The sequence below is a fragment of the Faecalibacterium prausnitzii genome, assembly GCF_003287495.1.
GTDB lineage: Bacteria > Bacillota > Clostridia > Oscillospirales > Ruminococcaceae > Faecalibacterium > Faecalibacterium prausnitzii_I.
In genome coordinates, this window is sequence record NZ_PRLE01000004.1 from 55,658 (window position 1) to 113,328 (window position 57,671).

Sequence of the window (57,671 nt, forward strand, 5' to 3'; positions counted from 1 at the left end):
CTGTTCACGGCCGTCTCGGTACCGTCCTCCGCCACCTTGGGCACATAGAGGACATTGGTGCCGCCTGCCAGCACGTCGCGGGTGATGCTGTCCATGGTGCGGCCCGCCTGGCTGGCCAGCACGCGGGTGGCCTGCACCACATTGTTGTCAATGGCCGTCATCTGGAGCACATCGGTCAGCGGGGTCCAGCCGCCATACTGGTGCAGGTCGCTGGTGATCGTGGTCACGTTCAGGGTCTGGCCATTGGGGGTCACGCCCTCCGTCAGAGGCGTGGAGGCCTTGGGCAGGCTGTCGTACTTGCGGAATTCAATGGTCTTACCGCCGTTCTGGGGCACGGGATAGTAGTCCGCAAACTGGTCATGCACAAGGCGGGGCTCTGCCTGGTCGATGAGGCGCTTCTCGTAAAAGGTCTTCATCTCCTTGGTCATGGTGGCCGTGGTGTTGTTCAGGCTGGCCGACGCATCCGCAAACCGCTGGAGATCGATCTTCATTTCGTAGTTTTTCATGCTGTTTGTCCTTTCTGTATCCGTAAAATGCTTTTTAAAAGAGGAAATTTCCTCTTACATTGATTCTTGGCTCCCCTAATCGGGGAGCTCCGCAAGGCGCTGGCGAAGCCAGACCGCAGCGGTGAGAGGTTAAAACTTGATTTGCACCCCGTGCAGCGCCTGCCGCTCCAGCGCTTCCCGCTGGGCCCGGGTCATGCTGGCCACGTCCGCTCTGGTCACCGCCGCGCTGCCGGGGCGGGTGCCGTTTTCCGCCGGGCGGGAGGCCCGCTGCCGGATCCGCTCCACCACCCCCTGCTCCACGGTCCGGGCCGTCTGGCGCAGGGCATCGCTGTAATGGGCAAGACGGTAGGCATCCCCCAGCCGCATCCCGGGCAGCTGCATCAGGCGGCGCATCTCCGGGTCCCGCAGCTCTGCTTTCAGGGAGAAGCCCGGCACGTCCCGGCGCAGCAGGGCTTCCTCCGCCGCCCACTGGGCGTGCAGCTGCTCCACAAAACCACGGCCCGGTGCGGGCAGACGGGGCGGCAGGCGTGTTTCCGGCACTTCCGGTGCTGTGGGCTCTGCCGCCGGTTCCGGCTGCTCTGTTTCCCCGGCTTCTTCTGCCACTGCTTCCCGCGGCGGCTGCGCCGGGGCCTCTGCCTCCGCTGCTTTCATCGTGCCCGACGCAATGGCCTGCTGCTGTTGGGCGCGGCTCAGCGCCGGAGCAGAAGCAGGCGGTGGGGCGGCACCGCCCTCCCCCTCCGCAAACAGCTGCAGGTCCACCATGCACTGCTCCCCGCGGCCGCTCAGGTCCGCAAAGCGCACGTTGTCCGGGTAGCGCTCTGCCAGCAGGGCAAAACCTGCCTTGGCAAATTCAAACGCTCCCTCCACCCAGGGCTTCCGCGGGGCAGCCGCTGTCACGGCCAGGCGCGGGCCCTCCGGCTCGTCCCAGGCATCGCTTTTGGCACTTTCCTCCCCGGCCAGCAGATAGACCAGCGTCTGCATCAGGGTGCTTGCCCCGGCGCACACGATGTCCTGCCCGGCCGGGGCATAGCCCGCATGGCCCGCCGCTTCCAGCCGGAGGGTCGGGCCGCTGGGGCCGTCCAGTTCGGTATAGGTCACTTTGATCATGAAACCGCTCCTTTCATCGCTCTTGCCTCTGCCGCCGTGCTCAGGTTCTCTCCCGGGCCGCTCAGGGGCCCTTGTTTCAACTGCACCAGCTGGCTCTGCAGCTGCTCCAGCCGCTGGGCCAGCGTGCCGTTCTGGCGCACCCGCTGGCGGACTTTTTCAATGCCCTCAAAATCCATCATTTCCAGCGCCGCCAATGCAGCGTCCGCGTTCCGCGGGGCAAAGAACCCCAGCTGGTAGCACTCTTTTGCCGTCTCATTCTGGGAGAGGCGGCTGAACGTTGATTTCTTCTCCGCGCTGACCACGATATCAAAAATGGGCTCCCGGCTGCCCAGCTCCACACCGCCCACACCGGGCAGGGCCTGTGCCCGGAGCGCCACGCCGGAAAAGTGCACGAACTCGCTCCTGCCCGTCTCCCCGATGATCCGGAAAACGCGCTCCTCGTCGTAGAACTGCCGCATCAGGTCCATGATGAGGTAGCATTCTTTGGCAAAGGCCCGGTAAGCGCTCTTGAGCATATCACGGGAGAGCTTGCTGCCCGCCTCCTGCAGCGCCGCAATGGCCGAAGCCGCCGTCACGCCGCCCGCGGTGCCGCCCTGGGTCATGTCCCGGTTGCCGCTGATCTCTTTCAGCTCCTCAATGCGGCTGTTGCGGTAGCTCAGGCTGTTGCCCTGCAGGCCGGTGGTCTGTAAGGGCCGGAAACTGTCGTCTCCCAGCCGCCCCACCACATGCACGATGTCCCGGGAGAAGTCCGCCAGCTCTTCCTCGTTCACCCCCGCCGCGTCGCTCAGCACATACCGCTGTTTGGAGGAGAGCAGGACGTTCTCGTCCATGGCGTGGTTCATCCGGTCAATGGCGGTCTGGCACTCTTTCATCACGTCGATGTACCCAAAACCCGCCGGGCTGTCCTCCTCCACAAACAGCGGGTCAAACACAAACGGATACTGGCCGTGGTCGTAAAAACCGCGTCCGGCGTATTCCGGGTCGTTCTCGCTGGCGTAGAGCACCACCCCGTTGCAGAACTTGCAGTAGTGGAGCACCCGGCGGCCCTCCGCGTTCCGCTTTTTGTAGTACCAGTCCACCACCACGCTCTTGCCGTTGGTGTCCAGCCCGCCGTCGTGGAGGTAGTGGGGCACCTCCAGCGCGCTGGTGCTGTGGCCCTCCAACTGAGGCCAGCGCTCGGTCAGCTGGTCCGTATCTTCCAGGCTCAGGGAGAAAAAGTTGGGTGACGCCTGGATATCGTCCACGCCCGGCTCCCAGTAGAGCATCAGCAGGTTCATGGGCCGCACCGTGATCTCGCCCACACCGCCCCGCTGTTCCGGGTCCCAGAACACCCCCTTGACGCCGGTGCCCTGCTTGAGCTTGCGCCACCAGGTGTCGCTGTACACCTGCTCATAGTCCGCCTGTTCCAGCACCACAGGCAGCACGCTGGAAAGCACCCGCGCGGTCTGCTCATCGTCCGGGGCCCGGGGCAGTACATTGGGGGCCGGGTAGTTGTCCATGGCGTCGGCATGCTTGTTGGCAATGGAGTTGAACAACCACCCGCTGGACGGCTGAGGCTTGCCCTCCATCATGGGGTTCTGGTAATTTTTCCAGTGCCCCATCCGAAACCACAGCTCGTTGTCCACCAGCCGTTGGTCCAGCGCCGCCTTGCCGACCTTGTACTTCTGCAAGATCTGCTCTGCCCGCGCCACCTCCTCCGCCCCGATGGGCGGCTTGTCGGTCCATAGCTCTGTCATTTGTACCTCCGTTTCTAAAATTGTTTTTCTTTGTTACCATCCTTGCCCTCTCCGTCATTGCTTCGCAATGCCACCTTGCCCCCTTCTGGCACTTTCGTGCCACCTCCCCCGGCCGGGGGAGTCTTTCAAAGTGAGAGGCTTTGGCAGTTCGTAAAGTTCCCTCAAAACGCTATGCGTCTATATAAAACGAAACCTCTTTGCCAAGGGCTCTCCCTTTGGGAGAGCTGGATGACGTCAGGCGGCCTGAGAGGGCTAGCCCGCTGCCCTTTATACCCTATAAACCCTCGCCCTTTTGTGCAGCTCCAGCGGGTCATCCCGGAGGGGCGGCACCGTCTTCTGCCGGGGCGGCGCGATGGGATGTTCCATCAGCACATAGCGGCACTCGTCGTAAATGTGGTCTTCCTGCCGGGTGTCGATGTCCTCCACATTGCTCTCGTCGTACACCAGGTTCGGGATGGTCCGGATGAAATGCCGACAGGTGCTGAACACCTGAAACATCGGCCTGCCCTCCCCGTCAAAGGCCAGCCGGTAGTGGAACTGCATCTTGCCCGCCAGCCGGGTGTGGTCGCCGGGCCGCCAGTGCAGGAAATTGGGCGCCCGCTCCATCATCGCCGCGATGCTCTCGCCCCGGCTCTCGTCAAAGATGGCAGGATCCGCGATGCCCTGAATGACCCGCCCCCGGAGCAGCGGGTCGTTCTGCTCCACTTCCCGGATTTGTCTTGCCTGCTCCACCGGGTCGATGCGCAGGCCCTCGTTGGGGCGTCCGGTGCAGCCGTACAGCTCCTTGACGCGGTAGAGCCGCCCCTCTTCGTCCGCCGCGTACCATCCCACCGAGAACGGCTTGGAGAAACCGAAATCGTAACCCCGGTAAATTTTCCAGTGCTTCGGGATGGCAAACGGCGCAATGACATGGGTCCAGCGCTGGTCGTCGTAGTGGGCCGGGTCGTTCCGCCACTCGGTGAACACCTGCCCCTGAAAGCTGTCCCAGCTGCCGTAGAGCAGGGCCTGCTTTTCCGCTTCCGGCAGGCTGGCCAGAGCCGCCAGATAATCCGGGTCGTTTTCCAGCAGGGCCGGGTTATCGAACACGCTGGACGGGATGAACACCCGCGCCCGTTTCAGTTTTTTCTCCGTGCCATCCGGCATCCGCACCGGGTATTCTTCCACGATGGGCGTACCGGGCGGGGCCGGTGTGATAAACCGGGCCTTGACCCAGCCGTGCCCCACCCCGCCGGGGTTGGTGGTGGCCCGGAGATACACCCGGGTGCCCGGGCCGGTAGGGCGGTTGCGGCTCATCAGGTAGCTGTACTCTTCCCATTCAAAGTGGGTAAGCTCATCAAAGCCGATAAAATCAAAGGCCTTGCCCTGATAGTTCGTCCGGTCTTTGGTGTATTGCAGGGAGCCAAAATAAATCTTCGCCCCGCTGGGGAACACCCACACATGGCTGGTGGCGTTGTACTGCGCCCCGGGGAATGCCCGGCGGTAGTACAGCTGGCTTTTGTCCACAAGGTCGGTCAATTGCGGGTAAGTCTTGCGGAGGATGAGGGCCCGGTAGTGCGGGATGTGCACCTGCCGCAGCGCCTCGATCACCAGCGCGTCGCTCTTGCCGCCGCCTGCCGCCCCGCCGTAGAGGGCTTCCGGCTCCGGCCGCCGCATAAATTCCAGCTGCCTCGGCTGGGGCCGCCAGACCACGGCGGCTCTTTTTGGTTCACTCATGCTTCCTCCACCGACGGCAGCAGCACCACGCCGCAGACCGTGCCCTCAGCCTCTACGCCCTGCTCGTTCAGCGCCCTCGCCACCGCGGCCAGGTCTTTTAAAACAGCGGTGGCTTCTTTCAGTCCCTTGAAGCTGCCGGGGTCTGCCGGGCCGTCTTTGTCCGCTGCCTTTCTGGCCGTTTTCTGCCGGGCGTTCAGCTCCCGGACTTCCTGCGCCAGCAAGGTACTCAGGGTGTCGGTGGCCCGCTGTAAGCTTTCCATGCTCTTACTGGCGGGCTGTTTTGTCTGCCCCATCCTGGATTCTTCACTTCCTTTCCTGTTTGGCTTGGCAACAGGATACCATAGCGTTCCGCCCCCCAACAGTGCACATTTTTCAGATACTTTTTGCTTATTTTTGATTCGATTATCCAAATTGTATAATAAAGGCATATAAAAATCTCCCTGCCTGTGTTCTTTTTCACAAGCAGGGAGGTTTCATGCTGTAATTCTTTTACAAAAGCCGCTTAAAAATCGCGCATTCTTTCCGAGGTGCTCTTACAGCGTCTCCACCCGGTCAAACAGGCCCTTGGCGGCTTCCACAGCGTCCTTGCTGCCAAACGCCACCCGGACGCTCTTTGCCATCTGCCGGGGCAGAGCGGCGGCCTGGGCTTTCAGGGTGTCGGCGTCCACGGCGCAGAGGGCGGCACGGTCGGCCGCTGCCATCCCGTCCGTGATGCCGCAGAAATACCGGCGGTCCAGCTCCTTGGCCTGGGCGTAAGGCTTGCGGGGCGTGTCGAGCTTTGCCACCGTGCCCACGATGAACTCGTTCATGTCCTTTTCGGTGTAGTCCCGTGCGGCCAGGTCTGCCGGGCCCTTGGCAAAGGTGTCATAGCTCTCGGTCAGGTGCGGGTCACGGTAGGTGTAGAGGTACTCCACGCCATCCTGGGTCAGCATCCCGGTGCCGTACGCGCCGCCCACCTCGCGGATCTGGTGCCACAGATACTCGTAGCTCATCACCCGGGCCAGCACCTTGCGGGCAGCGCACCGCTCCATGGGCCAGACCAGCAGGTCGTAGTTCACGCCGCCGTCAATGATGAACGCCTCGTTCACCGGGGCCGTCAGCTCCTCGGTGTAGGCACAGGCCGTGCCCCGCTCCGCCTCTGCAAAGGCGCTGCCCGGCAGCAGCTTCCGCAGGGTGTCCAGCCCGGCCTCACTGCCATGGAAGCTCACGGTCAGCTGGGCGTGGTGCAGGAGCTTCTCCCGCAGGGCCTCAAATTTGGCCCCCACAGCGGCCCAGTCGGCCTTTTCCAGCAGCTCGCACAGGAAATGATACGCCGTCACGCCGCTCACCCGCTCGGTCAGGGCGTTCTCCACGGTAAAGTGTGCCCCGGCGCGGACGGCCGCATAGCTGTTGCCCTGCTGGATGAACTGCTGTTCCATGTTCAGCTTCTGCTGGCTCAGCACCCGGGCATAAGCGGCCTCGGCGCCTGGCCCGGTCAGCCGGGTCTCGTACAGCCACTCGCCGCCCAGCTCCACGGCCTTTTCCAGGCTCCGCTCCAGCAGGCTCATGCTCAGGGTCAGCTTGGTGTGGCAGGGGCTGCCCGCCTGCCGTCCGGTCCAGATGCTCAGGGCCACGCTGCTGTTGCCCAGCCAGGTGCCGCGCAGGGTGTTCAGCTCCCGGGCCGTGTGGCGCGGGGTGTCCAGCTCGTCCAGCACGTCGGTCAGCAGATCGAGATACTGCATTTCTTCCGGTGTCAGGCTGCCCAGGTCGTAGTAGAAATTCAGGTAGGTGCTGCCCGCCGAGGGGTGGTGCAGCAGGGTAGCTCCGGCCAGCTGCTCTTCCCCGCCCGCGGCGCTCTTTTCCCCGCTGCCAAGATCGGCCACGGTCAGCGGGTGCTCCAGCACCAGCTTGCCGTCCACACGGGCGGCCTGTGCCTCTTCCTCTTTCTTGGGCAGGGTCGGCACCTGGGTCACCTGCACCGGCTCTGCCGCAAACAGGTCTTTCAGCAAAGCATCGAACCAGCCCTCGGCCAGTTTCTCCCGCAGGGAGGCAAACAGGCTGTTGGTGTGCAGCAGCATGGCCGGGTCGCCGGTGTGCAGCCAGCCCGTGGCCGCGTTGATGGCGTCCAGCACACCGTCCGGGATGCTGCCCGGCCGCTCCAGCGAAGCAAACTCCGCCGCGTTCAGAGCGGCCAGCAGCAGGTCTTCCGGGATGCCCTCAGCCAGGATGTCGTCCACGGCTTTCCGCACGCCCGCGGCAAACCGGGCCGCCGTATCCTCGGTGGCACCGCGCAGCACCAGCTCCAGCGTGGGCTGTAACGTGCTGTCGTCAAACCCGATGTCGATGTCCGCGCCCAGCTTCTCGTTCAGCAGGGCCGCTTTCAGCGGGGCCTGATTGGAGCCCAGCAGCGCGTCCAGCAGGATCTCCACGCCCAGCTGCCGCTCCCGGTCTGCAAAGGCTCCGGTATACCAGGCCAGAGCGCACTGCACCTCGTCGGCCTCCGGCTTCTCGGTGTAGTAGGGGATCTTCACCTGCACGCCCGGCTGCTCGTCCTGCATCGTCAGGCGGGGGCGGCTGGTGCCCTTGGGCATCCTGCTCAGGTAGGCCTCGTCGAGGAATGCCAGCGCCTCCCCCATGTTCAGGTTTCCGTACAGGGTGATGCAGCAGTTGTCCGCGCTGTAGTGGCGGTGGTACACCCGCTTGTACTTCTCATAGGTCAGCGCCGGGATGGAAGCCGGGTCGCCGCCCGAGACAAAGCCGTAGGCCGTATCCGGGAACATGGCCCGCTCCAGCGCGTTCTGCAGCTGGGCGTCCGGGGAAGCCAGAGCGCCCTGCATCTCGTTGTAGACCACGCCGCTCACGGTGCCGTCCTCGCCCCGGTGCCAGCCCTCCTGCTCAAACACGGCCTTGTCCACCATGGCCAGCGGGCAGAACACCGCGTTGAGGTACACGTCCATCAGGTTCTTGAAATCCGTCTCGTTGGGCGTCGCAAAGGGGTAAACGGTCTTGTCCGGGAACGTCATCGCATTGAGGAACGACGCCATGCTGCTCTTGAGCAGCTGCAAAAACGGCGATTTGACCGGGTACTTCTCACTGCCCGCCAGCACCGAGTGTTCCAGGATATGGAACACTCCCGTGTCATCGGACGGGAATGTCCCGAACCCGATGCCAAAGCCCTTGTTATGATCGTCATTTTCCACCAGCAGCACCGACGCCCCGCTGACATCATGGGTCAGCACCGTCAGGGTGCCGTGCTGCTCCGGGCAGTCTTCCTGCTTTACCAGAGTGTAACCGGGATATTGCTTCATCGCTGTTTCTCCTTTGGTTTTTATTTTTTTGCCTTTATTGTATCATTCTTCCGGGTAAAACACAACAAACCAAAAACGGCAGCCTCCCGCTCCCGGGAAGCTGCCGCTCTGTCTTTTAATTTACGCTGTCGGTAATGACCCCCGCTTTGCACGACACCCTGAACAGCACAAAGCCCACCACGAACAGCACGATGAGGGAACCGACGCCCACATTGGCGCTGCCGGTCAGCTGGCTGCCCACGCTGACGATCATGGTGCCCAGGAACGAGGCCCCCTTGCCGCAGATGTCAAACAGGCCGAAGTATTCGCCGGATTTTTCCGGCGGGATGATTTTGGCAAAGTGGGAGCGGCTGAGGGCCTGCACGCCGCCCTGGAACATGCCCACGATGACGGCCAGCACCCAGAACTGCCACTGCCGAGTCAGGAAGAACGCAAACACCGCAATGCCCGCGTAGGCCGCGATGCAGACCGGGATGAGGGCCGTGGACGGGTACTTCGAGGACAGCCGCCCGAAGATGAGCGCTGACGGGAACGCCACGATCTGGGTCAGCAGCAGGGCCAGCAGCAGACCCGTGGTATCCAGCCCCAGTGCCGTGCCATAGGCCGTGGCCATATCAATGATGGTATACACGCCGTCGATGTAGCAGAAGAACGCCAGCAGGAACCAGAACACCTGTTTATCTTCCGGCAGGTGGCGGATGGTGTGCCCGATGCGGGCAAAGCTCTGGCGGATGGCGTGCCGCTCCACCTCCACATAGTGCAGCTGTTTGTATTGGTTCAGCAGCGGCAGCGTGGTCAGCAGCCACCAGAACGCCGTGATCAGCAGCGCCAGATCCAGTGCTTTCATCTGGCTGATGCCCAGCTTGTCCGCCCCCAGCACAAGGCCCAAACAGGCCACGAACGGCACACAGCTGCCAATGTAGCCCCATGCATAGCCTTTGGAGGAGACTTCGTCCATCCGTTCCGGGCTCGTCACATCGCTCAGCATGGAATCGTAATAGACAAGGCTGCCCGAGAAGCCCACCTTGGCAATGACAAAGATGACGAGGAACGGCAGCCAGGCGGACATCTTGCCCATGGCAATGCAGCCCACGATGCCCACCCAGACGCAGAGTATAAAAATGGGCTTTTTGAAGCCTTTCGTGTCCGCCAGAGTGCCCAGGATCGGGCTGAGGATCGCCGTGATGATGGTCACCACCGAGGTGGCGTAGCCCCAGTAGGCCAGATACTCCACCGACGACAGCCCGCCCGCGGCGGCCAGCGCGTTGAAGAAAATCGGAATGAGGGTGGCCACCATCAGCACAAAGGCCGAGTTGCCCACGTCGTACAGGATCCACGCGCGCTCCAGTTTGGTCAGCCGGAACCGCTGCTTGCTCTCTTTTTCCATATTGCCCCTCTCAGTTTTCCCCAAAGGTGTGCTGGTATGCTTGATCCAGCGGTGCCCCGGTCTGCAGTGTGTCGCGGTATTCCAAAATCAGCCGCTCGGCCAGCGGCAGGGCTTTCTGGTACAGCGCATCCAGCTGCTCACAGCTCTCCGCACAGGCGGGGTTGGGCTGCGGGTTTGCCACCAGCCCGTGCAGGCCCTCGTACCTGCCCACGGCTTTCATGCCTGTCAGCACCACCCAGCGCTTGGCCGGGCTGGAGGCCAGCAGCAGCTTGTGCACGGCCACCATCCCTTTCATGGCGTCGTAAGCCTGCAAAATGGTGATGCCCTGATAGAACGGCGCGATCACTTTCGCCCGCTCCATACTGGGGTGGATGTGGCTGGCTGTCAAAAAATGCAGCGGGTCTTTGCCATCCCGGCGGAGGAGCATGTTGTCAAACTCTGTTTCAATTTCGCAGTGGCTCACGCCGCTGTCCCGGACATCCTGCTCCACGCGGGGGTGGCAGGTGGAGTCCAGCGCAAAATGGCAGAGGAAGCCCAGCGCGTAGGCCAGCGCGGCGTCTCTATTTTTCGCTGTGTTCACCACGCCCCGGGCCCGCTCGAAGAAAACCGCTCCCGGCTGCTCGTGCATGGCGTTGCCCAACGCGCTCACCGGGGTAGATTTTGCCGCGTGGTAGTAGAACAGCAGGTCCGGCCCGTGCAGACCGATGTCATACAGCTCCCGGTAAGGAGCAATTTTTTCCTGCAATTCCGCGGGCAGGCGTTCCAGAACATCCGCGCCAAAGCGTCGGTGTGCATAGGTGGATGGCATAACAAAGGCCTCCTTTATTTTACAGCTTACAGCTGCGGCAGCTCGTTTTTCAGGCCGCGGTCCATCAGGGCGCGGACGGCCTCGGCAGCGCTCATGCCGTGGTTGACGATGGCGTCCACCGTCTGCACGATGGGCATTTCCACCTGATATTTTTCGGCCAGTTCCAGCGCGGCGGGCAGGGCGTTCATGCCCTCCACCACCATGCCGACCTCTTTCACGGCCTCCGCCGGGCTCTTGCCCTTGCCAATGAGGATGCCCGCCCGGTTGTTCCGGCTGTGCATACTGGTGGCAGTAACGATGAGGTCTCCGATGCCGGCCAGGCCCGCAAAGGTGTGGACATTGCAGCCCATGGCCACGCCCAGCCGGGCGATCTCCGCAATGCCGCGGGTGATGAGGGCGGCGCGGGCGTTGTCGCCGTAGCCCAGGCCCGTGGAGATGCCCACGCCCAGCGCGATGACGTTCTTCATGGCACCGCTCAGCTCCACGCCCTTGATATCCGGGTTGGTGTAAACGCGCATACAGGTGTTGTTGAACACCTCCTGCACATACCGGGCGGCCTCCTCGTCCGGGCTGGCCGAGACGATGGTGGTGGGCAGGTCAACCGCCACTTCCTCCGCGTGGGTGGGGCCGGAAAGCGCCACCAGACGCACGCCCTTGGGGCCGCCCTCTTTGCCCAGCTCGTCGGCCAGGATCTCCGTCATGGTCATCAGGGTGTCGGGCTCCACGCCCTTGGCCACATCCACGATGATCTGCCCGTCGGCCACATAGGGCCGGGCTTTGGCCGCCGTGCCCCGCACGAAGACGGACGGCACGGCAAACATCAAAATATCCTTGTCCGTGCACACTTCCTCCATGCTCTTGGTAAATTTCAGCTCCTGCGGGATCTTCATCCCCGGCAGGTTGGGGTGGACGCGGGTGGTGGAGAGGTTGTCGATCTCCTGCCCCAGCGCCGACCACACCAGCACATCGTTTCCGCTCACGCACAGCATCCGTGCCAGAGCCATGCCCCAGGTGCCTGCACCCAGGATGCCAATTTTCCGTTTTGTCACGTTCTTGTCCTCCGTGTCCGCGCGCCGGGCAGAGCGCCCGTTCGCGCGGCAGTTTCTATGCAAAAAATAGTTCCGATATTTTAGTGTTCTACACCCAAGCCCATTTTACACGAAAGGCTGTATCCCGTCAACTCTCTGGCAGGCTGCACAAAGTCCGGTGGTGTTTTTCAGCGGTTTTGTCTATCGTATGCGATTTCATAACTACCAATTGCATCCATCGGAAATTCATGTTATAGTATTCTGGTAGGTTTTGTAGGTTTTTTCAAAAACCCCTTGACTTCAACGCAGGTTTATCCTGTATACTCTGCTTCATCGTCACATTTTCTTTCAAAGAGGATTTCAAAAAGCTTATGTTTGAGTCATTCCTTGCCAACCGCACCGTCGGCGTGCTGTGGGAGGCCCTGCCCCGTATCTTATCAGCGGGCCTCACCATGACCATCCCCCTCACGCTGATCTCGTTCTCCCTCGCCATGGTCATTGCCGTGGCGGTGGCTCTGGTACAGTATGCCCATGTGCCGGTGCTGCGTCAGATCGCCCGGTTTTACATCTGGGTGGTACGCGGTACCCCGCTGCTGGTGCAGCTGTTCATCATCTTTTACGGCCTGCCCAGCGTGGGCATCATGCTGGACGCGTTCCCGGCTGCCGTCATTGCCTTTGCGTTCAATGAGGGTGCTTACTGCGCCGAGACCATGCGCGGCGCGCTGGAAAGCGTGCCCCAGGGCCAGCTGGAGGCCGGTTCCTGCGTGGGCATGACCTGGGCCCAGATCATGCGCCGCATCGTGCTGCCGCAGGCCCTGCGCACCGCCGTGCCCGCCCTCTCCAACTCCCTCATCGGCATGATCAAGGACACCTCGCTGGCGTCCAACATCACGGTGGCGGAGCTGTTCATGGCAGGCCAGCGGGTGGCCGCCCGCACCTATATCTTCCTGCCCATCTACTGCGAGGTCGCCGTGGTCTACCTGCTGTTCTGCACCGTCATCACCAAGCTGCAGAGCCTGCTGGAGCGCCAGCTGAACGCCCGCGGCTTCCAGTGAGAAAGGAGTGGAGCGTATGGCCATGTTAGAAGTGCGGGATCTCCGCAAATCGTTTTATACTTACGCAAAACCCGGCCTGCAGGCCGGCATCTTCCACAAGCCCGGGGCCCGCAAGGTAGTCAGCCAGCTGGATGTCCTCAAGGGCGTGGACCTCACCGTCAACAAGGGCGATGTCGTCGCCATCCTGGGCCCCAGCGGCTCGGGCAAGACCACGTTCCTGCGCTGCCTCAACTTTTTGGAAACAACCGACAGCGGCACCCTGATCTTTGACGGCGAGCAGTTTGACCTGGGTAAGATCACCAAGGCCGACATTGCCCGCCTGCGCAAAAAGACGGCGTTCGTCTTCCAGAATTACAATCTTTTCCGGAACAAGACCGCCCTGCAGAACGTCACCGAGGGCCTTGTCATCGCCCGCAAGATGCCCAAAGCCCAGGCCGACGCCATCGGGATGAAGATGCTGGAAAAAGTCGGCCTGGCCGACCGAGCCGATTCCTACCCCCGCCAGCTCTCCGGCGGCCAGCAGCAGCGGGTGGCCATTGCCCGGGCTCTTGCCACCGACCCGGAAATTCTTTATTTTGATGAGCCCACCTCCGCCCTGGACCCGGAGCTGACCGGTGAGGTGCTGGCCGTTATGCGGCAGCTGGCCGAAGAGGGCATGACCATGCTGGTGGTCACCCATGAGATGGGCTTTGCCCGCGGCGTCTCCTCCAAGACGGTCTTCATGGAAAACGGCGTGGTGGTGGAGGCCTCTCCCTCGCAGGAGTTCTTCGCCCACCCCAAAGAAGAACGCACCAGAGAATTTTTACGCAAAATTGAACATACGAACTGAAAGGAATCCAACCATGAAAAGAAGAACCTTTATCTCCCTGATGAGCGTGATGGCAGCGGCAGGCGTGCTGAGCCTGAGCGGCTGCTCTTCCTCCCATAACACCGCGGCTTCCACCGCTGGCACTGCCGCCTCCAGTGCTGCCTCCGCGGGCGGCGACCTGCTCTCCACCATCCAGAACCGCGGCACCCTCATCGTGGCGCTGGAGGGCGCATGGCAGCCCTGGAGCTTCCACGACGCGGACGACACGCTGGTGGGCTACGACGTGGAAGTCTCCCGCGCCATTGCCGAGAAGCTGGGCGTGGAGCCGGAATATGTGGAGAGCGATTGGGACAGCCTGTTTGCCGGCATGGACGCTGGCCGTTATGACATGGTCTGCAACGGCGTGGAGGTCACCGAGGAACGCTCCAAGACCTACGATTTCACCACGCCTTACGGCTATATCCACACCGCGCTCGCCGTCAAGAAAGACAACGACAGCATTACCAGCTTTGAGGACCTGGACGGCAAGACCACGGCCAACAGCCTGGCCTCCACCTACATGGAGCTGGCCGAGAGCTACGGCGCTACCGTGCAGGGCATCGACACGCTGGAAGAGACCATCCAGCTGCTGACGGCAGGCCGCATCGACGCTACCCTGAACGCCGACGTCTCGTTCTACGATTACCTCAATGTCCATCCGGACGCGGACTTCAAGCTGGTGGCATTCACGGAGGAAGCTTCCCACGTTGCCATCCCTCTGCGCAAAGGCGACGAGACCGCCACCCTGCTGGAGGCCATCAACAGCGCCATTGAGGAGCTGCGTGCCGATGGCACTCTCTCCGAGCTGGGTGAGAAATACTTCGGCCAGGATATTTCTTCCGAGAACTGATTTTTTGATTTTGACAGCACAAAAGGCAGCCGCGTTCGCGGCTGCCTTTTTTCGCGCGTTAAATCGTCTCGCGGTACACTTCCAGATACACGCTCTGGCGGGACTCGTACAGTTTGCGCCGAAACTCGGTGCAGAAATCCGGGTCGTCGAACAGCTCCACCACCGCCGGGGCGTAGCGGCTGCCCTTTTGGGCCCACAGCTCCTCGATCAGCTTTTCCAGCGGCTTTGCCGCTGTGTAGCACCGCCCGATGTTGTCGGTGGCCGCGTCCAGAGAGTCGGCCACGGTCAGGGCGTCCACAATGGGCTTCATGTTCTTCGGGCAGGGCGGCTGATCTTTCGGGTAGCCTCCCTGGCCGTCATAATACGTATGATGGTAGAGTGCCGCCAGCGCCAGGTCGTCTTTGTGGCCGATCTTGCACAGCAGCTCATAGCCAAACGCCGCGTGCCACTGCACGCAGACAAATTCCTCATCCAGCAGGCGGCGGGAGTTGTTGCCCACATACATGGTCACCATGCTCTTGCCAATGTCGTGGTACACGCCACATTCATAGGCCATCACACAGAGTTCCTCCGCGTGCTGCCGCACCGCTTCCACGGTATCGTACCCCATGGTGCCCACCATGGCCTCCGGCTTCTTCCACAGCAGCCGCCGGACAAAAAAGCGGGTCAGGTTGGCCACCATCAAAGAGTGGACATAGGTCGGCTTGTGGGCCGCCAGCATGTACACCAGCATGTTTTTGCGGTAGGGCCGCTCCGCGCCTGCCTGCATCTCCACCAGTTCCCGCACCGCGTTGCTGGCCACACGGGGATACTGGTTCACAGGCAGATCGTTCAGGTAGCTCACGCTCTTGCTGAACACTTTTTCCAGCCGGTAGGCGTACTGGGGCTTTTCCTCCGGCGGAAGCGCGGCCTCATAATAAAACAGGGAGGAGAGGCTGGTCAGATTGTTGTTGATGCCCGTAGGCGAGTAGTCTTTCGGGTCCGCCTTTTCAATGGCCTCCAACAGCACGTCCACCACTTCGCGGACCGGGCAGCGCCCGGCGTGGTAACGGGCCATCGCGTAAAAATAGCCCAGCCGCCAGTTCTGCAGCCGCTCGTCGTCCGTCTGGTTCTTCGCCTGCTCCCGGTGGATATACTCCGCCGATTCCAGCACCTTTTCCGCGATCTCCGGGTCCTTAAAATCCCGCAGGTAAGCCAGCAGGGTCATCCGATCCGCGTGCATGGCATACTCAAATTTATCCCAGGGGATGGAGGGGTCCAGCTTGCGGTAATAGGGCGAGCGGATGACCCCCATGGCCTTGTCGAACACTTCCATGTAAGCTTCGCAGTCGGCATGGCTGTGGCGGGACATGGCCATCCGGCTGTTGCCCAGGCACCGGATGATATAGCTCTTGGTCTCCAGGTCAAATCCCTCGTACCGGGCCATGTAGGAGGCTCCCTCCTGGAAGTATCCCCGCACCTGTTTGCCCAGGGGATTGATGCTGGAATCATCGCTCCGGACATTCATGTAATGCATGGTCACGCCGGCCCAGTACAGCTCCCGGATGATGGCCCGGTCGTCCTGTTTCAGGCGGGCGTAGTCCAGCAGCAGGGCGTGGATCTTATAGGCAATGCCGCAGTCCTCGCTGTTGGCGTAGTTGAACAGCTTGCCCGCGAACTCGGAAAGGCCCGCGGCTTCCTCCTCCGTCAGGTTTTCCGCCCGGCGGGAAAAGATCACTTCGTCCAGGATGGCATTGCTCTGCTGCATCAGCGTGTAGGACTCCGCCGCGTTCTGCTTGATCTCTTCCAGCAGGTCGGCGTCTTTCATTCCGGCGTGGACTTCCGGGCGCACGAGGGCACGGACCCGGCGCAGGTTTTCAATGTACCGCGTATACCGTTCGTCCATTCCCGGAAGCCCCCTTTCTGTGGTGCTGAAATCGTTTGCCTGCGTTGTTTTTTAAATTTTGACAAATTTTCACAATATCGCATTTTATTATACCCGGAATCAAAAATGTTGTCAATTCCCCCCATCTAATATTATTTTCACCCGGAACAATGGCCCACAATTTTGCCAGATTTTCACTTTTCTTTTTTGTCTGGATCGCTGTTTTTCTCCCACATACAAAAAGAGAGCCACTTCCGCCCGTGCAGCGGCTGCAGCTCTCTTTGCAAAATATCCTTTTGTTGCCGTGGGTCAGTTGCGGTAGCAGCGATCCTGGGTCACAAGCCAGTCCTCGCAGCGGCTCTGGGCCTCCTCCACACTGCGGCTCACACAGTGGAAAAACGCCCCCTGCAGCGAGCGGTAGGAGTAGCTTACTTTGGGCACGCCGTTTGCATCCTTGATCTTCTCACAGCGTTCCTGTCCGGGCATCAGATAACATTGTTCCATGTTGCACTCTCCTCACAGTATTTCGCGGCCTGCCGCAAACAGACTTATTTTATCACGTTTGGGCTGCGGAGGCTATGCGCTCTTTTACCAAAAAGAACGCGGGATTTTGTGGGAGAATGCGTATTGACATTTTTTGTGCTTTGTTACGCGGTTTTCCGTTTCTTCCGATCCCACCAGAAACCGCAGTAGACTGCAAAGACCGGGATGGCCGCCAGCGTCACAGTCCGGCTCAGGGAGTAGCCATCGGCCTGGTAGACAAAATCAACGCGGTTGGTCCCTGCCGGACAGAGCACCGCCATCAGGCCCTCGTCCACTTCCACGATGTCGGCCTGCTCCCCGTTGACATAGGCCGTAAAGCCATCGTCATAGGGCACCGAGAAGAAGACAAGGTTTTCCCGGGTCAGGTCGATCTCGGCATGGAAGCCGGAATTCGTCATTGTAAACACCCGGCTGGCCGTGGCCCGGCGGGCATCACAGTCCTCCACGTAGGTGTCATAGTAGAGGTCGTTCAGCCGTTCCTCGGGCAGGGGTTGCAGGTACTCGCTGTAGGTTTCGGCATCCTCGTCTTTCAGCACCAGCGCCCGCATCAGCAGGTTGGAGCGGGTGGTCTTGATGGTGTTCTCGTACTGGCTCTCGGTCAGGTAGTAATCGTAGGTGAACCCCATGGGGACGTAATTCTCGTTCTCATACAGCAGGTAGCCGTCCCGGGTGTCGTAGTAGCTCCAGCCCTCGTCGGCCTCCGCGAGGAAATCCTCCTGATGTTTCCGCGTGGTCAGCAGATATTTCACGCTCAGCAGCCCCCGCAGGGCGTAGTTGGAGAGCTCCGGCTCGCTCCGCACGTCCCGCTTGACGCCCAGTGCCGGGTAAAAGCTCAGGATGCTGGGGGCTGCCGTGCTGCCAAAGTATTGCAGGCAGCTCTTATCCAGCCAGAGGCCCAGGTTATCGTGGGTCTTGTAGGTGTCAACGCGCCAGTCACCTGCGGGGAGGTCTTCTTTCAGCTTGAGGGCATTGGTGTACTCCTCCACCAGGTCGCTGTCGGTGTTCCACTGGCCGAACTTGCCAATGCCGATGTGCACCACGCTGAACGCGCAGGCAAAGGCCAGCGTGGCCGCCAGCAGCCGCCGGGCAAACACTTTCTGCCCCCGCCAGCGCCCGCAGAGAAAGCGGTACACCAGCAGCCCGCCCAGACCAAAGGCGAACACCGCCGCAAACTGGCCGGGGTTCTGCAGCACGCCAAGGCTCCAGCTCCCGCTCTCCGTGTCCTGCACCGGCACCACGGCAAAGGCCAGGGTGGCCACCATCAGCCAGCCAATGCCCCGGGCCGGGGCATCCAGGTCGGTGTCCGGCGCTTCCAGCGCGCAGGCCGTCATGGCGCAGAGGATGAGCACCGGCATATAATACCAGCGGGCATAGTAGCTGGAGTTGAGGGCATAGAACGCGCTGTTGAGGACGGGCACCAGCGCAAACACGGCGCAGGTGGCCACGATCCGCTTTTTGCTGTCCCCTTTCCGGGCCCGCCAGTAGGCCATGGCACCGGCCAGGCTGCACAGGGGCAGGTAGGCGGACATGCTGGTCCACTTGATGACGCCCTCGGACCAGATGGAGGTCATATAGGGCGAATCCGGCGGCAGGATCCAGCTGACCAGAATGGCCAGATACTGCTGGACCTTGGAATAGGTCAAAAAGCCCCAGCCGGAGGAGAGGTCGATGGTGCGGGGGTTCTGCAGCACTGAGAGCACCGCCGGCCAGAGCAGGATAAAGCCCAGCGCCACGCCCAGCAGGCTTTCAAACGCCAGACGCGCAAAGAGCTTCGGCGTCAGCTTCACATCCCCGGCGCTGACTTTGCAGACAAAGTAGATGACCAGGAAGAGCACCTGCCCCACAAAGAAGAAATAGTTGTTGAGCAGGTTGAGCGCCACCCAGAACGCAAAGGGCCCGTGGCGGTGCTCATACATTGCTTCGTCCAGCGCGGCCAGCATCCAGGGGAAGAGGGCCACCACGTCAATGAAGTGGTTGAAGAAGATGTTGTAGACCGAAAAGCCGGAAAACGTATACAGGCAGGCACCCAGCACCGCAAAATTCGCGTTCTGCACATAGCGGCGCAGGTAGCGGTACGCGCCGCCGCCCGCCACGGCAAACTTGAGCACCAGCAGCGGCACCATCAGGTAGGGCAGCCACTGCTGCGGGAAGAGCAGCGAGAACCAGAAAAACGGCGAGCCGTACAGGTAGAACGAATAGGCGTTCATGGCACCGCTGCCCAGGTCGGTGGCCCAGGAGAACGTATTGGACGCCGCCCCGGCCAGCGGGCTGTCCGGGTAGCCCAGCCCCTTGACAAAGCCGTTCATATACCGGTAAAAGCTGATCTGCTGGCTGTTGAAATCGCCGGCATAGTGGAAAAAGCCGCCGTCCAGAATGTAGAACGGCAGGAAGAACAGCGCCGCCGTCAGGGCGCACAGCCCCACTGTCAGCCAGAAGCGGTCACGCTGACGCCCCGGCAGGCGGAGACGGCGAGAAGTGAGAGAATCCATGGTAAGGGCCTTCTTTCTTTACGGGAACGGGATCTCCCGGTTATCATCTGCATCCGCAGCTCTCCGCTGCTGGTCAAACACGGCCTCGATGAGGGTGTCGATGTCTTCCAGATGGCTCAGCTCGCAGCAGTACCGCCGCAGGGCCGAAGCACCTTTCAGGCCTTTCATATAGTGCATGGTCTGGGCCCGGGCCTGGGGCATGGCGACAAATTCACCTTTCTGCTCCACCATCTCTTCCACCTGGCGGCGGAGGGCGTTCATCCGGGCCTGTAAATTTGGCTCTTTAGGGGCGGGCAGCCCCTCGATGGCCGCGTTCACCCGCTCAAACAGCCAGGGGTCGCCCAGCGCCGCCCGGGCGATCATCACGCCGTCGCAGCCGGTCTCCCGCATCATGGTCAGGGCGTCTTCCGCCGTGTGGATGTCGCCGTTGCCCAGCACCGGGACATGGACGGCCTCTTTCACTTTCCGGACAATGCTCCGATCGATGCCCGGGGTATACATCTGCTCCCGGGTCCGGGCATGGACAGCCACCAGCACCGCCCCCGCCTGCTCGCAGGCTTTGGCGCACTCCACGGCCGTGATGTGGTCGGCATCCCAGCCCTTGCGCATCTTGACCGTGACGGGGCGGGAGGTGTTTTGCACCACCTGCTCCACGATCCTGCCGCAGACGTCCGGGTCCAGCATCAGTTTGCTGCCCGCGCCGCCGGACACGATCTTGGGGGCCGGACAGCCCATGTTGATGTCCAGGAAATCGAATTGGTACTGCTCAATGGCCGCCGCGGCCTGCCCCATGATCTCGGGCACCTCGCCAAAGATCTGCACGCCGTAGGGGGCCCCGTTGGGCTCCGCCTTGAGCAGGCTGACCGTTTTGTGGTCACCGTACACCAGTGCCCGGCTGGACACCATCTCGCTGACGGTAAAGCCCGCGCCGTGCTCTGCCATCAGGCGGCGGCAGGGGGCATCCGTGAAGCCCGCCATGGGGCCGAACACTGCCTTGTGGGGCAGCGTGATATTGCCAAGTTTCAAAGGTTCCATTGTCTTCCTCGTATTTCAAATTGATTTGCTGCAGGTTGCGCTGCATCCTATTGTATCATATTTTTTTGCCTTATGGTATACTTGCTGCAGGAGGAACGGCGGGCCGTGCCAAAATTCCCGCCGTAAAAGAGAGCTATGGAATATCGCAGCTGGAAAAACGCCCCGGTCCGCACCTCGCTGCTGGGCTATGGGTGTATGCGCTTTCCCACCACACCGGAGGGCAGGATCGACGAGCCCCGGGCCGAAGCCCTGCTCAACGCCGCCCGGGACGCGGGCGTCAACTACTTTGACACCGCCTACCCCTACCACGGCGGTGAGAGCGAGCCCTTTGTAGGCCGGGTCATTGCCAAATGGCCCCGGGAAAGTTTTTACCTGGCCACCAAACTGCCCCTGTGGCAGTGCAAGAGCCTGGACGAGGCCAAGCGCATCTTTGCCGACCAGCAAAAACGGCTGGGCGTGTACTATTTTGATTTTTACCTGATGCACTCCCTGCACAAGGCCCGCTACGACGAGGCCAAGGCCCTGGGCATCGTGGACTGGCTCTGGGAGCAGAAAGCCGCCGGCACCATCCGCAGCCTGGGCTTCTCCTGCCACGATCATTCGGCGGGCTTTGAGCACATCCTGCGGGATCAGCCCTGGGATTTCTGCCAGCTGCAATACAACTATCTGGACACGGATGACCGCGCCGAGGAGATCTCCGGTGACCGCGGCTACCAGCTGACCGAGGAACTGGGCGTCCCCCTCATCATCATGGAGCCCATCAAGGGCGGCACCCTGGCCACCCTGCCCCCGGACGCCGAAGCTCCCCTCAAGGCCCTGCGCCCGGAGGCCAGCGCCGCTTCCTGGGCACTGCGCTGGGTGGGCAGCCACCAGAATGTCCATGTCATCCTTTCCGGCATGAGCGCGGAAGACCAGCTGGAAGATAATCTCAAAACGTTGGAGCATTTTGAGCCGCTTTCCCCCGAAGAAGCGCAGGCCGTGGAAAAGACCGCTGCCATCCTGCACAGCCGGATCAAGATCGGCTGCACCGGCTGCCGCTACTGTATGCCCTGCCCCATGGGCGTGGACATCCCGGACAACTTCAGCATCTGGAACAAGCTTTCCATGTTCGGCCAGAAAGACGCCATCAAAAAGCAGTGGGCGGCCCACTTCCCGGACGCCGAAAAAGCCAGCCACTGCGCGCGCTGCGGCAAGTGTGAGGGCGTCTGCCCCCAGAAACTGCCCATCCGCGCCTCGCTGGCCCAGCTGCAGCAAGAGCTGGACGCGCTCTGATTTTTGCCCCATACGAAAAGGACGCCTGACTTATGCCGTCAGGCGTCCTTTTTTGCTTGCTTCCAGTTACCACAGCCGGATGACCTTGATCACGCCCTCGGCTTTGTCACGGGCGATCTCCAGGTGCTTCTGCAAAGCATCGGCGGCGGTGTTCCAGTCGCCCTTGGTAGCGGCATCCAGAATTTCCAGATGCTCTTCACAGGTCTGCTCCCGGTTGATCATGCTCACCTTGCCGGTCATGATGCGGAAACGGGTGTTCAGGCCGGTGATGCGGTCGTAGGCCGAGCGCAGATACTTGTTGGGCAGGGTGCTCATCAGCAGCTCGTGGAAATCATCGTCCGCTTTGCAGAAATCATCAATGCGGTCCGGGTTATGCATCAACTCGGTAAACGCGGCCAGCTCCTCCTGCGGGATCTCGCTGCCATAAGTACGCAGGGCATAGGGCTCCACCAGCAGACGCATCTCAAACATGCTGTGCACGTCTTCTTCGGTGATCCCGGACACCATCAGGCCCTTTTTGGGCAGGATGGTGATGAGGCCCTCCTGCTCCAGCCGGCCCAGCGCGTCCCGCATGGGGGTGCGGCTGATGTTGCCCATCTCGGCGCAGAGCTTCTGCTCGTTGAGAAACTCGTTGGGACGGTACTCGCAGTTCAGGATTTTGGTTTTCAGGTACTGGTACGCCTGAAGTTTCAAGCTCAGCTTTGCCTGGGATTCCATCTCTTTCATCATCTTCTCCTATATCTCCGGGGATCTTTCAAGCAAAAATACCCCGCCCACCCACAACGTTCCAACCGGAAGCAGCGCTCTGGGTACGGCAGGTTGTATCCCTGAAACAATCCAACGAATCTGTTCTTCTTATTATCACACAAGGTATCATTTATTACAAGACTTTTCGCAAAACTTTGGTGCGTTTTCCGTTTTGACCAGATATATTGTCTCTGTTTTGAGTATTTTGACAAACGTTTTTGTGCTTGTCACCAGTTTCGCGCTCTTGTTTTGCATCCATGTGTAAATTGTGGTACACTACCCGGTAGAAAGAAGGTTTTTGCATGGCACGAAGCGACGGCTACAACACCAAAACACGCCAGCTCATCCTGGATTATCTCATCAATAACCGCCAGCACGCAGTCAGCGCGTCCAACATTCTGGCCCACCTGGAAGAGCAGGGCGCGGCCCCCAACCCCACCACGGTCTACCGCTATCTGGATAAACTGGCCGGGGAGCAGCGGGTGATGAAATACGTGGCGGACAAGGGCGAAAAAGCCGTGTTCCAGTATGTGGACGAGGGCCGCCACTGCCGGGAGCACCTGCACCTGAAGTGCGTGCGGTGCGGCCGCATCTACCACCTGGACTGCCATTTCATGGATGAGGTGCGGAGCCACCTGATGGCGGAGCACGGCTTTACCCTGCAGTGCGAGGGCAGCGTTTTGTACGGTTTGTGCCGCAGCTGCGCCGCAAAGGAAGCCGAAACCGTTCACCCTGCACAAACCGAAAAAAATTGTGAATCCCCGATTGACACGGCAGAAAAGCCGTGATACAATTCGGTCAAGAAAAAGCGTTGACCGGGAAAAGTAAGGTCCACGCGGCCCTCTTCCAGAGAGCGCGGGCAGGTGCAAGCCGCGCAGAGAGCCGGACCTGAACGAACCCCCGTGAGCTTCCCCCTGAACCCGCCTCGGGCGCGTAGTAGGGGCAGACGTGCGCCGCTCGTTATCGCGGCAGTGCTTTCAACGGGGAGAGCGCACAAAAGTGACTGGCGCCCCTGTGCGCCGGTAATTTAGGTGGCACCACGGATACGGCAGCATTCGTCCTAGCAAATGGGATGATTGCTGCCGTATTTTTTGTTTGGTTTGATTTGTTTCAGAGGGGTAAGAAGTATGTGTTGTGTTATGGGTTACACGGGGCACGACCTGAGTGCCGCCAAATTCAAAGAATACCTGCTGCGCACCGTGACGCGCGGCCCGGACGATCAGCGCGTGGTGGAAGGGCCTTTCGGCCTGATGGGCTTTGGCCGCCTTGCCATCATGGGCCTGACGCCGGAGGGAATGCAGCCGTTCTACCGCGGGGCCGACTGCGTGGTCTGCAACGGTGAGCTGTACGGCTTCCGGTTCGAGAAAGAGATCCTGAAGCGCCGGGGCTACAAATTCGCCTCCGACTGTGACTGCGAGATCCTGCTGCCGCTCTATTATGAGTATGGCCTCGACATGTTCCGCCACATGGACTCCGAGTTTGCTCTGATTCTGTACGATTCCCGCAAGGATCGTCTGATCGCGGCCCGCGACCCCATCGGCATCCGGCCGCTGTTCTACGGCTACTCCAAGTCCAGCCACCAGATCGCGTTCGCCTCCGAGATGCAGAACCTCATTGGCTGGTGCGACGACATCCGCCCGTTCCCCATTGGCAGTTACTACTGCGATGGCCGCTTTGTCCGGTATGAGGACATCGCCGACGTGCCGGCCCCCATGGAGGACGACATGCCCACCATCCTGAAAAACATCCGCGAAAAGCTCATTGCGGGCGTGGAGAAGCGGCTGGACGCCGATGCCCCGGTGGGCTTCCTGCTCTCCGGCGGCCTCGATTCCTCGCTGGTCTGCTCCATTGCGGCCAAAAAGCTGGGCAAGCCCATCCAGACGTTTGCCATCGGCATGGACACCGACGCCATCGACCTGAAATATGCCCGCCAGACCGCAGAGTATCTGGGCAGCGAGCACCATGAGATCATCATTAACCGGGACATGGTCATCAACAGCCTGGAAGAAGTCATCCGGCTGCTGGGCACCTGGGATATCACCACCATCCGCGCCAGCATGGGCATGTACCTGCTGTGCAAGGCCATCCACGAGCAGACCGACGTCCGCGTGCTGCTGACGGGTGAAATTTCCGATGAACTGTTCGGCTACAAATACACCGATTACGCCCCCACCGCCGACGCGTTCCAGCAGGAGAGCCAGAAGCGCATCCGGGAGCTGTACATGTATGACGTTCTCCGCGCCGACCGCTGCATCTCCGCCAACAGCATCGAGGCCCGTGTGCCGTTCGGCGACCTGGACTTCGTCCGCTACGTCATGGCCATTGACCCCGAAAAGAAGCTGAACAGCTACGGCAAGGGCAAATACCTGCTCCGCAAGGCCTTTGAGGGGGACTGGCTGCCCCCGGAGATCCTGTGGCGTGAAAAGGCCGCGTTCTCCGACGCCGTGGGCCACAGCATGGTGGACGATATCAAAGAGTATGCCGAGGGCCTGTACACCGATGAGGAGTTCCAGCTCCGCCGGGCCAACTATTCCGCCCACTGTATGCCGTTCACGAAAGAGAGCCTGCTCTACCGCGAGATCTTCGAGAAATACTACTACGACCAGAGCCGCACCATCGTGGGCTTCTGGATGCCCAACAAGGCATGGCCCAACTGCAACGTCAACGACCCCTCTGCCCGCGTGCTGGCAAACTACGGCGCTTCGGGCGTGTAAGGAAGGAAACAAACGGGAAGCAAAAAATCCGCCTGGCAATGCCGGACGGATTTTTTTGTTTCTTCTCAAAATCACAGCTCGATCTTCTGGGCTGCTTTGGCGATCTCGGCCAGCAGGGCCACAAGCTTGGCCTCGTCCATCCGGCCGCTGTTGTTGGTAAAGGCGTAGAAGCACCCCTGCACGCAGAACGAGAGGACGATGCCGCGGCGGGGATCCGCCGTGAACGTGGGGTCCAGCTCCGCCACCCGCTTGCGCAGGCCCTGCTCGATGCTGTTGGCAAACACGCCCTGGCGGCTGCCCGAGAAGAGGATGTTGACGGCGCGCTGGTTCTGCACAAAGGCGCGGAACAGCCCCTGGGTCAGTTCCTCGGTGTGGTCCAGCGGGCGGTTCGGCCCAAAGTCGGTCACACAGGCAAGGATGTTGCCGATGACTTTGGTCTCCAGCCCGCTGGAGAGGGCGTAGATGTCCTCATAGTGGGCATAGAATGTGGATTTGTTGATGCAGGCCAGTGCGCACAGATCCTTGATCTTGATTTTTTCCAGCGGATTTTTGGCCCGCAGCTCCATAAATGCCTTTTCAATGGCACGGTCCGTTCTGGCAATGCGGATATCCAAAATAAACCACCTCTTTCCACGTTTGGTTGATTATCCAACCCTTTTCGTCTTTCGTCGATGGACAAGGGGTTGGTCTTTTTTTAGAATAAAATTGGGGTTATTCTTTCTGGTACAGCAGCCCCTTTTCAGCCAGAGCAGCCTTGACGCGGCGGAAGCTGGCTTCGTCCGGGCAGTGGAGGGTGTGCAGGTGCACGCCGCCGGTCATCCGGCTCAGCAGGCACTCCGGCGTATCCGCCGCCTGCCGGAGGAACAGGTCCACATCGTAGCGGCTGGCAAGGTTCAGGTTGCCGCGCAGCTCGCCGTACAGCGGGTTCTCCACGGCCACATCCACCACCACGCCGCCCTGGTCCACCACGGTGTACAGCTCGGCGCGCATCTCCTCGGCCGTGCGGTGGACACAGGCCAGGATGCCCGTGTAGCCTTTGGCCGCCGGGTGGAGCTGGTAGCCCCGGGGCGTGGCGTCGATCTGAGCCCCGGCCGCCCGCAGCAGGGCCACGTCCCCCACCACGATCTGGCGGGAGACCCCCAGTTCCCCGGCCAGCAGGCTGGCGCTCATGGGCTCGCTGGCACCCGTCAGCCGTGTCAGTATCCTTTCCCTGCGCTGTGCAGCGTTCATCCCACTCTCCCCTTTCACTTCTCTCTTATCATAGCAGAAGCCGTGCCCCGGCGCAAGCTCAGTGTTTCAGCCGCAGCAGGGTCGCGTAGTTGGAGGGCACCTGGACTTTCATCCGGCCCCAGCCCACCTCGGCCAGCAGCTTCTGCCCGCCCACGGTGTCTTCCATCAGGTCCTCGTAACCGGAGGCCTCCACGGGCAGCTGGAATTCCATCTGCACCGGGGTGTCACCGTTGTTCATCACGGCCACGATGGCCTCGCCGTCTTTCACCCGGGCGTAGGCATAGCCCTGGGTGGTCAGGCTGAGCTCTTTGAACTCCCCGCTGCTCAGTTCCGGGTATTCCGCATGGAGTTTGCCCAGCTTTGCATAGACACTGGTGACGAAATTCGTCTTCTCGGCGTCCTTGTAGTCGTCCAGATTCAGGCAGGGGCGGAGCGGCCAGTCGCTTCCCCACTCTTTTTTGCCCTCAATGCCAAATTCCGAGCCATAATAGATGGACGGAATGCCCCAGAGCGTATATACTAGAATGGCAATGTGGCGGATATGCTCTTTGTTGCGCAGCTTGTTGGGCAGGCGCTCCACATCGTGGTTATCCGAGAAGAGATAGAGCTTGGTATCATGGCACAGGCCCTGCAGGCGGCGCATGGTGTGGGCGATCTCAAAATAGTTGTGGTCGTTGTGGCCGCTCCACAGTCCCTTGTGCAGCTCGTAGTTGGTCACGGAGTGGAGCATCTCGGGGTTGGCCCAGCGGCTGTAATCGCCGTGGATGACCTCGCCCATCAGCCAGAACTCGGGCTTGACCTCGTTGGCCAGGCGGCGCAGGCCTTTCATGAAGTCAAAGTCCAGCACATCGGCCGCGTCCAGCCGGATGCCGTCGATGTCAAATTCATCCACCCAGAAGCGGATGGTGTCAAAGTGGTAATTCTGCACCTCGGGGTTGCGCTGGTTCAGCTTGACCAGCAGGTTGAAGCCGCCCCAGTTGCCATAGGAAAAACCATCGTTGTACTCGTTGTTGCCCCAGAAATTCACATCACAGAACCAGTCTTTATACCGGGCGTTCTCCCGGTTGGCTTTCAGGTCCTGGAACGCGAAGAAATCCCGGCCCACATGGTTGAACACACCGTCCACGATGACTTTCTGGCCCCGGGCGTGGCAGCCGGCCACAAATTCCTTAAATTCCTCGTTGGTGCCAAGGCGGCGGTCCACCCGGCGGTAATCAATGGTATCGTAGCCATGGGAACCGCTCTCAAACAGCGGGCCGATATAAATGGCCGTGCAGCCGATCCGTGCCGCGTGTTCTGCCCAGGCGTTCAGCTTTTCAAAAGCGCCGGGGGTGGGCTGGCCGTCGTTTTCGTGGGCACAGCCGCAGAGCCCCAGAGGGTAAATGTGATAAAATACCGCGTTGTCATACCAAGCCATAGTCAATCAACCGCTCCTCTTATTCGTAAATCATGCTGCATACAGCAGCTTCAGTATAGCACAAAATGCTTCGTTTTCAAAATATCAAATGTAAGGAGTCTTTTGCATGATGTATCCCTCCCTCCCCCAGAGCTTTTTTGTTGGCGAATGCTTTGACGCTTACCGCATCCTCGGCGCGCACCCGGCCCAGGGCCCCCATGGGGAAGAGGGCTGGCGGTTCAACGTCTGGGCCCCCGGTGCCACCGCCGTGGAGATCTGCGGCGGCTTTGATGGCTGGGGCCCCGGCGTGCCCATGGAAAAAGCCGACACCGGCCTGTGGAGCGGCTTCATTGCGGGCCTTGCCGAGGGCGACCTCTACAAATACCGGGTCCACGGGGCGGACGGCAGCGTCGTGCTCCACTCCGACCCCTACGCCTTTTCCACCGAGCTGCGCCCCGGCACCGCCAGCCGCCTGACAAGGCTGGACTTCCGCTTTGACGACAGTGCCTGGATGGAGCGGCGGGACAAATGCCGCAACCTGCCCCTGAATATCTACGAGCTCCATGCGGGCAGCTGGAAACAGAAACCCAACGCCACAAAGCCCGATGGCTCTGACGGCTGGTACGATTACGAGGAGCTGGCCCGGGAGCTGATCCCCTGGCTGCTGGACCACCACTTCACCCATGTGGAGCTGCTGCCCCTGGCCGAGCATCCCTTTGACGGCAGCTGGGGCTACCAGACCACCGGGTATTTCTCCGTCACCAGCCGGTACGGCAGCCCGGCCCAGTTTGCCTCGTTCGTCAACGCCTGCCACCGGATGGGCATTGGCGTCATTATGGATTTTGTTCCCGTCCACTTTGCGGCCAACGCCGATGCTCTGGCCCGCTTCGACGGCACCTATCTCTACGAGTACGACAGCGACGTGGGCCACAGCGAGTGGGGCACCTGCAATTTCAACTATTACCGGGGCGAGATCCGCAGCTTTTTGAACAGCGCCGCCGCCCTCTGGATGGATGTCTACCACTGCGACGGCATCCGGATGGACGCCATCTCCCGGGCCATCTACTGGCAGGGTGACCCCAACCGGGGCGTGAACGAGGGAGCCCTCAACTTCCTGCGGGGGCTCAACCACGGCCTGAACGAGCGCTGGCCCACCGGCATCTACACCGCCGAGGACTCCACCAACTTCCTCAAAGTGACCGCCCCCACCCGGTACGACGGCATCGGCTTTGATTACAAGTGGGACATGGGCTGGATGCACGACACGCTGGATTACTTTGCCACCCCGTTCGGGGAGCGGCCGGACGCCTACCACAAGCTGACGTTCAGTATGCAGTATTTCTACAATGAGCTGTACCTGCTGGCCCTCAGCCACGACGAAGTCGTCCACGGCAAGAAGACCATCATTGATAAGCTCTGGGGCACCTACGAGGAAAAATGCGCCCAGCTGCGCACCCTGTATTTCTATATGTACACCCATCCGGGAAAAAAGCTCAACTTTATGGGCAACGAGATGGCACATTTCCGGGAGTGGGACGAAAAGCGCCCGCTGGACTGGGACCTGCTCAAGTACCCGTTCCACGACAGCTTCCAGAAATTCTTCGCCGCCGTCTCCCGCCTGTATGCCACCGAGCCTGCCCTCTACGACGGGGAGTACAACCCGGACTGCTTTGAGTGGGTGGCCTGTGAGAGCCGCGCCGAGGGCGTGTACGCCTGGCTGCGCAAGGGAGCCGGGCAGAACCTGCTCTGTGTGATGAACACCCAGAACACCGCCCACAAAAAGTTCCCGCTCTACCTCAAGTTTCCCTGTGGGGCCGAAGAACTGCTGAACACCGAGGCCTCCGTCTGGGGCGGCGCGGACAAGTCCCGCACGAAAACATTCCACACCACCGACGGCGGCGTCTACGGCCGGGACTACACGCTGGCCATCGACCTGCCCGCCATGGGCAGCCGCCTGTTCCGCCTGAGCCCGGAAGCCCTCCACCCGGAGGCCGCCCAGGCCAGCGCGGCATTGGCCCTGAACCAGAAGCGGAAAGCCGCCCGAGCCGCAAAAACCCCCGCAAACAAATCCAAAAAGTAATATTGCATTTAAAATATCCCGTCTGCTGAAAATGCAGCGGGATATTTTGCGTCCTGGCCCGTGGGCACTCTTGTCAGCCCCCGCCCCGGTTTGTTATACTGTAGGATGAAAAAGTTTAAATTTCATCTTTCATGGCTTCCCTGATCGGAAAGACTCCCTCCGGTCGGAGGGAACTGTCGCAGATGCGACAAAGGGAGGCTGCTCCGCGACATGCTCGCAAAGCGAGATGGAGCGGTGAGAGGTTTCAATAAGGAGAGTATTACACCATGGAAAAGAAAAAGTACAATTTCCCTGAAGTCAAGCTGGGCCAGTACAAGGGTCTGGCCATCACCCGCCATGTCCGGCCGGTGACGGAGAAGACGCTGGACATCGAGATGGTGCACCAGACCCGGATGCACGCCACCTACCGCCCCACCCAGGAGCCCGCCAAGCGCGGCTGCCGCGCCCTGCTGGATTTTGCGGGCTACATGGACGGCAAGGAGATTCCCGACAGCCGGATGGAAAAAGTGATGGTGGTGCTGGGTGACGGCAAGCTGATGCCCGCCGCCGAGCAGGCCATCTACGGCCACCGCGCCGGGGAGACGTTCCGCTTCGATTTTACTTACCCCGCTGAGTTCCGGGTGCCGGAGCTCTCCGGCAAGACCGCCCAGTTTGAGATCAACCTCCGCTCGGTGGCCGAGAAGCACACCCCGGAGCTGACGGAGGAGTTTGCCAAGTCCATCGGTTATGACTCTCTCGCCGCCATGCGGGAGTCGATCCGGGCCCAGAAGCAGAAGATCCATGAAGAGGGTGCCGACCGCGCCGCCGGCCAGCGCCTGCTGGAAATGGCCGGGGCCAACATCGAGGTCCACATTGCGCCCGAAACGCTGGACCGCACTGCTGACAACGAGATGAAGCTGCTGGGCGAGCGGCTCTCCCGCAGCGGCCTGACCGTGGAACAGCACTGCAAGAACAGCCACACCACCCCGGAGGCCCTGCGCCAGCGCTACCGTGACGAGGCCGAGAGCCGGGCCCGGGTGATGCTGGCCGCCCGCGCCATTGCCGAGGCCGAGCAGATCGTCGTCCACCCGGAGGAGGTCAACGCCGAGTACCGCCGTCTGGCCGCCCTGCAGGAGACCCCCGAGGCCGAGATCCGCAAGGTGCTGACCGAGGACGCCGTGGCCGCCGCTCTGGCCGCCAAAAAAGTACAGCGTTTTCTGCTGGACCACGCCGAAGTCACCTCTGTGACCGACAGCGCCGAAAAGGAGTGAGCCGCGCATGAGCATCTTTACCCGGTACGCCATGGATGCGCTGATGAAGACCTCTCATCCGGAGATCAACCGCCGTCAGTGCTGGAACCTGCACCCCCACCGCACGCCCTGCACCACCTGTAAGGACATCTGCCCCTACGGTGACCAGATCTTCACCCGCCCAAACCTTGTCAAAGACTGGGATCCCTGCACCGACTGCGGGCTCTGTGTTTCGGCCTGCCGCAGCGGCTGCATCGCCCCCTCGCCGGAGCAGGTGCAGCGGGACACCACCCCGGCAGACAACGATAACGATACCATCTGGATCGGGTGCGAGAAGAGCACCCGCAAAAATACCATCACCCGGCTCTGCATCTCGGCTCTCTCCTGGGAGGCGCTGGCCTACCTGGCCCTGAGCAAGAAGATCGTGCTGGATCTGACCCCCTGCGGCGAGTGCGAGAACGACCTGTGCGCCGAGCAGCTGCGCAAGGAGCTCACCCGGCTGGTGGAATTCTTTGGCCCTACCGTGTTCGAGGCCCGGTTCACCCTGGCCTATGAGCTGGAGGATGCCCCTTATCACGTCAAGGAGCTGTCCCGCCGGGAGATGATGGAACAGCTGACCGAGGGCTCCAAATCCGGCACCAAAAAGCTGCTGCAAAAGCTGCCCGGCCTGCGGGACGAGGAGGACGCCGGCATGGATTTCCGCCTGCTGCTCCACCAGCGCACCAAACAGCTCAAGGCCGCCATGGAAACACCCCTGCGCTACGGCTACTACCTGCCCAATGTGACAGACAAGTGCTTTGGCTGCGGCAAGTGCGAAAAATCCTGCCGGGCCAACGCCCTCAAGGTGGAAGACCTGCCCGACGGCCAGACCCGCATCGTGGTCACCCCCTGGAAATGCGGCGAGTGCGGCATCTGCGTGGCGTCCTGCTCCAACCACGGCATCGACGGGATGAAGCTCCGCCAGCTGACCACGCTGGGCCCCGTGAGCATTTACAAGTGCACCAAGACCCTCTGCGCCGACTGCGGCAAGCCCATTGCACCGGACTCCGTGGATGGCATCTGCTCGGTCTGCCGGATCAAGCGCCGCACCAAAAAGCGGCAGGAGGAGGCCGCCGCCCGCGCCAAGGAGCGCGCGGCAGAGCGGGAGGCCAAGCGCGCTGCCGAGGAAGCAGCCAAAACCGCCGCGGAGGAGTCCGCCAAGGCAGCGGCTCAGGAGCTGGCCGCTGAAAATGCCGCCGCTTCCGCCGAAACCGCGGTTCCTGCTGCCCCGGCAGCGGCCCCGGAGGCCGCCGCCCCCACCGCCAGTATCTGATCGCTGGCATGCAAAATGGGCCGCAATGCGGCAAAAAACAATTGACGCCGGAGCCAATCAATGCTATACTTTGGCTAACCACCTGTGTGGCCGGAGGACTGTTACAAAGGAGTAACGGATGTATTTCCGTTGCTCTTTTTTCATAGGCTGCCCGCGGGGCAGTTGACGGCACCTCCCCCGCTGCTGGGAAACAGCGGGCAAAACAACACGAACGCAAAATGCAAAACCGAAGAAAAGAGGGAATCATCATGACTCATTCGATCACCCGTCGTCAGTTCCTCAAGGCCAGCGGTCTGGCAGCCGTTGGCACCTGTGCAGCTGGTCTGCTGAGCAGCTGCGGCGGCAGTTCTTCCGCTGGCAGCTCCGCGGCTTCCGGTACGGCTTCTGCAGGCGGCAGCAGCTATACCATCCTGTACGACAGCCAGCCTTCCACTCTGAACTACCTGACCACCTCTTCCGACCTGGAGATGCAGGTGGGCGCCAACTGCGTGGACACCCTGGTGGAGTACGATAACAAGGGTGTGATGAAAGAGGGCCTGGCCACCAGCTGGGACTGGGATGTGGACACCCTGACCTGGACGTTCCACCTGCGTGACGAGAACTGGGTGGACTGCAACGGCGAAGTCGTTGCTCCCGTGACCGCGCAGGACTTTGTGGACGCCCTGAAGTACGTCCTGACCCCGGACTACGCTTCCTCCAACGTGGACCTCGTCACCTCCTACATTGCAGGCGCTGACGATTACTACAACTACTACGTCTACCTGGCCAACGCCAACGGCGGCATCGTGGACGATGACGGCACCACCTACACCGTGGATGCTTCCGGCGTGGTCACTGTGGCAGGCCCGGACGGCACCACCACCTACGCTCCCGTTGATTTTGAGGACGTGGGCGTCCACGCTGTGGATGAGCACACCCTGACCTACACCCTGGCCTACGATTTCCCTGGCTTCCTGAGCCTGCTGTGCTACCTGCCCTATGAGCCCGCTTACGGCCCCCTGCTGGAAGAGGTCGGTGACCAGTTCGCCACCAGTGCAGAGACCACCTACAGCTGCGGCGCTTACTACCTGGCCGAGTACGAGTCTCTGGAGACCTGGATCATGAAGAAGAATCCGGAGAACTACGACGCCGACAACGTCTTCATCGAGACGGTCAGCCGCATCTACAACGCCGAGGCCAGCGTCAACGGCCCCGAGATGATCAAGCGCGGCGAGATCGACGAGGCTACCATCGGCTCCGACATCCTGGACAGCTGGCTGGCCGACGATACCACCAAGGACATGGTCTCCATGGATCGCCCCAACACCAACTACACCTACTTCTACATGTTCAACTTCTGCCCGCTGCCCCACAATTTCTCCAACGCCACCGTGGACGGCCTGGATGCAGAGTACGAACCCGAGAACTGGGCCAAGGCCATCAACAGCACCAACTTCCGCAAAGCATTCCTGTACGGCATCAACAACGCCGTCACGCTGGCTGTCAAGGCTCCCGAGGGCTACGAGAACTATAAGCTGAACACCGTTACCCCGCCCAGCTTCTGCGCCAACAGCGAGGGCGTGGATTACCTGCAGTGCGGCGACCTGGCCAACATCACCGAGTTCTTTGACGAGGCCAAGGCCAAGGAGTACCGCGATGCCGCCGTGGAGGAGCTGACCGCGGCTGGTGCGACGTTCCCCATCAAGGTGCAGCTGCCCTACAACCCCTCCTCTGTGGACTGGGACAAGCAGTGCCAGGTGCTCAAGCAGCAGCTGGAGAGCGTGCTGAACGACGGCTTCAACTTCATCGACATCATCATCACCGCCGGCCCGTCCGACGGCTTCCTGTCCACCGTCCGCCGCAACGGCAAGTTCTGCTTCCTGCTGTGCAACTGGGGTGCCGACTACTCTGACCCCCAGACCGAGTCCGACCCGTTCTATCAGGCCGCGGGCGACCGCGGCAGCCGCTACGCATTCCTGCGCACCGGCGTGGAGGATGGCTACATTACCGGCGAGACTGCTGATGCCGTGCTGAACTACATGAACGCCATTGAGGAGGCCACCGCCATCACCGAGGACATCGACGCCCGCTATGACGCCTTTGCCAACGCCGAGGCTTCCCTCATCAACAACGCTCTGGTCGTTCCCATGGGCATGAGCGTGCCCGCGTATCTGGCTACCCGCCTGAACTACTGGGAGGGCCAGTACGCTTCCACCGGCTTCTCCAACAAGCGCCTCAAGGGCATCCATGTGCTGGATCACTACGTTTCCATGGCCGAGTACGAGGCCAACCGCGACGCCCGCTGAGTTTTACATGAAGCAAATTTCATTTTGAACTGACCATCTTGTAATATTTTCAAAAGCCCTGTATGGTTTTGGCCGTACAGGGTCTTTTTTATCGCCTTTTCTGATTAATTTTTCAACAAAAATGGGCAAATCACTTTCCAAAAGTAGTTTTTTGTTGTATTCTATTCCTATCCGTTATTACAAAACAAAGAGAGAGGGGTGCGCGCAGATATGCTCAAATATCTGGCGAAACGTGTCGGGCGCTCGATTTTGACACTGTTCATCATCGTCACGCTCGTGTTCTGTCTTCTGCGGCTGATGCCGGTGGAGGGCTATTTTGCGAACTATGAAAAAATGACCGAGGTACAGATCCAGGCCGGCCTGCAGTCCATGGGCCTGCTGGACCCGCTCCCGGTGCAGATCGTCCGTTTCTGGAAAGATGCCCTGCATGGCGACCTGGGCGTGAGCCATATTTATAAGGTCAACGCTTCCGTCACCGGCATCCTGGCCAAGAAGCTGCCCATCTCGGTGCAGATGGGTGTATACGCCATGCTGCTGAGCCTTGTCATCGGCATCCCCATGGGCATGTTCATGGGGCGTTTTAAATCCCGCTGGCCGGATAAGATCGGCACCGCCATCATCGTGCTCATCCAGGCAGTGCCCAGCGCCGTGTACTACCTGTACATCCAGATGTATGGCACCACGGCACTGGGCGTGGGCCTGCTGTTTGACGCCTCCAACTGGAAATACTGGGTGCTGCCGGTCTGTTCCATGAGCCTGGGCAACATTGCGTTCTACGCCATGTGGCTCCGCCGCTACATGGTGGACGAGAGTAACAAGGACTACGTCCGCCTGGCACGCGCCAAGGGCGTGAGCGAGAATAAGATCGCGCTGAAGCATATCTTCCGCAACGCCATGGTCCCGCTGGTGCAGTACATTCCCTCCGCATTCCTGAACACCGTCGTCGGCTCCATCTACATCGAGAGCCTGTACAGCATTCCCGGCATGGGCGGCCTGCTGGTCACCTGTGTGCAGCGCCATGACAACACCCTGGTGCAGGGCATCGTGCTGCTGTACGCCTGCGTGGGCATCATCGGCCTGATCCTGGGCGACCTGCTCATGGTGCTCATTGATCCCCGCATCAGCCTTGGCAAGAAAGAAGGTGGCCGATAATGCTGTTCCGCATCAAAGACGAAAAAGCAAAGAAGCTGGAAGCCCAGCTGAACAAACTGCAGAAAGACGGTCCCGCTGCCTGGGCCAAGCTGCCGGAAGACGAGCTGTTTACCCCCGCCGGGTTCCGTTCCGAGCAGGCCGAAGCCACGGGCTACTCCAACTACAGCTACTGGGGCAGCACGTTCCGCGCGTTCTTTAAGAACAAGCTGGCCGTGGTCCTGCTGGTGGCCCTCATCGCCGTGGTGGCGTTTGCTTTCTTCCAGCCCCACCTGCCCGGCCAGGTAGACCCCAACCTCTGCGAGGTGGATCCTGCCACCGGCGTGCAGTACCGCAACATTGCCCCCGGTGAGATGGGCTTTATCTGGGGCTCCAACGCCATCGGCCAGGATCTGTGGGCCCGCATCTGGGCCGGTGCCCGCACCAGTCTGATCATCGCGTTCTTCGTGGCCCTCATCGAGGCCGTGGTGGGCATCACCGCCGGTGTGCTGTGGGGCTATGTCCGCCAGCTGGATTTCTTCTTTACCGAGCTGTACAACATCTGCGATAACGTTCCCTCCACCATCATCCTGATTCTGATCTCCTATGTGGCTTCCCCCAGCATCAAAACGCTGATCCTGGGCATGTCCATCACGGGCTGGATCGAGATGGCGCGCTTTATCCGCAACCAGATCCTCATCATCCGCGACCGGGATTACAATGTGGCCTCCCGCTGCATCGGCACCCCCACCAGCCGGATCGTGCTGCGCAACCTGCTGCCCTATCTGGTCAGCGTCATCATGCTGCGGATGGCTTTGACCATCCCCGCCGCCATCGGCAGTGAGGTGTTCATCACCTACATCGGCCTGGGCCTCTCGGTGGAGACGCCCTCGCTGGGCAACCTCATCAACGATGGCCGCAAGGTGATGATGCAGGCAGGCCTGCGCTACCAGCTGCTCTACCCCACCATCATCCTCAGCTTTGTCACCATCGCGTTCTATCTGATCGGCAACGCTTTCTCGGACGCTGCCGACCCGAAGAACCATCTGCAATAAAAAGGAGGGACAGACGATGCAGAAAAATCAGCTGATCCTCTCGGTCAAAGATCTCAACATCAAATTCAACCTCCGTGGAAAAGTCCTCCATGCCATCCGCGGCATCGACCTGGACGTCTACCACGGCGAAGTCCTCGCCATCGTGGGCGAGTCCGGCTCCGGCAAGAGCGTGTTCACCAAATCGTTCATGGGCCTGCTGGACGCCAACGGCTCCATTTCCAGCGGCACCATTGATTACTACGGTGCCGACGACGGCAAGCCCATCCGCCTCTCCGAGCTGACCAAAGAAAAAGACTGGCTCAAGGTGCGCGGCCACGAGATTGCCATGATCATGCAGGACCCCATGACCAGCCTCAACCCCCTGAAGACCATCGGCGACCAGATCATGGAGGCCGTGGAGCTGCATCAGGGCCTCAAGGGCAAGGCCGCCAAAGAGAAGACGTTGGAATACCTGCGGGATGTGGGCATCACCGACGCCGAGAAGCGTTTTGACCAGTACCCGCATGAGTTCTCCGGCGGTATGCGCCAGCGCGTGGTCATTGCCATCGCGGTAGCCTGCAACCCGCAGATCCTGATCTGCGACGAGCCCACCACGGCACTGGACGTGACCATTCAGGCACAGATCCTCGAGCTGCTGAAAGAGATGCGGGTAAAGTACAACCTGACCATCATCCTCATCACCCACGACCTGGGCGTTGTGGCCAATATCGCGGACCGGGTGGCCGTCATGTATGCCGGCGACATCGTGGAGATCGGCACCTCGGACGAAATTTACTACGACCCCCGCCACCCCTACACCTGGGCCCTGCTGTCCAGTATGCCCCAGATGGGCATTAAGGGCGAAGACTTGTTCAACATTCAGGGCACGCCCCCCAACCTGTTTACCGAAATTCACGGCGACGCTTTCGCGCCCCGCAACCCGCAGGCGCTCAAGATCGACTTCGTCAAGCGTCCGCCGTATTTCAATGTCAGCCTCACCCACAAGGCCAAGACCTGGCTGCTGGACCCCCGGGCCCCCAAGATCGACCCGCCGGCGGCTGTGCAGATGCTGAAAGAGGAGGGCATGTGATATGGCAGAAGAACAAAAGCGCGAAGTTCTGGTGGAGGTCAAGAACCTTGAGGTGACTTATGGCTCCGGCCGCAAGGCTTACAAGGCCGTGAGCAACGCCAACTTCACCATTTATAAAGGCGAGACCTTTGGCCTGGTGGGCGAGTCCGGTTCCGGCAAGACGACCATTGGCCGCGCCATCATGCGCATCCTGCCCACCTCGGGCGGCGAGATCCTCTACAAGGGCCAGAAGATCAACGGCAAGATCTCCCACGCGCTGGACAAACAGATCATCAAGGAGATTCAGATGATCTTCCAGGATCCCCAGTCCTCCCTGAACGAGCGCGCAAAGGTCAGCTACATCGTGGGCGAGGGCCTGATGAACGTCCGGCCCGACCTCTCCGCTGCCGAGCGGGAAGCCAAAGTGCGTCAGGCTCTGCTGGACGTGGGCCTGCTGCCGGAGTTTGCCTCCCGTTTCCCCCATGAGTTCTCGGGCGGCCAGCGCCAGCGCATCGGCATTGCCCGCGCCCTCATCGTGGAGCCGGAGTTCATCATTGCCGATGAGCCCATCTCCGCGCTGGACATGTCCATCCGCGCTCAGGTGCTCAACCTGCTGCGCCATATCCAGAAAGAGCGGAACATCACCTACCTCTTCATCGCTCACGACCTGTCCGTGATGCGGTACATCTCGGACCGCATCGCCGTCATCCACAAGGGCGACATCGTGGAGCTGGCCGATGCTGAGGAGCTGGTGACCCACGCCATCCACCCCTACACCCGCAGCCTGCTCTCCGCCATCCCCATGCCCAGCCCCCGCCGGGAGCGGAACAAGCATCTGCTGGTGTACGACCCCTCCATGCACGATTACAGCAAGGAGGCGCCTCAGTGGCGGGAGCTGCGCCCCAACCACTTTGTGCTCTGCAGCGAAGCCGAAGCTAAGCAGTGGCTGAGTGAAATGTAAACGTCCCGCGCTTTCTTTGCTACATTTCACACGCTCTGTTTATTGACTTTTCCGGGCTGCTCAACTACAATAGTCAGGATGGATTCCAAGCCGGTTCCACCACCCCGTGTGAGGGTGAGAAAACGTAAAAGGAAATGGATTATTCAATGACTACACCGGAAAATGTTCTCTACGCGTCTACGGCGCGTCCCTGGCTGAAATATTACGCACAGAAGTACATTGACCAGACTCTGCCCACCTGCTCGGCATTTGATTACGTCTGCCAGCAGAACAAGAACCGCCTGGGCGAGGCGGCCCTGAATTATTACGGCCGCAAGTTCACCTATGCGGACTTCATCGTCAATGTGAAAAAGACGGCAGCCGCGCTCCGCGGTGTCGGCGTCAAAAAGGGCGATATCATCACAGTGGTCAGCGTGATGACCCCGGAGGTCATCTACGCGTTCTACGCTGCCGACCTCATTGGTGCCACCCTGAACCTGGTGGATCCCCGCTACAGCGTCGAGGGCATCCACGATTACATTGAGGAAGTGGACTCCCACCTGCTCATCTGCCTGAACGTGGTGTACGAGCGCTGCCGTCAGGCCGCCAAGCGCACCCATGTGGAGCGTGTGATCGTCCTCTCTCCGGCCGACTCCCTGCCGTTCCCGCTCAGCGTCGGCTACAAGATGACCAACCCCGATAAGAACAAGTACAAATCCAATGTTCTGCACTGGAAGCAGTTCCTGGAGGGCGGCGAGGGCCAGAGCACCGCCGCGGAGCCCTACGACCCCGGCCACGCCTGCGTGGTGGTCCACACCGGCGGCACCACGGGCTCGCCCAAGGGCGTCATGCTGACAGACAACAGCTTCAACGCCATTGCACAGCAGTTCTCTGCCTATGACACCCTGTTCCAGAAAGGGCAGAAGCTGATGAACATTATGCCCCCGTTCATCGCCTACGGCTATGCCTGCGGCGTGCACCTGCCGCTGGTGCTGGGCCTGACGGTGGTCATCATCCCCAACCTGGACCCTGCCAAGCTGGGCAGCCTGGTGCTCAAGTACAAGCCCGAGATCATGTTCGGTGTGCCCGCCCACTACCAGCAGCTGGCCGCCGACCCGAAAGTTCAGAAAAAAGACCTCTCGTTCATTCACAACTACGCGGCTGGCGGCGACGCCATTTCGCTGGGCGCGGAGAAGACGGTCAACGAATTCCTGGCCTCCCACAACGTGGAGTACCCCATGGCCAAGGGCTATGGCATGACGGAAGTTGCCTCGGCCGCCACCGTGGCCGCTGGTAAGAACAACAAGCCCGGCAGTGTGGGCATTCCCATGGTCAACACCCTCGTCTCGGCGTTTGAGCCAGGCACGGACAAAGAGCTGCCCATTGGTCAGCGCGGCGAGCTGTGCATCAGCGGCCCCGCCACCATGAAAGGCTACTACAACAAACCCGACGAAACGGCCATGATCCTGCACAAGCACCCGGATGGCCGCGTCTGGGTCCACACCGGCGATATCGGCTATATCGATGAGGACGGCTTCGTCTACCTGGATTCCCGCATCAAGCGGCTCATCATCCGGCACGACGGCTTCAAAGTCTTCCCCTCCATGATCGAAAATGTGGTCAGCCAGCACCCCGCCGTGCACCAGTGCTCCGTTGTGGGCTGTGCCGATCAGGACCATGTGCAGGGCCGCCTGCCATTCGTGTACATCGTGCTCACCCCCGCCGCTGCTGGTGTCAAGAAAAAACAGCTGATCCAAGAGCTGCGCCAGATGTGCGAGGAGGAGCTGCCCGAATACGTCCAGCCTGTGGCCTACAAGTTTGTGTCGGAGCTTCCCATGACCCCGGTGGGCAAGGTAGACTATCGCAAGCTGGAAGAGGAGATCACTCCCCGCGATTACTGAGATTTTTGATGGGAAAGAAGGAACCACACCATGAAAAAGAAATTTGTCAGCCTGCTGCTGGCAGCCGCTCTGGTGTTCTCGCTGGGCGTCCCCGCCTTTGCTGAGGGTACCGAGGCACTGCCCGCGGAACCCGAGGCCGCTGTGGACGAAGCAGAGCCGGAAATGGCCCCTGAGGATGAGACCAACGAAGTGGTCGTTACCCTGGGCGATACCGTGACGGCTACCACCACCGAACAGGCTCCCGCCGCCGACACCAAAACGACTGCCCCCGCGGCGGACAGCACGAAAGAAACTGCTGCCGACACGGAGAGCACGGAGCAGAAGCAGATCACCTACGTTGCCCTGGGCGACAGCATCGTGGCAGGCGTGGGCCTGGCCGATGTCCAGTACAGCGCCAACGGCACTTCCACTTACGGCGTGGACATGCGCCCCAATTTCAAGGGCTACTCCCCAGACTGCTATGTCGGTAAGGTAGCTTCCAAGCTGGGCCTGGACCGCGACCACGCCATTGATCTGGGCCTGCCTGCCCTGACGGCCCCCGACCTGGTGGACATGATCCGGGACGGCAAGATGCCCCAGATGAACATGGAGTCCGGCTGCTACTACGTCTACCCGGAATTCCAGGATTACATCCGCAAGGCAGACGTCATCTCCATCCAGATCGGCTCCAATGACGCGTTCGTGCCCTGCGTGGCCGGCCTGTGGAACGCCACCAACCACAAGAGCGACGCTCTGGCTTCCATCATCCTCTCCGGCAACCTGCGCTCCTCCGGCTCTGCCGTTTCCACCATCCTCAAGGGCATCAAGGACATGGAGCTGACCAAAGAGGAAAAGAACGCCTCCTGGAAGCTCATCACCTCCGATATGGCCAAGATCTGCGACCGCATCTATCCGCAGACCACCTCCGCCCTCATCTCCGTCGTGCAAGAGATCCGCAAGCTGAACCCGGACGTGCAGATCCTGCTGATGGGCTACACCGACCCGGTGCCGTTTATCCCCTGCTGGCACAACTACTTCCGCAAGCTCAACAAGTTTGAGAAGCAGCTGGCCGAGACCTATGACCTGACTTATGTGGCCATCCCCAAGGCAAAGACCGACCTGGATGTCCACCCCACCATTCAGGGCCACGAGTACATCGCCAACAAGATCGTCAACGCCATCGACGTGAAAGCTGAATAATTTCTGTACTGCCCATCCTGCAAAGAACGCCCGCTTCCAACTGGAAGCAGGCGTTCTTTTTTGCGTGTGATTCGTTTTTAAGCGGCCAGCGCTTTTTTCAGGTTGGCAAGGACGGTATCGCTGTCCTCACAGCAGACAAGGACCACCTCGCCGGAGGGAAGAGTCTCCACTTTCGCGTTCTTGGCGATCTGATACTGGTCCTCGAGATAATGCTCCATGGACTGCTGCTCGCTCTCCACATAGGCATTCAGGGCGTCTACCACGTCCTGCGTTCTGCCCTCGGCAGGCTTGACAATGGCAAGGCCATAGCTCTGCACCATCATTGTGGAAAGGGAGGCGGCAAAATCCTCCGCCATGCCATCCTCCAAGTTGAGCATGGGTATCATCATGTTGGCGATCTCATCATTGAGCTGGTCGGCCTCATAGTCCTTGCTGTAGCCGTACTGAGCGGTGTATTTCCCGTCCGCGCCTTTGGTGAAGATCATATAATACTCGTTGTCCTCGGCGCCGCGGGCATCGTGGAGGATCTGGGTGTAGTCTTTGGGGGTACTTGCAGCGGAGGAAGCGGGCTTGCCCGTGCTGCCGGATGTGCCGCAGCCCACCAGAGCCAGCAGGGCAGCGCCTGCCAGCAGCGCCGCAAAAATGCGTTTCAGTTTCATAGTGGATATTCCTTTCGTTCGTGAGGCGTCATTTGGAAGAGTGCAGCCATAGTATTCCACTTTTTTGTGCTGCTATCCAGAATACGAGCCACCGCGGGCGAAAATTGCGCCGCTGCCTGTAACACTTTTATGAACAGACGTTTTTCAGCTTCTTTACAGCATCAGGGCTTCCAGATCGCCGTGGTTGACGGGGGTGGAAAGGATGATCTGGGTGCTGGTGGTACCCAGCTTCTGGAACTGGAGGATCAGATGCTCCAGCTGGGGCATACTGCCGCAGCTGACCTTGATGAGGAATGTATAATCGCCCGTGACGTGGTAGCACTGCAGCACTTCCTTGCTGTTCTGGATCAGGTGCAGGAACGCCTCGTGCTTGGAGGGGGCCACCGAAAGGCTGATGAGGGCATCCACATACACGCGGTCTGCCGGGCGGTTGAGTGTGACGGTATAGCCGCCGATGATGCCATCGGTCTCCAGCTTGTGGATGCGGCTGGAAACGGCAGGGCTGGTCAGAGCTACCTGCTCCGCGATCTCCTTGACAGGCATACGGGCGTTTTTGGCCAACAGGGCCAGGATTTTACGGTCCAAATCATCCATGGGACAATGTCTCCTTTGATATTCTGTTGAAATCCACAAAAATTTTCGAAAGTAAAGTTTTATTGTTGTAAAAACTTATAAACCTAGCAAAAGTTGGATTTCATTTCGCTTGCGTTAATTATATAAAGTTTTGCCTCAAAAGTAAAGTGCAAATTTAAGCATTTCAAGAAATTTCTATTTGACAAAAAAGAAAGAGCTGGTATAATACATATCGCAGGGTACGGATGCGGGGCTTCCGCGTCCACAGGCTGTGCAAAACGCCTGAAACAGCTTCCCTGCCTGAAATTGCGATTCACCACTTTATATACTTTCCCACCCCTCTATACACAAAAACCCGCTGCCAGGCGGGTTTTTGTGTTTGTATGGAGTCGTTCTCTCAACAAAAGCGGCCCCCGCCGTGTCTGGTCTGCCAGTGCACAGCGGGGGCCTTTTGCTTATGATGAAGTTTGGAGAATGGCTTTGTACATTATGCCTCGGCGCGGGTCTTCTTGAGCAGGCTGAGGATCACAGCGCCTGCCACGCTGCCCACGGCCAGCGCCACGCAGTAGAGCAGAGTATGATCGACCACGGGGAAGACGAAGATGCCGCCGTGAGGTGCCCGCAGGGCGCAGCCAAAGGTCATGGAGAGGGCACCGGACAGGGCCGCGCCAATGACACAGCTGGGCAGCACGCGGAGCGGGTCGGCCGCCGCGTAGGGGATGGCGCCCTCGGTGACAAAGCAGAGGCCCATGACATAGTTGACGATGCCGTTGCGGCGCTCATCCGGGGTCCACTTTTTAGGGCAGAACGTGGTGGAGAGGGCGATGGCGATGGGAGGCACCATGCCGCCCACCATGACAGCGGCCATGACCTCGTAGTTGCCGGAGGCCAGCGCCGCGGTGCCAAAGACGTAAGCTGCCTTGTTGAACGGGCCGCCCATATCAATGCTCATCATACCGGCCACGATGGCACCCAGCAGGACCTTGGAAGTGCCGCCCATGGCGTTGAGCCAATCGGTCATGGCGGTGTTGATCATACCCATGATGGGGTTGATGCCGCACATGATCGCGCCCACCACGAGGATGCCGCCCAGCGGATAGATCAGCATGGGCCGGATGCCGTTGAGGCTGGCGGGGAGCTTTTCGGTGATCTTTTTGAGGAACTGGACCACATAGCCTGCCACGAAACCAGCCAGCAGAGCCGCCAGGAAGCCGCCGGAGATCCCGGTGGTCTCGCCATTGGCAAGGTCTGCAAAGTTGGTGCCGTTCATGGCCAGGACGCCGCCCGCAAAGCCGACGGCCAGACCCGGACGATCCGCAATGGACATGGCGATGAAACCGGCCAGGATGGGCAGCATGTAGCCGAATGCCGCGCTGCCCACCGTCTTGAAGAACGCCGCCACAGGGGTGTTCATCCCGAAGTTGGAGGGATCAATGGTGTAGTCGTCCAGCAGGAATGCCAGGGCGATCATGATGCCGCCGCCCACCACGAACGGCAGCATGTGGGAGACACCGTTCATCAGGTGTTTGTAGAGGCTGCGGCCCAGGCTCTCGCCTGCGGTGTCCTCCTCCGCGGCCGCCTGCGCGCCGCCCTTGGCGTGGAAGACCGGCACCTCACCGTGGGCCACTTTTTTGATGAGTTCTTCGGGTTTGTGGATGCCGTCGTCCACCCGGGTGAACAGGACGGGCTTGCCGTCAAAGCGGGCCGTTTCCACGTTCTTGTCCGCTGCCACGATGATGCCGTCGCACGCCTCGATCTCTTTCCGGGTCAGGGCGTTCTTGGTGCCGTCGGAGCCGTTAGTCTCCACTTTCACGGGCAGACCCAGCTTGTCACCGGCCTTGACGAGGGCTTCGGCGGCCATGTAAGTATGGGCGATGCCGTTGGGGCAGGCGGTGACGGCCAGCACCCGGTAGCCGTTCTGGGGGATCTGCTGCTGGGTGAAGCTCTCATCCCCGAACTGAGCCTCTTCCTGTGCGTCGATGGCGTCCAGGAACTCCGCCGGGGTCTTGGCGGCGCGGAGCTTCTCCACGAAGTCCTCGTTCATCAGCATCTGCATCATGCGGGCCAGCATATCCACATGCAGGCCGCCGTCCTCCGGGGCGGCAATGGCAAACAGCAGGTCGGTGGTACCGTCGTCCTCGGCATTGTACTGCACCGGGGCGCTCAGGCGGAGAGCCGCCAGGCTGGGGCGGGTGACGCAGGCCGTTTTGGCGTGGGGCACGGTGATGCCGTTGTCCACATAGGTGGAGCCCTCCGCCTCGCGGGCGTAGAGGGCCTTTTTGTAGGCCTCTTTGTCGGTAATGTTGCCGTGGGTGGCCTGCAGCTCCACCAGACGGTCGATGATGGCGGCCTGATCCGGCGCGGCCACATCCAGCGCGATGGACTTTGCAGTAAACAATTCCGTGATACGCATGGGGTATTCTCCTCTCCTCGTTAAATCGTCAGCAATAACTTCTCGATCTCTTCTTTCTTCGCCAGCCCCAGGCTGAACGCCGTGGCGCTGCCGCAGGCGGTGCCCAGGCGGAGGGCGGTGGTGTAATCGCCGCTCTGCAGGTAACCTGCCACAAAGCCTGCCACCATGCTGTCACCCGCGCCGACGCTGTTGACCACTTTGCCTTTCGGGCAGCCGATGCGGTGGGTCTGGCCCTGCTCATCCAGCAGAAGAGCGCCATCCCCTGCCATGCTCACCAGCACGTTGCGGGCGCCTTTTTCCTGCAGGGTCCTGGCTGCTGCCACGATTTCATCCTCCGTGTTCAGAACACGGCCCACGATCTCGCCCAGCTCATGGTTGTTGGGCTTGATGAGGAAGGGGTGGAAAGGCAGCACATTGACCAGCAGGTCCCGGGTGGCGTCCACCACGGCCCGCACGCCGCGGCCCTCCAGCCGGGCCAGCAGCCGCTCGTAGGTGGTCTGTGCCAGGCTGGCCGGGATGCTGCCCGCCAGAATCAGGATGTCTCCGTTCTGCAGGGCGTCCAGCTTGGCTTCCAGCGCCTGCATGGCGCTCTCCGGGATGTTGGGGCCCGCGCCGTTCAACTCGGTCTCCTGCCCTGCCTTGATCTTGACGTTGATGCGGGTCATCCCCTGGGCCAGGTGGATGAAATCGGTCTGGATGCCCTGGGCGGCCAGGCCGCGCTCCAGCCAGGCACCCGTCTCCCCGGCCACAAAGCCCAGGGCGATGCTCTGGCAGCCCAGCTCGGCCAGCACACCGGATACGTTGATGCCCTTGCCGCCCAGCACGCAGTCTTCGCCGCGGGCACGGTTTACCTCGCCCACTTCCAGCGGGGAGTCCAGCCGCACCACATAATCAATGGCCGGGTTGAATGTTACCGTATAGATCATTCTTCCGTCTCCTTTACCAGCGTGTATTGTTTGTATTTGGGGTTGGGGCAGCGGTTCGTCAGGATCGCCCCGCCGTGCAGCTCGGTGATGACCGCCGGGTAGACGCGGGCGAACTTGGAGTCATCCACGAGGAACCAGGCTTCCCGCGCCCGCCGGATGGCCGCAGCCTTGACAACCGCTTCCTCGGGGTCCGGCGTGGTGAAGCCTGCGTCCAGCGCCACGCCGTTGGCTCCCATAAAGGCTTTGGTGAAGTTGTACTGCTGCAGGCTCTGCAGCGCTGCCGCTCCGATGATGGCCTCTGTCTGGGGGCGGAGCAGCCCGCCGGGCAGGCACACCCGACAGCCTTTCTGGGCCAGCAGACGGGCGTGGGCCACGCCGTTGGTCACATAAGCGGCATCCAGTGCCGGGCCGCTGACGGCCCGGGCCAGCGCCAGCGTGGTGGAACCTGCGTCCAGATAGACGAAATCCTCCGCCGTGATGAGAGCCGCCGCCGCATTGGCGATGGCCCGCTTTTCGGCCACGGCCAGGCTCTCCTTGGCAGCCATGGTGGGCTCATCGGCCCGGAACTGGCTGTCCGGCAGGGTGGCCCCGCCGTGGACTTTATTGACTTTGCCCAGACGGTCCAGTTCGTTCAGATCCCTGCGGATGGTGGACTCGCTGGCATTCAGGGCCTCGCACAGCTCCTGCACGGTGGCGGTGCGTTTTTCCGCCATCAGCGCCAGGATCTGGGCAAACCGTTCTTCTGCCAACATCGGGCATTCCTCCTGTTTGATTGGTTTTGAAGCTTTTCGCGCGTTCTTGGTGTCTGCAATTTTATTATAGCAATCTTTCCGTCAAAATCAATCACTTTCGGTCAGTTTTTCTCACAAATTATTTTCTCAAAATTCAGGCATCCTGCACAAACACTGGGATACAACGAACAAAAAGCAGCCAACCGACCGGACATCCGCGCCCAGTAGTTGGCTGCTTTTGACGTTTTTTGATCGGTTTAACAGAATCAGCGCTTAAGCGTCGGAGCGGGCAAAGGAGTTCTTCATGCCGCTGCTCAGCTCAAACAGCACCTTATCCAGCGTATCGGCGGCACGGGCCTTGAGGGCCTTGGCAATGGCCTCGTTGGCCTCCACCCGGAGAGCGGCGCGCTGGCCGGCATCCGGCTCTGCAAGGAGCTTTGCGTCGTACTGGTGGATGAGGGCCCGGCTGGCCGAAAGGACACCCAGCTCATACCGCTCGGCGTGGATGAGGCTCTTGGAATAAGAGGCATCCGTCATGGCGGCGATCATCCGGCTGACCCAGTAGAAGCTGTCGGTGGACACCTCTTTGGTGGTGCAGGACAGGTACTCCGGCGTGGTGGTCACATTGGCGTAGAACGGCACCATGGTGTTGAACGCGTTGGAGGCATAAGCCACCCACTCAATGGCGCTCTGCTCCGCTGGGACGTCCGGACGGATCTGGATAAGAGCCATAAAGTCGTTGCGATTGATGCCGATAGAGCGGTACATGCCGCGCTGGCTCTTGTCGCCGTAGCTGGCGTAGGGGTCATAGGGCGTGCCCTGGTAGTGGGAGGACAGCACATATTTGACATCCTCCGGGGTCAGCTTCTTCTCGGGCACCATGCACCAGGGCAGGTCATCGGAGCGCGGGGTGTAGTCAGCGTCCGGGCCGTCCCAGACCCAGGTGTTGGGATTGAGGGTGCGGAGCATGTACCAGGCACGGGGCGTGTTGTAAACGTGGTCGGCGTCGTCGTGGCTGCCAAAAGCGTCCCGCGGGTTCAGGCTTCCGTCCAGCGACAGGTCGAGATGATTGGCCGCGAGAAACTCCCGCAGGTCCGCCGAGCACATGTAGTCTTTTTTGTCACCATAGGCATCGTTCAGGTCAAAACTGTCGATGCCCAGCTGGTTGGGCATGACCACGTAGGAATCATCCGGCACGCGGCGGGCCATCCAGTGGTGGCCGCCGATGGTCTCCAGCCACCAGATCTCGTGGACATCCTGGAACGCGATGCCGTTCATCTCATAGGTGCCGTAGGTCTCCAGCAGGCGGCCCAGCCGCTCCACGCCCTCCCGGGCCGAGTGGATATAGGGCAGTACCAGATAGACGATATCCTCCTCGCCGATGCCGCCGGGCACCTCCGGGGTATCGCCCATGGCAGGCTGGTACACCACCAGCGGGTCAGCCCCCAGCACGCGGGGGTTGGAGGTGATGGTCTCGGTAGCGGTCATGCCCACATTGGCGGCATTGACACCGGCCGCGGCCCAGATGCCCTTGCCCTCCACAGCGTTTGGCATGGCCGTCATCCGCATGGGATCGCCCGGCAGGGGGATCTCCACATGGGACAGCACGGATTTGTAAACAGCCGGGTGCTCCTCCGGCTGCACAACCACAAATTTTTTGGCCGTGAAATGCCCCGAACCGGAATCGTCGTTGCGGGCGATCATGGTGGAGCCGTCATAGGATGCGTTTTTACCAACAAGGATCGTTGTACAAGCCATAAGTTTTTCCCTCCGAAGTTTCAAATTTCGGTTTGCTGGGACTATTGTAGCCTCTTTTGCCCAAAAAGGCAAGAGCGACAAAAAGCCCGTCGGCTCTGCATACGCCGACGGGCTTTTCCGAAAGAAAAAGAATGGGGGTTTTGGATTCAGTTTTGCGGGTGGAAATGATCGTAGATGGTCCGGGCCAGCCGCGGGCCCACGCCGGGGGTATTTTCCAGCTGGTCCATTGCGGCCTCCCGCACGGCGCTTACGCTCTTGAACCGGGCCATCAGGGCCTTGGCCGTTTTCGGGCCGACGCCCGGCACCTCGGTCAGGGTGGAGGCGTAGCTTTTTTGGTGCATCTGCTGCTTGCGGTAGGCGTTGGCAAAGCGGTGCGTCTCATCCTGAATGGCCGTGATGAACGTGAACGTGCCCCGGTTCATGTTGATGGCAATTTCCCGGCCCTCGCTGTCCACGATGGCACGGGTGCGGTGGTGGTCGTCCTTGACCATGCCGTAGAGGGGGACGTCGGCCAGGGCCGTGCCTGCCAGCGCTTCCCTGGCGGCGCTCACCTGGCCCCGGCCGCCGTCCATCAGGAGCAGGTCCGGCTTCTGGCCGAAATAGTTATTGCTGGGCTCCCCGGCCTTGGCCAGAGCGGCGTATTTTTCGTACTCCGCCGCCCGCCGGGAAACGGTCTCCGCCAGCGAGGCGTAGTCGTCGGTGCCCAGCACGGTTTTCATCTTGAACTTACGGTAGCCCGCCTTATAGGGCTTGCCGTCCTTGAACGTGACCATACCGCAGACACTGGTGCCATCGCCCCAGTTGGAAATATCGTAGCTCTCAATGGCGCGGGGCGGCTTTGCAAGGCCCAGCACCTGGGCCAGCTCGTCCAGCAGCTTTTCTTCCCGGGCATAGCGGCCGCTCTCCCGGGCCAGACGCTCCACTGCATTGGTGTGGGCCATCTCGACAAGACGGGCCTTATCGCCCCGCTGGGGGACGTAGAGCTGCACCTCGCTCCCCCGCTTCTCGTTCAGAGCCTGCTGCAGGGCGTCGGCGTCCGGCGGCAGCTCGTCCACCGCGATGACCTTGGGGATCTGCTCGTCGTCCAGATAGTACCGGGGCAGAAACTCCTCCCGCGCGGCGGCGATATCCGCCGTATCGTGGAAAAGGAACTCCCGCTTATCCGTCAGCCGTCCCTCTCGGAAGCGGAGCACCGCCGCGCAGACGCTGCCGGGGGTGCCCGCCAGTGCCACCACGTCCATCTCCACATCCGGGTCCACCACCACTTTCTGGCCCGCCGTCACTTTGGTGATGGCGTTGATCTGGTCGCGGATCAGGGCCGCTGTCTCAAATTCCAGCCGGTCGGAGGCTTCCATCATCCGCTCGTTGAGGATTTTCAGGATGTCTTTTTTGCCGTACCGGATCAGGTGGACCGCGCTCCGGACCGCCTGATTGTAATTTTCACAGCTGATCTTGCCGCTGCACACGGCCATGCATTTGCCGATATGGGCGTTCAGGCAGGGGCGGCCCCTGCCGATCTCCTGCGGGAAGCGCTTGTTGCACCGGGGCAGCAGAAAGGCGTCCATGGCCGTTTCTGCCATCTGCCGGGCCGCAAAGCTGGAAGTATAGGGGCCCAGATACTCCGCGCCGTCGTCCTCTTTCTGGAGCACGAACGAGAGCCGGGGCCACTCCTCTTTGGTGATCTTGATATAGCTGTAACCCTTATCGTCCTTGAGCAGGATGTTGTATTTGGGGGTGTGGGCCTTGATCTGGCTGGCTTCCAGCACCAGCGCCTCAAACTCACTCTGGCAGACGATAACGTCGAACGCATCGGCGTGGGCGATCATCTGGCTGACTTTGTTGTCGTGGGGCACACCCTCCCGGAAATACTGGCTGACCCGGATGCGGAGCCGCTTGGCCTTGCCGATATAGATGATGGTATCGGTTTTATCCCGGATAATATAAACACCGGGTAAAAGCGGCAGCATACAGGCCTTTTTGTAAAGTTCCGCCTTGGTCATTCCGCATCGCTCTCCCGGTTTTTGCGGGCCTGGCGGATGTTGTCCAGAGAGCGGAAAATGCCAAACCAGGCGGGCACAGTGTACCACCAACCGGGTTTCTTATCTTCATCGGCTGCAAACCAGAGGGCAAACTGGACAATGAGCACAGTGACGGACATGCCCAGCGTAAAATACCACGGACGACCGGAATCACAGAACGCCACAAATTTCCGCATGGTTTCTTCACTCGTTTTTTTCATGGGGAATGTCCTCCTTTTTCAGATCTTTCATTTCCGGGTTCTCTCCCGATAGCAAAAAAGCGGCAGGAAAAGCTCCCGCCGCTTCAAAAATCAAAGGCTCGAATTACTCTGCAAAGCCAGACTCTACCAGCTTGATGAGGCCATCCACCGCGGCCTGCTCGTCAGCGCCATCGGCAATGATGCGGATGGTAGTACCGCCAACGATGCCCAGAGACAGAACGCCCAGCAGGCTCTTAGCGTTCACGCGGCGCTCCTCTTTCTCGACCCAGATGGAAGACTTGAACTCGTTTGCTTTCTGGATGAAGAAAGTAGCGGGACGTGCATGCAGACCAACCTGATTTTCAACGGTAACTTCTTTGACGTACATAGTAAAACGCTCCTATCTATTATCGTTCTCGGGGATGCAATTTTCTTTCGTGCCTGTTGCGTTGTACTCATTTTAGCGCAAGACGAAACCGTTGTACAGCCCCCCGGCGCATTTTTGGCGGTTTTCCCAATGAACTCCGGGGCATTTTTCACCTTTTATACAAAGACAACAAAATTATTCCCCCAACGTTGGCGGGGTAATACAAAAGTTTTCAACAATTTTAGCACTTGGGACCTTTTTCTGCTCCCTGTGACAAAGTTTTCAGCCCTCGTACCGCATGGTGACCATGGCGCACTTGTGCACAACGCCGGGCAGGGCAGCCGGGTCAAATTCCTCTTCCACTTCCCCGGTCAGCCGCCAGCCCATGCGGGTATACAGCGCTTTGGCGCGGGCATTGGTGTCCAGCACACTGAGCACCGGGTGCGGGTGTTCCTCCAGCTTTTTACGGGCAAAATCCAGCATCTTGACGCCAAGGCCCCTGCCGCGGGAAGCTTCCGTCACATATAAATGCTCGATCCGGCCCTCTTTATGACTGACGCTGACCATTCCGTCCGGCACATCCTTGGTGCAGTGGAGATAATGGGCATAGCCGTCTTTCTTTTCCTGCTGCAGCCGGGCGAGAAATTCTTCTTCCGTGAGGCGGGCACAAAACTCCGGCGTCCAGTTCTGGGCGCAGACGGCGCGGCGGCCCTCCAGCATCAGGCGGGCGGCGGCAGCCATCTGCTCCTCGGTTTTCACAAGGCGCATGTTCTCGCCCCGCTTCCATTTGGGCAGCTCGGTGATGGGGTGGGTGGCACACCACTCTTCATAGAGCTCCGGGCGGCGCAGGCGGGTGCGGGCGCGGCTCTGCTCCCCGCGCCAGGCGTCGATCTTCTGATGGTCACCGCCCAGCAGCACCTGGGGCACGGCGCGGCCCTCCCAGACTTCCGGGCGGGTATACTGCGGGTACTCCAGCAGGCCGTCCCAGTAGCTTTCCTCTTCATAGCCTTTCTGTTCCGCCAGCACGCCGGGTTTGAGGCGGAGGACACTGTCAGCCACCACCAGGCTGGCCAGCTCACCGCCGGTGAGGATATAATCGCCGATGGAGAGTTCCTCATCCGCAAAGGCGTCGATGACGCGCTCATCAATGCCCTCGTAATGGCCGCAGACCAGGGTGAGGTTATCATACTGGGCCAGCCGCCGGGCGTGTTCCTCGGTGTAGCGCTGGCCGCCTGCCGTCAAGAACACGATATGCGGGGCGGGGCGTCCCTGTTCCGCCACCTCTTTCTGGACGGCCCGCAGGCAGTCCGCGATGGGCTGGGCGTACAGCACCATACCACACCCGCCGCCATAGGGATAATCGTCGGTCTGCTTCTGCTTGTTGAGGGTGTAATCCCGGATCTGGTGGCAGTGGGTCTCAATATAGCCCCGCTTGGCGGCACGGCCGATGATGCTGGCATCCAGCACCTGCTGGCACATCTCCGGGAAGAGGGTCACGATATCCACACGCATCCCCATGGCTCACTCCGCCTCCTCTTCACTGCGCTCACTGTCAAAATCATCGTCCAGCAGGCCCGGGATGGGGGTGACAAGGATGTACCCCTCCGGCGGGTTGCGCTCTTTCAGGAACGCGTCCACCCCGGGGAACATATATTCCTTGCCGCTGGGGCTCTTGACGGTGTAAATATCCTGGGCGCCGGGGTGGTCCACGCTGGTGACGACGCCATACACCTTGCCGGTATCGGCGTCCCGCACCTCGCACCCGATGAGATCGGCCACATACCAGCGGCCCGCCGGGAGGGTGGCGTCATTCCGATCAAAGTAGAACACCTGGCCCCGCAGTGCCCGGGCAGCGTCCATATCGTCCACGCCCTCCAGCTGGAGCAGAGCCATCTGGCCCTGAGCGCGGATGGACTTGATCTGATAGCACTTGCCGCCGTTGAGGGAGGGGTAGAGCCTGCCCGCCTTTTTGAGGAACGCGACGCCATCGCACCAGAGTTCCAGTTTCATTTCGCCGCGCACCCCATGGGTCGTTACAACTTTTCCGGCTTCGAGATATTGCTGCATAGTTTACTCCTATTTATTCGTATCCTTGCCCTCTCCGTCATTGCTCCGCAATGCCACCTCTCCCAAAGTGAGAGGCCTTGGCAGTCCACGCAAAGTTCATCTTTTTGCCAAGGGCTCCCCCTTTGGGAAAGATTTCCCCCGGTCGGGGGAAAATGGCAAAGCCAAAAAGGGGAACAGCTGGATGCCGTCAGGCAGCCTGAGAGGGCTAGCCATCTAAAACAAAAAGGCCCCTTGCCTTGCGGCAAAGGGCCCGTAGGGTGCTCAGTCGATCTCAACAAGGACCTTTTCATCGACCCGCACAGCAGCCGCGCGCATCACCACACGAATGGCTTTTGCGATCCGGCCCTGCTTGCCGATGACACGGCCCATATCTCCCTCTGCCACGCTCAGGTGGTAGACGATGGTGCCGTCCTCGCGGGGCTCGTCCACCGTAACTTTAACGGCGTCCTTGTCCTCCACGAGACCGCGGGCAACTGCCAGCAACAGCTCCTGCATGAGTCAGCCCTCCTACTTACAGAACGTTGGACTTCTTCAGCAGGACGCGGACGGTATCGGTGGGCTGTGCGCCGTTAGCGATCCACTGCTTTGCCTTCTCAGCGTCGATCTTCACCTCAGAGGGCTCCTTGTTCGGATCATAAGTGCCGATCTCCTCGATGAAACGGCCGTCGCGGGGGAAGCGGCTGTCAGCAACAACAACGCGATAGAAAGGAGCCTTCTTGGCGCCAACGCGGCGCAGACGAATCTTAACTGCCATGGTAATATCCTCCAATAAATGTTTTTGTGTTTTAATTTATCTGTACAAACCCGGCTTGGGTCTTATACCAACAGGAAAGAAAAACCTCTCCGTCACGGCTTTCGCCGTGCCACCTCCCCTGGCAGGGGAGGCCTATGCGGAAATTTTATTTTAAGCCCTTGAACGCGTTCGGGTTGCCCATCAGGCCGCCCAGGCGGCGGGCAAAACCCTTGGGGCTCTTTTTGAACTGCTTCATCATCTTCTGCATCATCTCAAACTGCTTGAGCAGCTTGTTGACGTCCGAGACCTGGGTGCCGCTGCCCGCGGCAATGCGGCGCTTGCGCTTGGGGTTGATGATGGAAGGGTCTTCGCGCTCGGCCTTGGTCATGGAATAGATCATGGCCTCAATGCGGTCAAACGCTTTCTCGTCGATCTGGCTGGCGTCGATGCCGGACATGCCGGGCATCATGCTCAGCATGGCACCCGCGCCGCCCATCTTGCGGATCTGCGCAAACTGGGCCAGCATATCGTTCATATCGAACTTGTTTTCCAGCATCCGCTTGGCCGTCTCTTCGGCGGCCTTTTCATCGGCGGCATCCTGTGCCCGCTCAATGAGGCTGAGCACATCGCCCATGCCAAGGATGCGGCTTGCCATGCGGGAGGGGTGGAAGACCTCGATGTCATCCAGCTTCTCGCCGACGCCCTGGAACTTGATGGGCTTCCCGGTGACCGCCAGCACGGAAAGCGCCGCGCCGCCGCGGGTATCGCCATCGGTCTTGGTGAGGATGATCCCATCCACGCCGACGGTCTCATTGAACGTCTTGGCGACATTGACGGCGTCCTGACCGGCCATGGCGTCCACCACCAGCAGGGTCTCGTCCACGGGGACAGCCTCTTTGATCTGGACCAGCTCCTGCATCAGGACTTCGTCGATCTGCAGACGGCCGGCGGTATCCAGAATGAGGATGTCGTTGCCGTAGTCCTTGGCGTGAGCCAGGGCTTTCTTGGCGATCTCCGGGGGCTTGGCACCCGGCAGGGTGAAGACGGGGGCACCCGCCTGCTTGCCCACCACCTGCAGCTGATCGATCGCGGCGGGGCGGTAGATATCGCAGGCCACCAGCATGGGGCGGCGGCCCTGCTTGATGAAGTATTTTGCCAGCTTTGCAGCATGGGTGGTTTTACCGTTGCCCTGCAGGCCGCAGAGCATGAGGATGGTCTGGCCCTTATTTTTGATCATGAGCTTGGGGGCCTCCTCGCCGCCCATCAGGGCAACGAGCTCCTCGTTGACGATCTTGACCACCTGCTGGGCGGGGGTCAGGCTCTCCATGACCTCCTGGCCCATGGCGCGCTCCGAGACCTTGGCGCAGAAGTCTTTGGCAACCTTGTAGTTGACATCGGCTTCCAGCAGGGCCATCCGGACCTCGCGCATGGCTGCCTTGATATCGGCCTCGGTCAGTTTGCCGTGGCCGCGCAGCTTTTTGAACACACCGGCAAGGCGGTCCGTCAAAGATTCAAATGCCATTGTTCGGTGCTCCTCTCAAAGTTTTGTTCCCGTTCAGCTCTCGTTTACTTCGTCAATGGAGCGGATGAGGCCCAGCATCTTGTTCAGGGTCTCCACATACTCCGTGGTGGTGAGCTTTGCATAAGGGCCCGTGCACTCAAACCGTGCATCAATAACCAGCTGTTCCAGCTGTTCCAGGGTCTCCTGCACCCGGCGGTACCGGGCCGCGAAGCCGACTTTTGCTTCCAGCTCCTTGAGCGTGGTCTCGCCATGCTTGATGGCGTCCCGCGCCCCCTGCCGGGTGATGCCGAAGTTTTCTCCGATCTCGCTGAGGGAGAGGTCATCATTGTAATACTGGCGCAGCATCTCGCGCTGTTTGGGCGTGAGCACCTCGCCGTAAAAATCAAGCAGATAGCCCATTTCAAAATCCTTTGCCACCGCTCTGACCTCCGATGTTTGTAAAGGTTTTTTGCTTTACATACGGAGTATACCAGAACCAGCAAAGCCTGTCAAGGGGTTTATGGGGCAGTTCGCCAAATTTTTCGGCAAAAATTCGCCGTTTTTGCCAAAACGCGGCTTGACGCCCCACCCGCTTTGCGTTACGATTAAATTGTATGTGAACCTCTCAGTCTCGCTTACGCTCGCCAGCTCCCCTATCAGGGGAGCCCTTGGCAGACCGGGCCACTCTGAGCAGAACGCATAGCATGATTTGTCGAAACGCAGCGGGCCCTGCTGTTTACCGGAAAGGAGCTGTCATCATGCCCATCTACCAGAATCTCTACCAGACCCTGCTGCCCTGCCCCATTGTGGAACTGCGGGGCTATCTGGCCGCCTGCGGGCTGCGGGGGCGGCTGTATGCCTATCTGGACTACAACGGCCCCACCGGTACGGCACGGGACAACCTGGCCGAGGGGATGCTGGCTCTGGCGGACGAGCGCGGGGCCCTCAAGCCCGGCCAGCCTGTCATCGAGGCTTCTTCCGGAGCCTTTGCGCTGGCACTGACGCTGGCCGGGCAGACGGCGGGCCACCCTGTGGTGCTGACCATGCCGGAGGACGCCCCGGCCCTGCGGCAGGAGCAGCTGCTGCGGCTGGGAGCCAAAATCCTCCATGTCCCGGCCCGGGGCGGGCTTTCTGCCGCCCGGGCGCTGGCCAGGCAGACCGCCGCCGAAAAAGGCTGGTACGATATGAACTGGCTGGCCAACGACGACAATCCGACGTTCCACCGCCGGGTGACAGGCCCTGCCATCGTCAAATCCATTGCGCGGGAGGGTGCCAGCATCGTGGACACCGTCACCATCGGGGTGGGCAGTGCAGGCACCATCACGGGCGTGGGCGAGACCATCAAGGCCTGGACCAACGATGTGCGGATCGTGGCCGTGGAGCCTTATGAATCCCAGGCCCTCAGCGGCGGGCTGACGGGCAATCACGGCATCCCGGAGATCGGCTTTGGGCTGGTGCCCGAGAACTACAATGCCTACGTGGTGGACAATGTGGCCGCCGTGACCACGGCCGATGCCGCCCGGGCGGCCCAGCGGGTCCTCCGCACCGACGCCATCCCGGCTTCCATCAGTGCAGGGGCCGCCCTGCACGCCGCCGCCCAGCTCCTCGCCAACGGCACCAGCCGCTCGGCGCTGGCAGTGTTCAGCGGACGGCAGAGTTTATGATATGAGAAAGGAAAAAGAGGAAAACACCCCATGACAAAAGACATGACGACCGGCGCGATCACCCCGCTGCTGGTCAAATTCACCATTCCCCTCGTGCTGGGCAATTTGTTCCAGCTGACATACAACGCCGCCGACAGCATCATCGTGGGCAAATTTGTGGGCGAGGAAGCCCTGGCCGCCGTCGGCACCTCCAACCCGCTGATGACGCTGGCCATCCTCTTCATCAACGGCATGTGCCTGGGTGCGGGCATTCTGGTCAGCACCGCGTTTGGCGCGGGCGACCACAAGCT

General features: G+C 60.6%; 50 protein-coding genes and 1 other annotated feature (2 of these 51 running past the window's edge). Of the genes, 18 read left to right on the plus strand and 32 right to left on the minus strand.

The annotated features are described in order from the left end of the window. From C4N22_RS08165 to C4N22_RS08205, 9 genes are all read right to left on the minus strand, one after another. A protein-coding gene (locus C4N22_RS08165) for a N4-gp56 family major capsid protein (RefSeq protein ID WP_431602983.1) crosses the window boundary here: on the minus strand, positions 1-506 show its beginning. 514 nt of this gene lie to the left of the window's left edge; 506 of the gene's 1,020 nt are visible here — the first part of the coding sequence; it begins with the start codon at positions 504-506; its stop codon lies beyond the left edge, outside the window. Between the two features lie 129 nt (positions 507-635). Next, the gene (locus C4N22_RS08170) at positions 636-1,613 is read right to left on the minus strand and encodes a ribosomal-processing cysteine protease Prp (protein ID WP_112148605.1); all 978 of its coding nucleotides are present in this window, start codon (positions 1,611-1,613) and stop codon (positions 636-638) included. Then, positions 1,610-3,349 carry a portal protein gene (locus tag C4N22_RS08175; protein WP_112148606.1) on the minus strand — a complete coding sequence of 580 codons (1,740 nt, stop codon included), beginning with the start codon at positions 3,347-3,349 and terminating at the stop codon, positions 1,610-1,612. Before C4N22_RS08175 ends, C4N22_RS08170 begins: the two co-directional genes overlap by 4 nt. A gap of 267 nt (positions 3,350-3,616) precedes the next feature. Continuing rightward, positions 3,617-5,062 (minus strand): phage terminase large subunit, encoded by a 1,446-nt coding sequence (locus C4N22_RS08180; RefSeq protein ID WP_112116040.1) that lies wholly within the window; start codon positions 5,060-5,062, stop codon positions 3,617-3,619. Then, positions 5,059-5,355, minus strand: a complete 297-nt coding sequence (locus tag C4N22_RS08185) for a hypothetical protein (RefSeq protein WP_022256667.1) — start codon at positions 5,353-5,355, stop codon at positions 5,059-5,061. The genes C4N22_RS08180 and C4N22_RS08185 overlap by 4 nt, the downstream gene beginning before the upstream one ends. A 240-nt stretch (positions 5,356-5,595) precedes the next feature. Beyond that, positions 5,596-8,349, minus strand: coding sequence for an insulinase family protein (locus tag C4N22_RS08190; protein ID WP_112148607.1), 2,754 nt, complete (start codon positions 8,347-8,349; stop codon positions 5,596-5,598). A 115-nt stretch (positions 8,350-8,464) separates the two neighbouring features. After that, complete coding sequence (locus tag C4N22_RS08195) at positions 8,465-9,736, minus strand: MFS transporter (RefSeq protein WP_112148608.1); 1,272 nt, start codon at positions 9,734-9,736, stop codon at positions 8,465-8,467. Positions 9,737-9,746: 10 nt separating this feature from the next. Continuing rightward, complete coding sequence (locus tag C4N22_RS08200) at positions 9,747-10,544, minus strand: zinc dependent phospholipase C family protein (RefSeq protein WP_112148609.1); 798 nt, start codon at positions 10,542-10,544, stop codon at positions 9,747-9,749. A 26-nt stretch (positions 10,545-10,570) separates the two neighbouring features. Further along, a complete protein-coding gene (locus C4N22_RS08205) occupies positions 10,571-11,593 on the minus strand; it encodes an NAD(P)H-dependent glycerol-3-phosphate dehydrogenase (RefSeq protein WP_278320615.1) in 1,023 nt (340 codons plus the stop codon). Between the two features lie 350 nt (positions 11,594-11,943). Between C4N22_RS08205 and C4N22_RS08210 the strand changes: the two genes are divergently transcribed. From C4N22_RS08210 to C4N22_RS08220, 3 genes are read left to right on the plus strand one after another with little or no spacing between them, the layout of a single operon-like run. Next, positions 11,944-12,627: an amino acid ABC transporter permease gene (locus C4N22_RS08210; RefSeq protein WP_112148610.1), complete on the plus strand. Its 684-nt coding sequence runs from the start codon at positions 11,944-11,946 to the stop codon at positions 12,625-12,627. Between the two features lie 16 nt (positions 12,628-12,643). Then, positions 12,644-13,456 (plus strand): amino acid ABC transporter ATP-binding protein, encoded by an 813-nt coding sequence (locus tag C4N22_RS08215; RefSeq protein WP_022256673.1) that lies wholly within the window; start codon positions 12,644-12,646, stop codon positions 13,454-13,456. A gap of 13 nt (positions 13,457-13,469) precedes the next feature. Continuing rightward, complete coding sequence (locus C4N22_RS08220; RefSeq protein WP_112148611.1) at positions 13,470-14,324, plus strand: transporter substrate-binding domain-containing protein; 855 nt, start codon at positions 13,470-13,472, stop codon at positions 14,322-14,324. A 58-nt stretch (positions 14,325-14,382) separates the two neighbouring features. On the opposite strand, the gene C4N22_RS08225 is transcribed toward C4N22_RS08220, so the two are convergent. The 4 genes from C4N22_RS08225 to dusB form a co-directional block, all read right to left on the minus strand. After that, positions 14,383-16,209, minus strand: coding sequence for an HD-GYP domain-containing protein (locus tag C4N22_RS08225; protein WP_112148612.1), 1,827 nt, complete (start codon positions 16,207-16,209; stop codon positions 14,383-14,385). A gap of 288 nt (positions 16,210-16,497) precedes the next feature. After that, positions 16,498-16,692, minus strand: coding sequence for a DUF3873 family protein (locus tag C4N22_RS08230; RefSeq protein WP_022256676.1), 195 nt, complete (start codon positions 16,690-16,692; stop codon positions 16,498-16,500). Positions 16,693-16,835: 143 nt separating this feature from the next. Next, on the minus strand, positions 16,836-19,220 hold the full coding sequence (locus C4N22_RS08235) for a YfhO family protein (RefSeq protein WP_112148613.1): 2,385 nt from the start codon (positions 19,218-19,220) through the stop codon (positions 16,836-16,838). Between the two features lie 18 nt (positions 19,221-19,238). After that, positions 19,239-20,255: a tRNA dihydrouridine synthase DusB gene (gene dusB, locus C4N22_RS08240; protein ID WP_022256678.1), complete on the minus strand. Its 1,017-nt coding sequence runs from the start codon at positions 20,253-20,255 to the stop codon at positions 19,239-19,241. 135 nt (positions 20,256-20,390) lie between these two features. On the opposite strand from dusB, the gene C4N22_RS08245 reads away from it, so the two are divergent. Continuing rightward, complete coding sequence (locus tag C4N22_RS08245; protein WP_112148614.1) at positions 20,391-21,527, plus strand: aldo/keto reductase; 1,137 nt, start codon at positions 20,391-20,393, stop codon at positions 21,525-21,527. 66 nt (positions 21,528-21,593) lie between these two features. Here the strand turns inward: C4N22_RS08245 and C4N22_RS08250 are convergent, their stop codons facing one another. Continuing rightward, positions 21,594-22,253 (minus strand): GntR family transcriptional regulator, encoded by a 660-nt coding sequence (locus C4N22_RS08250; protein ID WP_022256680.1) that lies wholly within the window; start codon positions 22,251-22,253, stop codon positions 21,594-21,596. 323 nt (positions 22,254-22,576) lie between these two features. On the opposite strand from C4N22_RS08250, the gene C4N22_RS08255 reads away from it, so the two are divergent. Together C4N22_RS08255 and asnB are read left to right on the plus strand one after the other, a co-directional pair. Then, the gene (locus C4N22_RS08255) at positions 22,577-23,062 is read left to right on the plus strand and encodes a Fur family transcriptional regulator (RefSeq protein WP_112148615.1); all 486 of its coding nucleotides are present in this window, start codon (positions 22,577-22,579) and stop codon (positions 23,060-23,062) included. A gap of 14 nt (positions 23,063-23,076) precedes the next feature. Then, positions 23,077-23,340: a binding site (T-box leader), on the plus strand. A 73-nt stretch (positions 23,341-23,413) separates the two neighbouring features. Next, positions 23,414-24,988: an asparagine synthase B gene (asnB, locus tag C4N22_RS08260; RefSeq protein ID WP_112148616.1), complete on the plus strand. Its 1,575-nt coding sequence runs from the start codon at positions 23,414-23,416 to the stop codon at positions 24,986-24,988. A 71-nt stretch (positions 24,989-25,059) separates the two neighbouring features. Here asnB and C4N22_RS08265 read toward each other — a convergent pair whose 3' ends face one another. From C4N22_RS08265 to C4N22_RS08275, 3 genes are all read right to left on the minus strand, one after another. Beyond that, on the minus strand, positions 25,060-25,602 hold the full coding sequence (locus C4N22_RS08265; RefSeq protein WP_112116053.1) for a TetR/AcrR family transcriptional regulator: 543 nt from the start codon (positions 25,600-25,602) through the stop codon (positions 25,060-25,062). A 97-nt stretch (positions 25,603-25,699) separates the two neighbouring features. After that, positions 25,700-26,218: a transcription repressor NadR gene (locus C4N22_RS08270; RefSeq protein ID WP_022256684.1), complete on the minus strand. Its 519-nt coding sequence runs from the start codon at positions 26,216-26,218 to the stop codon at positions 25,700-25,702. 58 nt (positions 26,219-26,276) lie between these two features. Beyond that, the gene (locus tag C4N22_RS08275) at positions 26,277-27,635 is read right to left on the minus strand and encodes an alpha-amylase family glycosyl hydrolase (protein WP_022256685.1); all 1,359 of its coding nucleotides are present in this window, start codon (positions 27,633-27,635) and stop codon (positions 26,277-26,279) included. A 106-nt stretch (positions 27,636-27,741) separates the two neighbouring features. Between C4N22_RS08275 and glgB the strand changes: the two genes are divergently transcribed. The 10 genes from glgB (at position 27,742) to C4N22_RS08325 (ending at position 41,771) form a co-directional block, all read left to right on the plus strand. Further along, a complete protein-coding gene (gene glgB / locus C4N22_RS08280) occupies positions 27,742-29,694 on the plus strand; it encodes a 1,4-alpha-glucan branching protein GlgB (protein WP_112148617.1) in 1,953 nt (650 codons plus the stop codon). A gap of 266 nt (positions 29,695-29,960) precedes the next feature. Beyond that, positions 29,961-30,944 carry a trigger factor gene (gene tig / locus C4N22_RS08285; RefSeq protein WP_112148618.1) on the plus strand — a complete coding sequence of 328 codons (984 nt, stop codon included), beginning with the start codon at positions 29,961-29,963 and terminating at the stop codon, positions 30,942-30,944. A 7-nt stretch (positions 30,945-30,951) separates the two neighbouring features. Beyond that, positions 30,952-32,235 carry a 4Fe-4S dicluster domain-containing protein gene (locus C4N22_RS08290; RefSeq protein WP_022256688.1) on the plus strand — a complete coding sequence of 428 codons (1,284 nt, stop codon included), beginning with the start codon at positions 30,952-30,954 and terminating at the stop codon, positions 32,233-32,235. 248 nt (positions 32,236-32,483) lie between these two features. Then, entirely contained in the window at positions 32,484-34,520 is a 2,037-nt protein-coding gene (locus C4N22_RS08295; protein WP_112148619.1) for an ABC transporter substrate-binding protein, read from the plus strand. Positions 34,521-34,730: 210 nt separating this feature from the next. After that, positions 34,731-35,672, plus strand: a complete 942-nt coding sequence (locus C4N22_RS08300; RefSeq protein ID WP_112116060.1) for an ABC transporter permease — start codon at positions 34,731-34,733, stop codon at positions 35,670-35,672. Beyond that, positions 35,672-36,703: an ABC transporter permease gene (locus C4N22_RS08305; protein WP_112148620.1), complete on the plus strand. Its 1,032-nt coding sequence runs from the start codon at positions 35,672-35,674 to the stop codon at positions 36,701-36,703. Before C4N22_RS08300 ends, C4N22_RS08305 begins: the two co-directional genes overlap by 1 nt. A 16-nt stretch (positions 36,704-36,719) precedes the next feature. After that, on the plus strand, positions 36,720-37,772 hold the full coding sequence (locus tag C4N22_RS08310) for an ABC transporter ATP-binding protein (RefSeq protein ID WP_022256692.1): 1,053 nt from the start codon (positions 36,720-36,722) through the stop codon (positions 37,770-37,772). A gap of 1 nt (position 37,773) precedes the next feature. After that, positions 37,774-38,712 carry an ATP-binding cassette domain-containing protein gene (locus tag C4N22_RS08315; protein ID WP_022256693.1) on the plus strand — a complete coding sequence of 313 codons (939 nt, stop codon included), beginning with the start codon at positions 37,774-37,776 and terminating at the stop codon, positions 38,710-38,712. 146 nt (positions 38,713-38,858) lie between these two features. Further along, a complete protein-coding gene (locus C4N22_RS08320; RefSeq protein WP_112148621.1) occupies positions 38,859-40,592 on the plus strand; it encodes a class I adenylate-forming enzyme family protein in 1,734 nt (577 codons plus the stop codon). Positions 40,593-40,622: 30 nt separating this feature from the next. Further along, positions 40,623-41,771: an SGNH/GDSL hydrolase family protein gene (locus tag C4N22_RS08325; RefSeq protein ID WP_112148622.1), complete on the plus strand. Its 1,149-nt coding sequence runs from the start codon at positions 40,623-40,625 to the stop codon at positions 41,769-41,771. 77 nt (positions 41,772-41,848) lie between these two features. Here the strand turns inward: C4N22_RS08325 and C4N22_RS08330 are convergent, their stop codons facing one another. The 15 genes from C4N22_RS08330 to C4N22_RS08400 all read right to left on the minus strand — a co-directional run bounded on the left by C4N22_RS08330 (position 41,849) and on the right by C4N22_RS08400 (position 56,155). Next, positions 41,849-42,430 (minus strand): DUF4358 domain-containing protein, encoded by a 582-nt coding sequence (locus C4N22_RS08330; protein WP_242980986.1) that lies wholly within the window; start codon positions 42,428-42,430, stop codon positions 41,849-41,851. 153 nt (positions 42,431-42,583) lie between these two features. Continuing rightward, positions 42,584-43,024 (minus strand): Lrp/AsnC family transcriptional regulator, encoded by a 441-nt coding sequence (locus C4N22_RS08335; RefSeq protein WP_022256697.1) that lies wholly within the window; start codon positions 43,022-43,024, stop codon positions 42,584-42,586. 466 nt (positions 43,025-43,490) lie between these two features. Next, complete coding sequence (locus C4N22_RS08340; protein WP_112148623.1) at positions 43,491-45,416, minus strand: PTS fructose transporter subunit IIABC; 1,926 nt, start codon at positions 45,414-45,416, stop codon at positions 43,491-43,493. Positions 45,417-45,436: 20 nt separating this feature from the next. Then, on the minus strand, positions 45,437-46,342 hold the full coding sequence (gene pfkB, locus C4N22_RS08345) for a 1-phosphofructokinase (RefSeq protein ID WP_112148624.1): 906 nt from the start codon (positions 46,340-46,342) through the stop codon (positions 45,437-45,439). Beyond that, positions 46,339-47,094, minus strand: coding sequence for a DeoR/GlpR family DNA-binding transcription regulator (locus C4N22_RS08350; protein WP_112148625.1), 756 nt, complete (start codon positions 47,092-47,094; stop codon positions 46,339-46,341). Before C4N22_RS08350 ends, pfkB begins: the two co-directional genes overlap by 4 nt. A 252-nt stretch (positions 47,095-47,346) precedes the next feature. Then, entirely contained in the window at positions 47,347-48,831 is a 1,485-nt protein-coding gene (locus C4N22_RS08355) for a C69 family dipeptidase (RefSeq protein ID WP_112148626.1), read from the minus strand. 146 nt (positions 48,832-48,977) lie between these two features. Then, positions 48,978-50,831 carry an excinuclease ABC subunit UvrC gene (gene uvrC / locus C4N22_RS08360; RefSeq protein WP_112148627.1) on the minus strand — a complete coding sequence of 618 codons (1,854 nt, stop codon included), beginning with the start codon at positions 50,829-50,831 and terminating at the stop codon, positions 48,978-48,980. Beyond that, positions 50,828-51,070: a hypothetical protein gene (locus C4N22_RS08365; RefSeq protein ID WP_112148628.1), complete on the minus strand. Its 243-nt coding sequence runs from the start codon at positions 51,068-51,070 to the stop codon at positions 50,828-50,830. The genes uvrC and C4N22_RS08365 overlap by 4 nt, the downstream gene beginning before the upstream one ends. A gap of 103 nt (positions 51,071-51,173) precedes the next feature. Then, positions 51,174-51,437: an HPr family phosphocarrier protein gene (locus C4N22_RS08370; RefSeq protein ID WP_005920365.1), complete on the minus strand. Its 264-nt coding sequence runs from the start codon at positions 51,435-51,437 to the stop codon at positions 51,174-51,176. 261 nt (positions 51,438-51,698) lie between these two features. Continuing rightward, positions 51,699-52,934, minus strand: a complete 1,236-nt coding sequence (gene trmD / locus C4N22_RS08375; RefSeq protein ID WP_022257431.1) for a tRNA (guanosine(37)-N1)-methyltransferase TrmD — start codon at positions 52,932-52,934, stop codon at positions 51,699-51,701. A 3-nt stretch (positions 52,935-52,937) separates the two neighbouring features. Next, entirely contained in the window at positions 52,938-53,483 is a 546-nt protein-coding gene (gene rimM, locus C4N22_RS08380; protein WP_112148629.1) for a ribosome maturation factor RimM, read from the minus strand. A 261-nt stretch (positions 53,484-53,744) separates the two neighbouring features. Then, a complete protein-coding gene (locus C4N22_RS08385) occupies positions 53,745-53,978 on the minus strand; it encodes a KH domain-containing protein (protein WP_005920371.1) in 234 nt (77 codons plus the stop codon). Positions 53,979-53,994: 16 nt separating this feature from the next. Next, the gene (rpsP, locus tag C4N22_RS08390) at positions 53,995-54,237 is read right to left on the minus strand and encodes a 30S ribosomal protein S16 (RefSeq protein WP_005920373.1); all 243 of its coding nucleotides are present in this window, start codon (positions 54,235-54,237) and stop codon (positions 53,995-53,997) included. Positions 54,238-54,382: 145 nt separating this feature from the next. Next, positions 54,383-55,738: a signal recognition particle protein gene (gene ffh / locus C4N22_RS08395; protein ID WP_112148630.1), complete on the minus strand. Its 1,356-nt coding sequence runs from the start codon at positions 55,736-55,738 to the stop codon at positions 54,383-54,385. Positions 55,739-55,771: 33 nt separating this feature from the next. Beyond that, entirely contained in the window at positions 55,772-56,155 is a 384-nt protein-coding gene (locus C4N22_RS08400) for a sigma factor-like helix-turn-helix DNA-binding protein (protein ID WP_112148631.1), read from the minus strand. A gap of 320 nt (positions 56,156-56,475) precedes the next feature. On the opposite strand from C4N22_RS08400, the gene C4N22_RS08405 reads away from it, so the two are divergent. Both C4N22_RS08405 and C4N22_RS08410 read left to right on the plus strand, forming a co-directional pair. After that, positions 56,476-57,381, plus strand: a complete 906-nt coding sequence (locus C4N22_RS08405) for a PLP-dependent cysteine synthase family protein (RefSeq protein ID WP_022257436.1) — start codon at positions 56,476-56,478, stop codon at positions 57,379-57,381. 30 nt (positions 57,382-57,411) lie between these two features. Continuing rightward, positions 57,412-57,671, plus strand: the 5' end (the start) of a protein-coding gene (locus tag C4N22_RS08410; protein WP_112148632.1) for an MATE family efflux transporter. 1,078 nt of this gene lie beyond the right edge of the window; 260 of the gene's 1,338 nt are visible here — the first part of the coding sequence; it begins with the start codon at positions 57,412-57,414; its stop codon lies beyond the right edge, outside the window.

Coding starts and splice junctions, on each gene's coding strand:
- C4N22_RS08365 (WP_112148628.1), bottom strand. CDS start 51,070: ATGAAAAAAACGAGTGAAGAAACCATGCGGAAATTTGTGGCGTTCTGT.
- C4N22_RS08290 (WP_022256688.1), top strand. CDS start 30,952: ATGAGCATCTTTACCCGGTACGCCATGGATGCGCTGATGAAGACCTCT.
- C4N22_RS08170 (WP_112148605.1), bottom strand. CDS start 1,613: ATGATCAAAGTGACCTATACCGAACTGGACGGCCCCAGCGGCCCGACC.
- C4N22_RS08325 (WP_112148622.1), top strand. CDS start 40,623: ATGAAAAAGAAATTTGTCAGCCTGCTGCTGGCAGCCGCTCTGGTGTTC.
- C4N22_RS08330 (WP_242980986.1), bottom strand. CDS start 42,430: ATGAAACTGAAACGCATTTTTGCGGCGCTGCTGGCAGGCGCTGCCCTG.
- asnB (WP_112148616.1), top strand. CDS start 23,414: ATGGGTTACACGGGGCACGACCTGAGTGCCGCCAAATTCAAAGAATAC.
- trmD (WP_022257431.1), bottom strand. CDS start 52,934: ATGGGGATGCGTGTGGATATCGTGACCCTCTTCCCGGAGATGTGCCAG.
- C4N22_RS08350 (WP_112148625.1), bottom strand. CDS start 47,094: ATGTTGGCAGAAGAACGGTTTGCCCAGATCCTGGCGCTGATGGCGGAA.
- C4N22_RS08195 (WP_112148608.1), bottom strand. CDS start 9,736: ATGGAAAAAGAGAGCAAGCAGCGGTTCCGGCTGACCAAACTGGAGCGC.
- C4N22_RS08230 (WP_022256676.1), bottom strand. CDS start 16,692: ATGGAACAATGTTATCTGATGCCCGGACAGGAACGCTGTGAGAAGATC.
- C4N22_RS08255 (WP_112148615.1), top strand. CDS start 22,577: ATGGCACGAAGCGACGGCTACAACACCAAAACACGCCAGCTCATCCTG.
- uvrC (WP_112148627.1), bottom strand. CDS start 50,831: ATGACCAAGGCGGAACTTTACAAAAAGGCCTGTATGCTGCCGCTTTTA.
- C4N22_RS08210 (WP_112148610.1), top strand. CDS start 11,944: ATGTTTGAGTCATTCCTTGCCAACCGCACCGTCGGCGTGCTGTGGGAG.
- glgB (WP_112148617.1), top strand. CDS start 27,742: ATGATGTATCCCTCCCTCCCCCAGAGCTTTTTTGTTGGCGAATGCTTT.
- C4N22_RS08200 (WP_112148609.1), bottom strand. CDS start 10,544: ATGCCATCCACCTATGCACACCGACGCTTTGGCGCGGATGTTCTGGAA.
- C4N22_RS08310 (WP_022256692.1), top strand. CDS start 36,720: ATGCAGAAAAATCAGCTGATCCTCTCGGTCAAAGATCTCAACATCAAA.
- C4N22_RS08335 (WP_022256697.1), bottom strand. CDS start 43,024: ATGGATGATTTGGACCGTAAAATCCTGGCCCTGTTGGCCAAAAACGCC.
- rpsP (WP_005920373.1), bottom strand. CDS start 54,237: ATGGCAGTTAAGATTCGTCTGCGCCGCGTTGGCGCCAAGAAGGCTCCT.
- C4N22_RS08355 (WP_112148626.1), bottom strand. CDS start 48,831: ATGGCTTGTACAACGATCCTTGTTGGTAAAAACGCATCCTATGACGGC.
- C4N22_RS08270 (WP_022256684.1), bottom strand. CDS start 26,218: ATGAACGCTGCACAGCGCAGGGAAAGGATACTGACACGGCTGACGGGT.
- C4N22_RS08340 (WP_112148623.1), bottom strand. CDS start 45,416: ATGCGTATCACGGAATTGTTTACTGCAAAGTCCATCGCGCTGGATGTG.
- C4N22_RS08215 (WP_022256673.1), top strand. CDS start 12,644: ATGGCCATGTTAGAAGTGCGGGATCTCCGCAAATCGTTTTATACTTAC.
- C4N22_RS08245 (WP_112148614.1), top strand. CDS start 20,391: ATGGAATATCGCAGCTGGAAAAACGCCCCGGTCCGCACCTCGCTGCTG.
- ffh (WP_112148630.1), bottom strand. CDS start 55,738: ATGGCATTTGAATCTTTGACGGACCGCCTTGCCGGTGTGTTCAAAAAG.
- C4N22_RS08220 (WP_112148611.1), top strand. CDS start 13,470: ATGAAAAGAAGAACCTTTATCTCCCTGATGAGCGTGATGGCAGCGGCA.
- C4N22_RS08225 (WP_112148612.1), bottom strand. CDS start 16,209: ATGGACGAACGGTATACGCGGTACATTGAAAACCTGCGCCGGGTCCGT.
- rimM (WP_112148629.1), bottom strand. CDS start 53,483: ATGCAGCAATATCTCGAAGCCGGAAAAGTTGTAACGACCCATGGGGTG.
- C4N22_RS08295 (WP_112148619.1), top strand. CDS start 32,484: ATGACTCATTCGATCACCCGTCGTCAGTTCCTCAAGGCCAGCGGTCTG.
- C4N22_RS08315 (WP_022256693.1), top strand. CDS start 37,774: ATGGCAGAAGAACAAAAGCGCGAAGTTCTGGTGGAGGTCAAGAACCTT.
- tig (WP_112148618.1), top strand. CDS start 29,961: ATGGAAAAGAAAAAGTACAATTTCCCTGAAGTCAAGCTGGGCCAGTAC.
- C4N22_RS08235 (WP_112148613.1), bottom strand. CDS start 19,220: ATGGATTCTCTCACTTCTCGCCGTCTCCGCCTGCCGGGGCGTCAGCGT.
- C4N22_RS08385 (WP_005920371.1), bottom strand. CDS start 53,978: ATGCAGGAGCTGTTGCTGGCAGTTGCCCGCGGTCTCGTGGAGGACAAG.
- C4N22_RS08190 (WP_112148607.1), bottom strand. CDS start 8,349: ATGAAGCAATATCCCGGTTACACTCTGGTAAAGCAGGAAGACTGCCCG.
- dusB (WP_022256678.1), bottom strand. CDS start 20,255: ATGGAACCTTTGAAACTTGGCAATATCACGCTGCCCCACAAGGCAGTG.
- C4N22_RS08180 (WP_112116040.1), bottom strand. CDS start 5,062: ATGAGTGAACCAAAAAGAGCCGCCGTGGTCTGGCGGCCCCAGCCGAGG.
- C4N22_RS08320 (WP_112148621.1), top strand. CDS start 38,859: ATGACTACACCGGAAAATGTTCTCTACGCGTCTACGGCGCGTCCCTGG.
- C4N22_RS08300 (WP_112116060.1), top strand. CDS start 34,731: ATGCTCAAATATCTGGCGAAACGTGTCGGGCGCTCGATTTTGACACTG.
- C4N22_RS08250 (WP_022256680.1), bottom strand. CDS start 22,253: ATGAAAGAGATGGAATCCCAGGCAAAGCTGAGCTTGAAACTTCAGGCG.
- C4N22_RS08370 (WP_005920365.1), bottom strand. CDS start 51,437: ATGTACGTCAAAGAAGTTACCGTTGAAAATCAGGTTGGTCTGCATGCA.
- C4N22_RS08405 (WP_022257436.1), top strand. CDS start 56,476: ATGCCCATCTACCAGAATCTCTACCAGACCCTGCTGCCCTGCCCCATT.
- C4N22_RS08175 (WP_112148606.1), bottom strand. CDS start 3,349: ATGACAGAGCTATGGACCGACAAGCCGCCCATCGGGGCGGAGGAGGTG.
- C4N22_RS08275 (WP_022256685.1), bottom strand. CDS start 27,635: ATGGCTTGGTATGACAACGCGGTATTTTATCACATTTACCCTCTGGGG.
- C4N22_RS08185 (WP_022256667.1), bottom strand. CDS start 5,355: ATGGGGCAGACAAAACAGCCCGCCAGTAAGAGCATGGAAAGCTTACAG.
- pfkB (WP_112148624.1), bottom strand. CDS start 46,342: ATGATCTATACGGTAACATTCAACCCGGCCATTGATTATGTGGTGCGG.
- C4N22_RS08305 (WP_112148620.1), top strand. CDS start 35,672: ATGCTGTTCCGCATCAAAGACGAAAAAGCAAAGAAGCTGGAAGCCCAG.